Source organism: Flavihumibacter solisilvae, assembly GCF_000814475.1.
Taxonomy (GTDB): domain Bacteria; phylum Bacteroidota; class Bacteroidia; order Chitinophagales; family Chitinophagaceae; genus Flavihumibacter; species Flavihumibacter solisilvae.
The window spans coordinates 229,402-287,072 of sequence record NZ_JSVC01000005.1 but is presented as its reverse complement, the minus strand read 5'-3'; the positions used below and the strand labels follow the sequence as shown (position 1 = coordinate 287,072).

At 46.8% G+C, this 57,671-nt stretch carries 45 protein-coding genes (2 of these 45 only partly in view); 34 read left to right on the top strand and 11 right to left on the bottom strand.

The features are described from left to right. The 11 genes from OI18_RS05545 to OI18_RS05495 form a co-directional block, all read left to right on the top strand. Positions 1–627, top strand: partial view of an LVIVD repeat-containing protein gene (locus tag OI18_RS05545; RefSeq protein ID WP_052272893.1) — the 3' portion only. 135 nt of this gene lie to the left of the window's left edge; the window shows 627 of its 762 coding nt (coding positions 136–762); the start codon falls outside the window, past its left edge; it ends in the stop codon at positions 625–627. A gap of 67 nt (positions 628–694) precedes the next feature. After that, on the top strand, positions 695–1,045 hold the full coding sequence (locus OI18_RS05540; protein ID WP_152616737.1) for a 4-fold beta flower protein: 351 nt from the start codon (positions 695–697) through the stop codon (positions 1,043–1,045). A 148-nt stretch (positions 1,046–1,193) separates the two neighbouring features. After that, positions 1,194–1,805: a TetR/AcrR family transcriptional regulator gene (locus tag OI18_RS05535; RefSeq protein ID WP_039137863.1), complete on the top strand. Its 612-nt coding sequence runs from the start codon at positions 1,194–1,196 to the stop codon at positions 1,803–1,805. Positions 1,806–1,853: 48 nt separating this feature from the next. Next, positions 1,854–3,113 carry a TolC family protein gene (locus OI18_RS05530; protein WP_039137861.1) on the top strand — a complete coding sequence of 420 codons (1,260 nt, stop codon included), beginning with the start codon at positions 1,854–1,856 and terminating at the stop codon, positions 3,111–3,113. Between the two features lie 21 nt (positions 3,114–3,134). Further along, a complete protein-coding gene (locus tag OI18_RS05525) occupies positions 3,135–4,064 on the top strand; it encodes an HlyD family secretion protein (protein WP_039137860.1) in 930 nt (309 codons plus the stop codon). Positions 4,065–4,067: 3 nt separating this feature from the next. Then, positions 4,068–4,991 carry an ABC transporter ATP-binding protein gene (locus OI18_RS05520; protein ID WP_039137859.1) on the top strand — a complete coding sequence of 308 codons (924 nt, stop codon included), beginning with the start codon at positions 4,068–4,070 and terminating at the stop codon, positions 4,989–4,991. 6 nt (positions 4,992–4,997) lie between these two features. Continuing rightward, positions 4,998–5,735, top strand: coding sequence for an ABC transporter ATP-binding protein (locus tag OI18_RS05515; protein WP_039137857.1), 738 nt, complete (start codon positions 4,998–5,000; stop codon positions 5,733–5,735). Between the two features lie 9 nt (positions 5,736–5,744). Continuing rightward, entirely contained in the window at positions 5,745–6,851 is a 1,107-nt protein-coding gene (locus OI18_RS05510; protein WP_039137856.1) for an ABC transporter permease, read from the top strand. After that, complete coding sequence (locus OI18_RS05505; RefSeq protein ID WP_039137855.1) at positions 6,848–7,966, top strand: ABC transporter permease; 1,119 nt, start codon at positions 6,848–6,850, stop codon at positions 7,964–7,966. The genes OI18_RS05510 and OI18_RS05505 overlap by 4 nt, the downstream gene beginning before the upstream one ends. A gap of 101 nt (positions 7,967–8,067) precedes the next feature. Continuing rightward, entirely contained in the window at positions 8,068–8,355 is a 288-nt protein-coding gene (locus OI18_RS05500; RefSeq protein WP_152616736.1) for a hypothetical protein, read from the top strand. A 276-nt stretch (positions 8,356–8,631) separates the two neighbouring features. Beyond that, the gene (locus tag OI18_RS05495; RefSeq protein WP_039137852.1) at positions 8,632–9,237 is read left to right on the top strand and encodes a YciE/YciF ferroxidase family protein; all 606 of its coding nucleotides are present in this window, start codon (positions 8,632–8,634) and stop codon (positions 9,235–9,237) included. Between the two features lie 43 nt (positions 9,238–9,280). Here the strand turns inward: OI18_RS05495 and OI18_RS05490 are convergent, their stop codons facing one another. Beyond that, positions 9,281–9,697, bottom strand: a complete 417-nt coding sequence (locus OI18_RS05490; RefSeq protein ID WP_072038957.1) for a response regulator — start codon at positions 9,695–9,697, stop codon at positions 9,281–9,283. 118 nt (positions 9,698–9,815) lie between these two features. Here OI18_RS05490 and OI18_RS05485 point away from each other — a divergent pair, with 118 nt between their 5' ends. Together OI18_RS05485 and OI18_RS05480 are read left to right on the top strand one after the other, a co-directional pair. Next, positions 9,816–15,941: a HAMP domain-containing protein gene (locus OI18_RS05485; protein ID WP_039137850.1), complete on the top strand. Its 6,126-nt coding sequence runs from the start codon at positions 9,816–9,818 to the stop codon at positions 15,939–15,941. Positions 15,942–15,946: 5 nt separating this feature from the next. After that, the gene (locus OI18_RS05480; protein WP_072038962.1) at positions 15,947–17,224 is read left to right on the top strand and encodes a sensor histidine kinase; all 1,278 of its coding nucleotides are present in this window, start codon (positions 15,947–15,949) and stop codon (positions 17,222–17,224) included. A gap of 1 nt (position 17,225) precedes the next feature. Here OI18_RS05480 and OI18_RS05475 read toward each other — a convergent pair whose 3' ends face one another. Further along, the gene (locus OI18_RS05475) at positions 17,226–17,774 is read right to left on the bottom strand and encodes an HPP family protein (protein ID WP_052272890.1); all 549 of its coding nucleotides are present in this window, start codon (positions 17,772–17,774) and stop codon (positions 17,226–17,228) included. 89 nt (positions 17,775–17,863) lie between these two features. Between OI18_RS05475 and OI18_RS05470 the strand changes: the two genes are divergently transcribed. From OI18_RS05470 to OI18_RS05450, 5 genes are all read left to right on the top strand, one after another. Then, positions 17,864–18,460, top strand: coding sequence for a hypothetical protein (locus tag OI18_RS05470; protein WP_039137849.1), 597 nt, complete (start codon positions 17,864–17,866; stop codon positions 18,458–18,460). A 240-nt stretch (positions 18,461–18,700) separates the two neighbouring features. Next, positions 18,701–19,456 (top strand): murein L,D-transpeptidase catalytic domain family protein, encoded by a 756-nt coding sequence (locus tag OI18_RS05465; RefSeq protein ID WP_039137848.1) that lies wholly within the window; start codon positions 18,701–18,703, stop codon positions 19,454–19,456. 38 nt (positions 19,457–19,494) lie between these two features. Further along, the gene (locus OI18_RS05460) at positions 19,495–20,469 is read left to right on the top strand and encodes a Gfo/Idh/MocA family protein (RefSeq protein ID WP_039137847.1); all 975 of its coding nucleotides are present in this window, start codon (positions 19,495–19,497) and stop codon (positions 20,467–20,469) included. A gap of 4 nt (positions 20,470–20,473) precedes the next feature. Then, positions 20,474–21,883, top strand: a complete 1,410-nt coding sequence (locus tag OI18_RS05455; protein ID WP_039137846.1) for a sugar transferase — start codon at positions 20,474–20,476, stop codon at positions 21,881–21,883. Between the two features lie 16 nt (positions 21,884–21,899). Beyond that, the gene (locus OI18_RS05450) at positions 21,900–22,823 is read left to right on the top strand and encodes a hypothetical protein (protein WP_039137845.1); all 924 of its coding nucleotides are present in this window, start codon (positions 21,900–21,902) and stop codon (positions 22,821–22,823) included. Positions 22,824–22,831: 8 nt separating this feature from the next. Here the strand turns inward: OI18_RS05450 and OI18_RS05445 are convergent, their stop codons facing one another. From OI18_RS05445 to OI18_RS05415, 7 genes are all read right to left on the bottom strand, one after another. Then, positions 22,832–23,512, bottom strand: coding sequence for a 2-C-methyl-D-erythritol 4-phosphate cytidylyltransferase (locus OI18_RS05445; RefSeq protein ID WP_039137843.1), 681 nt, complete (start codon positions 23,510–23,512; stop codon positions 22,832–22,834). Positions 23,513–23,539: 27 nt separating this feature from the next. Continuing rightward, positions 23,540–24,526, bottom strand: coding sequence for a bifunctional heptose 7-phosphate kinase/heptose 1-phosphate adenyltransferase (locus OI18_RS05440; RefSeq protein WP_039137841.1), 987 nt, complete (start codon positions 24,524–24,526; stop codon positions 23,540–23,542). A 14-nt stretch (positions 24,527–24,540) separates the two neighbouring features. Then, entirely contained in the window at positions 24,541–26,001 is a 1,461-nt protein-coding gene (locus OI18_RS05435) for an APC family permease (RefSeq protein WP_039137840.1), read from the bottom strand. Between the two features lie 40 nt (positions 26,002–26,041). Continuing rightward, positions 26,042–26,632 carry an OmpH/Skp family outer membrane protein gene (locus OI18_RS23635; protein WP_052272889.1) on the bottom strand — a complete coding sequence of 197 codons (591 nt, stop codon included), beginning with the start codon at positions 26,630–26,632 and terminating at the stop codon, positions 26,042–26,044. Between the two features lie 168 nt (positions 26,633–26,800). Next, positions 26,801–31,093 carry a DNA-directed RNA polymerase subunit beta' gene (rpoC, locus tag OI18_RS05425; RefSeq protein ID WP_039137839.1) on the bottom strand — a complete coding sequence of 1,431 codons (4,293 nt, stop codon included), beginning with the start codon at positions 31,091–31,093 and terminating at the stop codon, positions 26,801–26,803. A 209-nt stretch (positions 31,094–31,302) separates the two neighbouring features. After that, complete coding sequence (locus OI18_RS05420; protein WP_039137838.1) at positions 31,303–31,929, bottom strand: response regulator; 627 nt, start codon at positions 31,927–31,929, stop codon at positions 31,303–31,305. Then, a complete protein-coding gene (locus OI18_RS05415) occupies positions 31,926–34,946 on the bottom strand; it encodes a sensor histidine kinase (protein ID WP_082037862.1) in 3,021 nt (1,006 codons plus the stop codon). The genes OI18_RS05420 and OI18_RS05415 overlap by 4 nt, the downstream gene beginning before the upstream one ends. 263 nt (positions 34,947–35,209) lie before the next feature. Here OI18_RS05415 and OI18_RS05410 point away from each other — a divergent pair, with 263 nt between their 5' ends. The 3 genes from OI18_RS05410 to OI18_RS05400 all read left to right on the top strand — a co-directional run bounded on the left by OI18_RS05410 (position 35,210) and on the right by OI18_RS05400 (position 36,958). Next, on the top strand, positions 35,210–35,782 hold the full coding sequence (locus OI18_RS05410) for an RNA polymerase sigma factor (protein WP_039137836.1): 573 nt from the start codon (positions 35,210–35,212) through the stop codon (positions 35,780–35,782). A 250-nt stretch (positions 35,783–36,032) separates the two neighbouring features. Continuing rightward, positions 36,033–36,341, top strand: a complete 309-nt coding sequence (locus tag OI18_RS05405; RefSeq protein ID WP_152616735.1) for a hypothetical protein — start codon at positions 36,033–36,035, stop codon at positions 36,339–36,341. Positions 36,342–36,397: 56 nt separating this feature from the next. Next, positions 36,398–36,958, top strand: coding sequence for a hypothetical protein (locus tag OI18_RS05400; protein WP_039137834.1), 561 nt, complete (start codon positions 36,398–36,400; stop codon positions 36,956–36,958). A gap of 15 nt (positions 36,959–36,973) precedes the next feature. Here OI18_RS05400 and OI18_RS05395 read toward each other — a convergent pair whose 3' ends face one another. After that, complete coding sequence (locus tag OI18_RS05395) at positions 36,974–38,236, bottom strand: BamA/TamA family outer membrane protein (protein WP_039137832.1); 1,263 nt, start codon at positions 38,234–38,236, stop codon at positions 36,974–36,976. Between the two features lie 228 nt (positions 38,237–38,464). Here OI18_RS05395 and OI18_RS05390 point away from each other — a divergent pair, with 228 nt between their 5' ends. Further along, positions 38,465–38,839, top strand: coding sequence for a hypothetical protein (locus OI18_RS05390; protein WP_039137830.1), 375 nt, complete (start codon positions 38,465–38,467; stop codon positions 38,837–38,839). Here OI18_RS05390 and OI18_RS05385 read toward each other — a convergent pair. Then, positions 38,830–40,398, bottom strand: coding sequence for a hypothetical protein (locus tag OI18_RS05385; protein WP_039137829.1), 1,569 nt, complete (start codon positions 40,396–40,398; stop codon positions 38,830–38,832). The two genes, OI18_RS05390 and OI18_RS05385, sit on opposite strands and share 10 nt — an antisense overlap. A 205-nt stretch (positions 40,399–40,603) precedes the next feature. On the opposite strand from OI18_RS05385, the gene OI18_RS05380 reads away from it, so the two are divergent. The 12 genes from OI18_RS05380 to gltB all read left to right on the top strand — a co-directional run. Continuing rightward, the gene (locus OI18_RS05380) at positions 40,604–41,770 is read left to right on the top strand and encodes a 2-isopropylmalate synthase (protein ID WP_052272888.1); all 1,167 of its coding nucleotides are present in this window, start codon (positions 40,604–40,606) and stop codon (positions 41,768–41,770) included. 32 nt (positions 41,771–41,802) lie between these two features. Further along, positions 41,803–43,200: a 3-isopropylmalate dehydratase large subunit gene (gene leuC / locus OI18_RS05375; protein ID WP_039137828.1), complete on the top strand. Its 1,398-nt coding sequence runs from the start codon at positions 41,803–41,805 to the stop codon at positions 43,198–43,200. A 32-nt stretch (positions 43,201–43,232) separates the two neighbouring features. After that, positions 43,233–43,826 (top strand): 3-isopropylmalate dehydratase small subunit, encoded by a 594-nt coding sequence (leuD, locus tag OI18_RS05370; protein ID WP_039137827.1) that lies wholly within the window; start codon positions 43,233–43,235, stop codon positions 43,824–43,826. Next, a complete protein-coding gene (locus OI18_RS05365) occupies positions 43,826–45,232 on the top strand; it encodes an ATP-binding cassette domain-containing protein (protein ID WP_052272887.1) in 1,407 nt (468 codons plus the stop codon). The genes leuD and OI18_RS05365 overlap by 1 nt, the downstream gene beginning before the upstream one ends. A 9-nt stretch (positions 45,233–45,241) precedes the next feature. Continuing rightward, positions 45,242–46,357: a 3-isopropylmalate dehydrogenase gene (leuB, locus tag OI18_RS05360; protein WP_039137826.1), complete on the top strand. Its 1,116-nt coding sequence runs from the start codon at positions 45,242–45,244 to the stop codon at positions 46,355–46,357. Positions 46,358–46,618: 261 nt separating this feature from the next. Next, positions 46,619–47,515, top strand: a complete 897-nt coding sequence (gene ilvE / locus OI18_RS05355) for a branched-chain-amino-acid transaminase (protein ID WP_039137825.1) — start codon at positions 46,619–46,621, stop codon at positions 47,513–47,515. Between the two features lie 35 nt (positions 47,516–47,550). Then, positions 47,551–49,227 carry a dihydroxy-acid dehydratase gene (gene ilvD / locus OI18_RS05350; RefSeq protein ID WP_039137823.1) on the top strand — a complete coding sequence of 559 codons (1,677 nt, stop codon included), beginning with the start codon at positions 47,551–47,553 and terminating at the stop codon, positions 49,225–49,227. Further along, the gene (gene ilvB / locus OI18_RS05345) at positions 49,175–50,914 is read left to right on the top strand and encodes a biosynthetic-type acetolactate synthase large subunit (protein WP_039137820.1); all 1,740 of its coding nucleotides are present in this window, start codon (positions 49,175–49,177) and stop codon (positions 50,912–50,914) included. Before ilvD ends, ilvB begins: the two co-directional genes overlap by 53 nt. Positions 50,915–50,931: 17 nt before the next feature. After that, on the top strand, positions 50,932–51,522 hold the full coding sequence (gene ilvN, locus OI18_RS05340; protein WP_039137819.1) for an acetolactate synthase small subunit: 591 nt from the start codon (positions 50,932–50,934) through the stop codon (positions 51,520–51,522). Positions 51,523–51,581: 59 nt separating this feature from the next. Next, positions 51,582–52,649 carry a ketol-acid reductoisomerase gene (gene ilvC, locus OI18_RS05335; RefSeq protein ID WP_039137809.1) on the top strand — a complete coding sequence of 356 codons (1,068 nt, stop codon included), beginning with the start codon at positions 51,582–51,584 and terminating at the stop codon, positions 52,647–52,649. A gap of 89 nt (positions 52,650–52,738) precedes the next feature. Beyond that, complete coding sequence (gene ilvA / locus OI18_RS05330; protein ID WP_039137801.1) at positions 52,739–54,004, top strand: threonine ammonia-lyase; 1,266 nt, start codon at positions 52,739–52,741, stop codon at positions 54,002–54,004. Positions 54,005–54,111: 107 nt separating this feature from the next. Next, positions 54,112–57,671, top strand: the 5' portion of a protein-coding gene (gene gltB / locus OI18_RS05325; RefSeq protein ID WP_039137794.1) for a glutamate synthase large subunit. The gene runs 958 nt beyond the window's last position; 3,560 of the gene's 4,518 nt are visible here — the first part of the coding sequence; its start codon is at positions 54,112–54,114; its stop codon lies off the right edge, out of view.

The window sequence follows — 57,671 nt, the reverse complement described above, 5'->3', positions numbered from 1 at the left end:
TATACGATAGTTGGTGACTACCTCTACCTGGTGGACGATTACAATCTTGATGTATACGATTGCCATGATCTTGCCAACCCGGTAAGGAAGTCAAGCCAGCAAATTGGCTTTGGCATCGAAACAATTTATCCCTTCCGCGACAAGCTGTTCATCGGCTCCTCCAATGGAATGTATGTTTACTCACTCGAAGATCCGACTGCGCCTAAGTTGGAAGGTTCTGTTACTCACGTCCGCGCCTGCGATCCAGTTGTGGCAAATGATTCGGCAGCGTATGTTACCCTCAGGAACTTTGGAACGACCTGCGGTGGCTCGGAAAATGTGCTGAATGTGTATGACGTGAAAAATGTGCAGAATCCCCGGCTTGTCAGGACGGTAACCATGAAATCCCCAGGCGGCCTCGGTATCCACCGGTCAGCCCTTTATGTTTGCGAAGGACAGAACGGCCTGACCGTTTTCGACATCAGTAAGGGTTATGAACCTGTGGAAATACGCACCCTCAAAGGGAAGGATTACCAGGATGTAATCCCATATAACGGGCTGTTAATATGTCACCTGTCCGACGGAATTTGTTTTTATGACCTGAGCGACCCGCTGCATCCGGTAGAATATGGCACCGTTAAAAACTAACGTTCGTTCTATGTTATCAAATTATTAAGCCGGAACATGCGGTTTGAAGAAGTTTTAACTTACAGGAATGATGACCTGCCTGTACGACAAAATGAGGAAGCCGGTTGCATACCTCTACCAGTTTGCGATACTTGAGCCGGGAACCTATCACCTGATCGGCCTGATGCTGGGAAATTGTGTGTTCAGCATCCAGGGGCACCTTAAAGGCAAAATGATCGGTCACCAGTTACTGGATGAATCAGGCGCCATTCTTGCGGAAGAGGGACAAAAGACTCCGAACGGTCATATTGATAAATCCAGCCTGCTGGAACAGGTATGGAACGTCCTGGTGAACATCCGGCAGCATACACTCAACTTTGTTCATCCTTCAGGAAAGTGGGCCGACAAGCCCCTGGCAGAATGCCTTTCAGGCAACTGATGCATATCTTTTCCCTTCACTCTTTCACTTATTTACCTATTCACTTATCGAAAACTTACGGGCTATCTACAGGTTTAATCATTTGATTAAACTTTTTGTTTAAAACATAATAAATCCCCCTATCTTTGTTGTGCCTTAATGAAACAATATGGGTAAGAAGACTTCGATGGTAGACCTATCGACTGAAGACAAGATCAAAGAAGCGGCGAGAAAAGTTTTTACCAGCAAGGGATATGCAGCGACCCGGACCCGTGACATTGCCGAGGAAGCTGGAATCAACCTGGCCCTGCTCAATTATTACTTCAGAAGCAAGGAAAAGCTTTTTGAGATCATTATGGCTGAAAAGATGTTCAAGCTCTTCAATGTGCTTGCACCGGTAATAGACGACCCGAAAACAACCCTTGAGAAAAAAGTAGAAACGATCGTGGTCAACTACATCGACCTGCTGCGTGAAAATCCTGACCTCCCCCTTTTCGTACTTAGTGAAATCAGGACCAATCCCCAACGTTTCAGCGAACAGTTGCGCGTTGGTCCGCTTCTGCAGAATTCGGCCCTCGTGAAACAACTGAAAGAAAAAAGACCGGATCTGAACCCCTTACATTTCGTGATCACCCTTTTAGGCATGACAGTATTTCCGTTCATCATGAAACCGGTCGTTTTTGATGCGCTGCCCAATAATGCGAAAGTATTCGACACCCTGGTACAGGAAAGAAAAAAACTGATCCCTGCCTGGATCAAGGCTATCCTGAAAGCGAAGTAAATTTTTTTGCCCTGCCGTTATTTATTTGTTTAAATCAAATGATTAATAATGAAGTGTTATGCCTATTTTCTGGCTGCCTTGTGCTCGATGTGCTTATTGACAGCGGACGCGCAGCCACTTACACTTGAGGAAGCGTACCATCTTGCGGTGAAAAACTATCCACTGGTAAAGCAGCGTGACCTTATAGCTAAGGCCGGAGCCTATAACATCGAGAACATTTCGAAAGGTGCACTACCACAACTGTATGTCGGCGGATACGCCACCTACCAGTCGGAGGTGACGGAATTCCCGGCGAAACTGCCCAACATCAATATCGCCGAGATCCCGAAGGACCAGTACAAGGCTTATGCAGAAGTGACGCAGCCACTTACAGACCTAAGGTTGATCCGGCAGAAAAAAGACTTGCAGGAAGCTACGACTGTTTACGAAAGGGAAAGTCTCGAAGTAGAGCTGTATAAACTGAGAGAACGGGTGAACGGGCTTTACTTTGGAATCCTGCTGGCAGACGAAGAGCTGAAACAGAATGGGATCACCAAAAATGATATCCGCAGCGGAATGGACAAGGTAAAAGCGGCAATTGCCAACGGCACGGATTTCAACAGCAGCCTGGATAAGCTTAAAGCAGAGCTTCTCCATGCCGAACAGCGTGACACAGAGATCCTTTCGATACGCGGCGCTTACCTTGAGATGCTGGCCATGTTCATCAATAAACCTTTACCGCAGGAATCGGCATTGCAATCTCCGGCGCCCGTAGTTCCGGTGGCGGAAATTAACCGCCCTGAAATAAGAGCCTTTGACGCCGGAAGCAGGATGATCGATATGCAGTCGGAGATCCTGCGCACCAACACGAAACCGAAGTTTTCTTTCTTCGTGCAGGGGGGAATCGGTAACCCGGCCCTTAATATGCTGCTCAACGAATGGAAAGGATTTTATTATGGCGGCCTGCGATTGAACTGGTCTGTTTCAAGCCTGTACACTTACAAAAAGGATAAGCTACTCCTTGACCTGGATAAAGAAACGATTGCTAGCCGGAAAGAAACGTTTATCTGGGATACGGAGTTACAGCTGAAACAGGAATCCGCTGAGATCAGCAGGCTTCGCCAGTTGCTTAAAAGTGATGAAGCGATTGTCACCCTTCGTATGGCAATCAAAAAAGCCGCGAGTGCACAACTGGAAAACGGCGTCATCTCGGTGAACGACTACCTCAAAGAAGTGACAAACGAGGCATTGGCTCGACAGAATGTTTCCTTCCATGCTATTCAGTTGCGGCTGGCAGAATACAATTCGAAAACAACTTCAGGGAACTGATCCAACAAAAACAAAGTCAACATGAAAAATATATTTCTCCTGGCAGCATTTGCAATAACAGCAACGTCCTGCTCTGACAAGAACCGCTTTGATGCTACAGGCGCATTCGAAGCAACCGAAGTGATTGTCGCCGCTGAACAATCGGGCCGGATCCTCGCTTTGAATATCATGGAAGGTGATAGCCTGGCTGCGGGCCAGGTGATTGGAGGGATTGATGTAACCGGTCTTGTATTGCAACGGGCCCAGAGGGAAGCTAACGTGAAAGCCATTACAGAAAGGACTATCGATCCCCGGCCGCAGTTACAACTTGTACGGAAGCAACTTGATGTACAGGAGTCGCGGCTACAGCAGCAGTTGCATGAAAAAACAAGGATCACGAACCTGTTGAAAGCGGATGCAGCAACCCGGAAAGAACTCGACGACGTAAATGCAACAATCGATCAACTGAACAAAGAAATTGCAGTCAGCCACCAGCAAATCGCATTGTACCAATCAGATATCAGTACACAAAACCGCACAATTCTCAGTGAGAAAGAACCGGCAAGCAAGGATGTAGCCATTGTGGAAGACCAGATAAAAAGAGGTACACTGATCAACCCTGTAAGCGGTACTGTTCTTACGCAATACGCATACGCGGGTGAATACGCATCCACCGGAAAACCATTATACAAGATCGCCGACCTGAATGTACTTACGCTACGCGCATACATCACAGGCAGCCAGCTGCCGGCAGTAAAAATCGGGCAGCATGTGCATGTAATGATCGATACAGACAGGAAAAATTACAAGGAATACCCCGGCACAATAACGTGGATCAGCGATAAGGCTGAGTTCACTCCGAAGACAATCCAGACTAAAGAAGAACGGGCGAACCTTGTTTATGCAGTCAAGATAACTGTCAGGAACGATGGTTACCTGAAGATCGGGATGTACAGTGAAGTAAAATTTTAAACGATGCAACCCATTATCGTCAATTCCCTCAACAAGACTTACGGCAATGGCCAGGTAACTGCAGTTAAGGACGTTTCGTTTACCGTAAATGAGAACGAACTCTTTGGACTGATTGGTCCGGACGGTGCGGGCAAGACCAGCATTTTCCGGATACTTACGACCTTATTGCTGGCGGATAGTGGAACTGCAAAGGTGGCCGGATTTGATGTGGTAACAGGGTACAGGGAGATCCGGCAGCGGGTCGGTTACATGCCGGGACGATTTTCATTGTACCCCGATCTTACCATTGAAGAGAATCTGGCGTTCTTTGCCACCATCTTCGATACCAGCATTGAAGAAAATTATCACCTGATCCGCGACATCTACATCCAGATCGAACCTTTCAAAAAAAGAAGAGCCGGAAAACTTTCAGGGGGAATGAAACAAAAGCTTGCACTCTGTTGCGCATTGATCCATAAACCCGAGGTCCTGTTCCTTGATGAACCCACAACAGGTGTAGACCCGGTAAGCCGAAAAGAATTCTGGGAGATGCTTGGGCGGTTAAAATCGGGCGGTATTACTATCCTTGTGTCCACCCCGTATATGGATGAGGCCTCGCTCTGTGACCGGATTGCACTGATGCAATCAGGCAGCATCATGACAATTGACACACCTGAAGCACTTACAGGCTCCTACCCTGATCCACTTTTTGCTATCAGCACTGAGAAAGCATCAATGCCGTCCATTCTGAATGCGCTTGCACAATTTGAAAAAACGAAATCCCATTATGCATTCGGGGAGTTTGCGCATGCAAGCTTTACAGACAAAAACCTGTCTGCCGACGACATAATCGGATACCTGGACAGCCGGGGCATCACCAATTCAAGAATCAACCTGATCAAACCTACTATCGAAGACCGCTTTATCCAGCTGGCCACCCAAAAATAAAAGAGTATGACACCGGTAATTACAACCAACAGGCTAACGAAAAGATTTGGGGATTTTGTTGCAACAGACAGCCTGACGTTCAGCGTGAACCAGGGTGAGATCTTTGGATTTCTCGGTGCTAACGGTGCAGGAAAAACGACTGCCATGCGAATGCTGTGCGGATTGTCACTCCCCAGTTCCGGTGATGCTACAATTGCAGGATTCGATGTGTATAAACAAACCGAAGATATTAAGAAGAACATCGGTTACATGAGCCAGAAGTTCTCGTTGTATGAGGACCTGACTGTGCTTGAAAACATCAGGTTCTTTGGCGGAATCTACGGGCTGAACAACAGGCAGATACGGGAAAAATGCGATGCTTTGATCAACCGCCTGGGAATGGAAGACGAAACAGGCAAGCTCGTCGCTTCCTTGCCGTTGGGATGGAAGCAGAAATTGTCCTTCTCTGTTGCGGTGCTTCATGATCCTAAAATTGTGTTTCTTGATGAACCCACAGGAGGCGTTGACCCGGTAACACGGCGGCAATTCTGGGATCTCATTTACGAAGCAGCTGCCCGGGGAGTTACCATATTCGTAACAACCCACTATATGGATGAAGCCGAGTACTGCAACCGCATCTCTATTATGGTGGATGGAAAGATCGAAGCCCTGGATACTCCAGGCAACCTGAAAAGGCAGTTCAGATCGGAATCCATGGATGACGTTTTTTATCAACTCGCCAGGAAAGCACGCCGCGGCGACTAACAATTTCAAATGAAACAGTTTCTGGCCTTTGTACGAAAAGAGTTTGCGCATGTGATCCGCGACCGGAAAACCCTGCTGATCCTGTTTGGAATGCCGGTGGTGCAGATCCTGATCTTTGGATTCGCACTTACCAACGAAGTAAAGAACACCAGCATCCTGATCGTAGATCATGCGAAAGATGTTGCCTCACAGCAACTCATTACCAAGATCGAAGCCAGTCAATATTTTGAAGTGCAAAGATCCATATTGTCACCGCACGAGATCAACAAGGCTTTCCAGGAGGGTGTTGTAAAAGTTGCTGTGGTATTTCCCGTCGGATTCAACGAAAGCCTTAAACATGAAAACAGTGCCAGTGTGCAGTTGCTCGCTGATGCTTCGGATCCTAATACGGCGACCACCCTAACCAATTACCTGGGCGCGATAGTCGAAGATTTTCAATCAGCCAATAACGAACTAAATGGAACACCGTATAACATTTCGACCGAAACAAGAATGCTTTATAATCCGCAGCTGCAGGGCGCTCACAATTTCGTACCCGGAGTAATGGCATTAGTGCTTATGCTCGTATGTGTAATGATGACGGCAGTGTCTATAGTCCGCGAAAAAGAAACCGGCACCATGGAGATCCTGCTGGTATCCCCATTCAAACCCCTGCTGGTAATAGTCTCCAAGGCTGTCCCCTATTTGTTGCTATCCCTGATCAATGTTATTTCGATCCTGCTGCTCAGTGTGTTTGTTCTTGACCTGCCGGTTAAGGGAAGCATAATACTCCTGTTTGCAGAAAGTATCCTGTTCATAATCACCTGCCTGACTATGGGAATTTTTATCTCTGTCAAAACAAGTTCTCAACAGGTTGCTATGCTCATTTCGCTCATGGGCATGTTGTTGCCGACAATTCTTTTCAGCGGCTTCATGTTTCCTATTGAAAATATGCCGGTGGCATTGCAGATTTTTTCAAACGTGGTACCGGCAAAATGGTTTTATATCATCGTCAAATCGATCATGATCAAAGGAATGGGATTCGGCGGCATCTGGAAAGAAAGCCTGATCCTTTGCCTGATCACGCTGTTCCTGCTTGTCGTTAGTTTGAAAAGCTTTAAAATCAGGTTGTCATGAGAACTATCAGATTCCTGTTACAGAAAGAATTCCGGCAGATCTTCCGGAACAAATCAATCCTCGCCATGGTAATGGTTATGCCGATAGTTCAATTGTTGATTTTACCATTGGCGGCGGATTATGAAATCAAAAATATCAACCTCGCCGTTGTTGACGAAGACCGCAGCCCCTATTCACAGAAGCTCATCTCCAAGATCACTTCTTCCGGCTACTTCCGCCTAACTGGTTTTGAAAACAATTACAATGAAGCATTCAGGCTGATCGAACAGGAAAAAGCTGACATCGTGCTGCAGATCCCACCGCATTTTGAAAGCACCCTGGTCCGCGAAAACAAGTCTGCGTTGTTCGTGGCTGTGAATGCGATCAATGGCACAAAGGCTAGCCTGGGCGGCAGTTACCTGTCGGCCATTATCCGGAATTTCAATGGTGAAATCCGTGTTCAGCTGATGCAGCCGGGCAGGTTCAGCCGGGTGGAACAGGTTGAAACGCCAACCCGGTTCTGGTTCAATCCCTTTTTGAACTACCACATGTACATGGTGCCCGGAATCCTTGCTATACTCGTAACCATGATCGGAGGCTTCCTGTCCGCCCTGAACATTGTAAAGGAAAAAGAAGTTGGAACCATTGAACAGATAAATGTTACGCCGATCCATAAACATCATTTCATCCTCGGAAAACTCATCCCTTTCTGGGTGCTGGGCAATATTGTGTTCATCATAGGTCTTGGCGTATCTTGGCTGGTTTACGGAATAGTTCCGCAAGGCAATATAGCATTGCTGTTTGCCTTTGTAGCCGTTTACCTGCTTGCCGTACTTGGACTGGGCCTTTTGGTATCGACACTTTGCGAAACCCAGCAACAGGCAATGTTTATTATGTTCTTTTTCATGATGGTGTTTATCCTTATGGGTGGACTATTTACTTCAGTTGACAGCATGCCCGACTGGGCACGTGTCATTGTCAGGTTCAACCCGGTTAGTTACCTGATTGACGTCATGAGAATGGTGATACTGAAGGGCAGCAACTTCGGTGACGTCCGCCAGAAAATGATCATAATAGCTGGATTTGCGATAGTCCTGAACACACTCGCTATCCTGAATTACAGGAAGCGGGCGTAACTAGTTTGTTTCCTTTTTTCCCCATATCGAAGTATACCGGAAGCCGGTTATACTCCTGCGGGCTGGTATTGTTTTTTTGCCGGTTATTGAAAACATCAGGTATGAAAACAATATGGAACAGGGCAATCCTATATGGTATAATTTCATCAATGGCTTTGTTTGCCTTTAACCTTACGCTTCGTGCACAGGAAAAAGTAGAGATCGACAGCCAGGAAGTAGGCAATTTCTTCCAACGCAATTGGATGTGGATTACAGGTGGAGTTGTGCTCCTGGTACTGATCCTGCTGTTTAGCAGAGGCGGCGGAAAGAATCGGCGTGTAACCACAACTGTTGTTAAAGATGACCTCGGAAATGTAAAGACGGTCAAGACTACAGACATCCGCGAATAACCGGTTCACTCGCCTGTCTCATCACTCGACGCATCAACAGGTTTCGATTGCGGGGAACCGATCTGGCGCAAACTGCTCTTGCGATGCGTGATAGGCAATCATGATTTATCTGGTCTATAACTCCTGTTACATGCCATGTGCCTGTCCTTTGCCCCGAAAATCTCATTCCTTTACCCGCATGGGGGAATTGTGGAAGAAACTTTACAGAACGCGTGCGTAGGGCGCGATGAGATCGCACTGGTACATCCTTTGTAAAAATTCTGGAAAAAGAATATTATGGCAACTAAAACAACAGGTACAAAGTCAACAGGCCAGAAAAGTGCGTCGGCTTCAAAGTCTGCCGCCTCCAAAAAAAAACCGGAGAGCAGTAATGGTCAGCTTGAAGAATTTTTCACTGAACAGCTGAAAGATATCTACTGGGCAGAAAAGGCGTTACTGAAAGCACTTCCGAAAATGCAGAAAGCAGCAACAAGTGAGGAGCTTCAATCAGCCATTGAAGAACATACTACTCAGACTGAAAAACACGTTTCAAGACTTGAGCAGGTATTTGAACTTCTCGCATTGAAACCAGCTGCAAAAAAATGCGAAGCAATGGAAGGATTGATCGCTGAAGGCGAATCGATCGTGGAAGAAACAGAAGACGGAAGTATGACAAGAGATGCAGCCATTATCATGGCCGCGCAGAAGATCGAACACTATGAAATCGCCACTTATGGCGGATTGAAGCAGCTTGCGATGACAATGGGGCTTAATGATGCAGCCGATCTGATCGACCAAACTCTACAGGAAGAAAAAGAAACAGATGAAGGCTTGACTGAAATAGCAGAAAATAATATCAACTGGGAAGCAGAACAGGAAGGCAGCAGTGACGAAGAAGCATAGAAAGTGACTACAGATCAGCCGGAGTTTGCGCTCCGGTTGATTTTTAATTTTCACTTTTGAAAAATGATATCATGTATTTTGCCACTTCAGCGAAAGTGGCTACATCATTAGGCTTGACAATGTAATCAGATGCACCTACAGAAAGGCAGTCTGCCCTGAATACCGGTGACTTCGAGGTACTCCATACAATTTTAGGAATGCTGAGATATCTGTCATGGTCTTTAAGGATCTTCAGAATTTCCGCTCCGTTAAGCACCGGAAGATTATAATCCAGGACGATCAGGTCGGGCAAATTTCCGTCTTCAAGCTCTTCCAGGAAGCTGAGCAGGTTTCTTCCGTTACTGACGGCTTTAAAACGATAGGAGTGGTCAATGGAATGAAGGGCTTCTTTCAGGAAGTCCTGGTCATCTTCATCATCTTCACCCAACAATATAAATCTGGATGTATTAATTAAGGGCATTAAAGGGTTGGTTTCCACAATAGACGGTTTCACTTACGGTAATCGCTAAGGTAATAATTTGCCAATTACTGGCAAGGTATATGCTTTTATTCCAAGGTTTAAACCCCATCCCTTATACATGAATACCCGAAAAAAGAGCGTTAATGAGGCTCCGGCTGAGAATCCCGTTACTCAGGCCGATAGCACTACTGTGCAGAAACGTTCACGCACCAATCATAAACCGAAAGCAGAATCGGGGAAAATTTTACCCGAAGACGGAATTGAAATCGACTTGTTGAAAGTTCTCACTGAAGTAAAAAATGGAAATTTTCGCATCCGGATGCCGTTCGACAGGATTGGCGTTGACGGAAAGATCTGCGACACCGTGAATGAAATCATTACGCTCAATGAGATCCTCATGGAGGAGCTGAACATTGCACGGAACACGATCGGCCGCCAGGGTAAGCTGGCCCACCGTGTAGAGCTGCCAAGATCAGCCCGTGGCTCCTGGAGTGATGGAGTCGATTCTATAAATGCACTCATCTCCGACCTTGTACATCCTACTATTGAAATAGCACATGTAATCAGTTCTGTGGCGAAGGGAAATCTTTCGCAGGATATGCCGCTACAGATCGGTGATCACCTGTTGCAGGGTGAATTTGCCCGTATTGCCAAAGAAGTGAATGACATGGTGAAACAGCTTAACCTGTTTTCCATGGAAGTTACCCGTGTGGCGCGTGAAGTGGGTTCAGAAGGAAAGCTTGGCGGCCAGGCGAAAGTGAAGGGTGTTGCCGGGGTATGGAAAGACCTTACAGATTCGGTGAACCAGATGGCCGGTAACCTGACAGCGCAGGTGCGGAATATCGCTGAAGTGACTACCGCGGTTGCGAAAGGTGACCTCTCCAAAAAAATTACGGTTGATGTTCAGGGTGAGATCCTTGAACTTAAGAACACCATTAACACGATGGTTGACCAGCTCAACTCCTTTTCAAGTGAAGTAACGCGTGTGGCGCGTGAAGTAGGTACTGAGGGGAAACTGGGCGGACAGGCAGAGGTGCAGGGTGTTGCAGGAACCTGGAAAGACCTTACGGATTCAGTAAACCAGATGGCCTCGAACCTGACAGGCCAGGTGCGGAACATTGCCCAGGTGACAACGGCGGTTGCGCGGGGTGACTTGTCCAGGAAGATCACAGTGGATGTTAAAGGAGAAATCCTGGAATTGAAGAATACGATCAATACAATGGTGGACCAGCTGAACTCCTTCTCTGCGGAAGTGACGCGTGTTGCCCGGGAGGTGGGATCGGAAGGAAAACTGGGTGGACAGGCGACAGTAAAGGGAGTTGGTGGTGTATGGAAAGACCTTACTGAATCGGTAAACCAGATGGCATCGAACCTGACTGCCCAGGTACGAAACATCGCAGACGTAACCACTGCCGTGGCCAATGGTGACCTGTCTAAAAAAATTACGGTTGATGTTCAGGGTGAGATCCTTGAACTGAAAAATACGATCAATACGATGGTGGACCAGTTGAACTCCTTCGCTTCCGAAGTGACCCGGGTGGCACTTGAAGTGGGTACGGAGGGAAAACTCGGTGGCCAGGCCAAAGTACAGGGTGTAGGTGGTACCTGGAAAGACCTTACCGACTCGGTGAACCAGATGGGTTCAAACCTGACAGCACAGGTGCGGAACATCGCTGAAGTCACCACTGCTGTAGCCAATGGTGACCTGTCCAAGAAAATTACGGTTGATGTTGCGGGTGAGATCCTTGAATTGAAGAAGACCATCAACACGATGGTGGACCAGCTCAACTCATTCGCATCGGAAGTGACCCGTGTGGCACTTGAAGTGGGTACGGAAGGAAAACTTGGCGGACAGGCAAAAGTGCAGGGAGTGGGTGGAACCTGGAAGGACCTTACAGAATCGGTAAACCAGATGGGTTCCAACCTGACAGGCCAGGTACGTAATATCGCCGAGGTGACAACCGCAGTGGCGAAAGGAGACCTTTCCCGGAAGATCACGGTGGATGTGAAAGGAGAAATCCTGGAGTTGAAAAACACCATCAACACGATGGTGGACCAGCTCAACTCTTTCGGATCAGAAGTGTTCCGTGTGGCCCGTGAGGTAGGATCAGAAGGTAAGCTGGGTGGCCAGGCTGATGTACCAGGTGTGGAAGGACTCTGGAAAGACCTTACCGACTCCGTAAACAAGATGGGTTACAACCTTACATCGCAGGTGCGGAACATCGCGGAAGTAACCACAGCGGTTGCGAACGGTGACCTTTCGCGGAAGATCGAGGTGGATGTAAAAGGCGAGATCCTTGAGCTGAAGAATACGATCAACACGATGGTGGAACAACTGCGCGCCTTTGCGTCGGAAGTAACACGTGTTGCCCGGGAAGTAGGTACGGAAGGTAAGCTTGGTGGGCAGGCGCACGTACCCGGGGTTGGTGGAACCTGGAAAGACCTTACCGACTCAGTTAACCAGATGGCGGGCAACCTTACCGACCAGGTTCGGAATATTGCCGACGTAGCCGTTGCGGTGGCCAAAGGAGACATGTCGAGAAAGATCACGGTGGATGTACGCGGAGAGATCCTCCAGCTGAAAGAAACGCTGAATACGATGGTGGACCAGCTTCGTGCCTTCGCATCGGAAGTGACCCGTGTAGCGCGGGAAGTGGGTACGGACGGTAAGCTCGGTGGACAGGCATTCGTTCCTGGTGTTGCGGGAATCTGGAAAGACCTTACCGACTCTGTTAACCAAATGACCGGTAACCTGACCTCGCAGGTGCGAAACATTGCGGAAGTGACAAAGGCGGTGGCATCAGGTGACCTTTCCAAGAAAGTAACAATCGATGTAAAAGGTGAGATCTTCGATCTTAAGAATACCATCAACACGATGGTGGACCAGCTGAACTCATTCGCCTTCGAAGTAACGCGTGTGGCGCGTGAAGTGGGAACTGAAGGTAAACTTGGCGGACAATCGGAAGTACAGGGTGTTGCGGGAACCTGGAAGGACCTTACCGACTCAGTAAATATGATGGCCTCCAACCTTACCAACCAGGTGCGTGGAATCGCAAAAGTAGTTACCGCAGTGGCAACTGGTAACCTGAAACAGAAACTTTCCATCGTATCACGCGGAGAGGTTGCCCAACTAACGGATACGATAAACGAAATGATCGATACGCTTGCGCTATTTGCAGACCAGGTAACCACGGTTGCCCGGGAAGTGGGTGTGGAAGGACGACTCGGGGGACAGGCAAGTGTACCGGGTGCATCCGGGATCTGGAAGAACCTTACAGAAAACGTGAACCAGCTGGCAGAAAACCTTACGACCCAGGTGCGCGCAATCTCTGCGGTTGCCTCGGCGGTAACAAAAGGTGACCTTACCCAGATGATCCGCGTGGAGGCGAAAGGTGAAGTGGAAGAATTGAAGGATACTATCAACCAGATGATTGCGAACCTGAAACAAACCACGCTCCGTAACCAGGAGCAGGACTGGCTGAAGTCGAACCTGGCAAAATTCACACAGATGCTGCAGGGCCAGAAGGACCTGAAGACGGTTACACGACGGATCCTTTCAGAGCTTGCCCAGGTGGTGAACGCCCAAAAAGGAATGTTCTATATTCTCGAACAGGATGAAAACCTGCAAAACAAGAAGCTGAAACTCTTTGCTTCATACGCATTTGAAAACGAAGTTTCCATTACCAGGGAATTTTCGCTTGGTGAGGGACTTGTGGGACAGGTAGCGCTTGAGAGGGAAAGAATCCTGCTAACAAATGTGCCGAAGGAATACGCGAAAATCGGCTCGGGGCTTGGTGAAGCTACGCCTGTGAGCCTGATCGTTCTGCCTGTATTGTTCGAAAAAGAGATCAAGGCAGTAATTGAGCTGGCCACATTCGACACGTTCAACGAGACGCATCTCGACTTCCTCAGCCAGCTTACTGAAAGTATCGGGATTGTACTGAATACGATCGAAGCCAACTCACGTACAGAAGATTTGCTTCAGCAGTCACAATCGCTCACCGACGAGCTTCGGAGAACGAACGAAGAGCTGCAGGATAAGGCACACCTGCTCGTAAAGCAAAAAGATGAAGTAGAAGGTAAGAATAAGGAGGTTGAGGAAGCAAGGCTTTCGCTTGAAGAAAAAGCCGAGCAGTTACAGCTTACTTCCAAATACAAATCAGAGTTTTTGGCAAACATGTCGCACGAGTTGCGTACTCCGTTGAACTCACTGCTAATACTTGCACAACAGCTCTATGAAAACCACGAAGGAAACCTGAGTGAAAAGCAGGTACGCTATGCGAAGACGATCCACAGCTGTGGCGATGACCTCATTCAGCTCATCAATGACATTCTCGACCTGTCGAAGATCGAATCCGGTTATATTTCTACCGACTTCGTAAATGTCACCTTCAATGAGATCGCAGCATTCGTTGAAACGACATTCAAGCACGTTTCTGAAAGTAAGAACCTCCGGTTCTCCATGGAAAAGGATGATAACCTGCCGGAACTGTTTGAGACTGACCTGCAGCGCCTCAACCAGATCCTGAAAAACCTGCTGTCGAATGCGTTCAAGTTTACTGAAAAGGGTGAAGTTCGCTTCAGGATCTATGAGGCGAAACACAATTGGAAACAGCAGAATAGCAACCTTGACAATGCCGAAAACGTTGTGGCGTTTGAAATTAAGGACACCGGTATCGGTATTTCAAAGGATAAACAAAGCATAATTTTTGAAGCCTTCCAGCAAGCGGAAGGATCTACAAGCCGGAAATATGGTGGCACCGGGCTTGGACTGTCGATCAGCCGCGGTCTTGCGGATTTGCTAGGCGGCTCCATTGAACTGGAAAGTGAGGCGGGTATTGGAAGCACTTTCACTCTCTTCCTTCCCATGGATACTTCAACGGCAATACTTAGAAGGGAGAAGCCGGCTGTAAGGCAGATCAGTGAATACAAGCTTGCTGAAATGGTTGACGACGATGTTACCATTCAGTCAGTCCCCACAATTAAAGTTTCCGACCAGAAAGAGCTCGAGGCTCTTAATGAGATCATCAATGAAGTTGGTGATGACAGGAACAATATTACGGCCACCGACAAGGTGATACTGGTGATAGAAGATGACGTACGCTTTGCAAAGATCATGATGGAAAAGGCCCACGAAAATGACCTTAAAGTTGTAGTGGCCACACATTTTTCTGACGTTTTCGAACTGGCAAACAAATACAACCCGGTAGCCGTGACGCTTGACGTAAAACTTCCGGATGCGAGCGGCTGGCGGATCCTGGACCTGTTCAAAAATGATATCAACTTCCGGCATATCCCGGTGCACCTTATTTCAGGTGAAGAGAACAGGGTACTCGCGATGCAACGCGGGGCCAGGAGCTTCCATATGAAGCCGATGAAAACCGAGGCGCTGTCCATTCTGTTCGGTGACATCATGGAATTCTCAGACCGGAGGATCAAACAGCTTCTGATTGTAGAAGATAATGAAACAGAATCAGCGCAACTTGCCGGGTTTCTGAAAAATGATGATATCATCAACATTGAAATTGCAAACACCGGAGGCGAAGCACTTGAAATGCTTGGAAGGAAATCGTACGATTGCATAGTAGTGGACTACATGCTTCCTGACATTGCGGGAATGGAATTTGTGGTGGAAGCACATTCCACCAAAAAGCTGAGCATGACGCCACTGATAATTTACTCAGCAAAAGACTTTACCCCAAAGGAAAAGACTAAGTTGAAGCATTATGCGAACAGGATATTGTTGAAGGATGTAAACTCACTTGATGTGCTACTTGAGGAAATTGTGAGCATGCTTCACATCAAGCATAAGGACCTGACTCCGGAAAAGAGAGTGATTATAGAAGAATTCCGTTCAAGAAAAGATGTGCTTGCCAATAAGACTGTGCTTGTGGTTGACGACGATGTCCGGAACCTGTTTGCACTAACCACAACGTTTGAACGTTATAATATCAATACCATTACGGCGGAAAGTGGCAGGGAGGCCATGAATATCCTCAGTGAGAATAACCAGGTGGATATGGTCTTAATGGACATCATGATGCCTGAAATGGATGGTTATGAGACCACCCAGAAAATCAGGCGTGAACACAAAAACAGCCTGATGCCGATTATAGCAGTTACGGCTAAGGCCATGAAGGGCGACCGGGAAAAGTGCATTGAAGCAGGCGCATCGGACTATATTACCAAACCCCTGAAAATAGATCAGCTCCTTTCGCTGATGCGTGTATGGATGTACAAATAATGATGATGGAACATTTCAAAGAGACCGATTTGAACAACTCTGAAATCAAGATCCTGGTAGTAGATGACAGGGAAGATAACCTCTTCTCCATAGAAACTATCCTGGAACTGGGTCACTATAACATAGTTAAGGCTACGTCCGGACGTGCAGCGCTAAAGATCCTGCTGAAGGAGCAGGACTTCTCGCTCATACTTATGGATGTACAGATGCCCGACATGAGTGGTTATGAAACTGCTGCGCTGATATATGAACGGGAAAAGCTGAAGGACATTCCCATTATTTTCATCACTGCCCACAACTATGGCGAAGACCATGTGTTCAAGGGGTACCGCATCGGGGCGGTGGACTATATCTATAAGCCTATCAATCCCGACCTGCTGAGGGCTAAGGTTGATGTGTTTGTAGAATTATACCGGAAGAATCAAACACTCATATCGCACGAAAGAAGGTTACTGGCGATCAATAATGATCTGCAGAAGGAGATCAATGATCGTAAGGTTTCAGAAGAAAAAGTCAGATCACTGAATGAGCAGCTGCTTGAAAACAACATCTACCTGAAAGCCATGAACGAAGATCTTGACCGGTATGCATATGTAGCGTCACATGATTTGCAGGAGCCGCTGAGGAAGATCATGATCTTCAGCGACAAGATACTCAGCAAAAGGATTGAAGATGATGAGATCAATACCTATCTGACTAAGATTGTGAATTCCTCGAAACGAATGCAGACGCTAATCGAGGATGTACTTCGTTTCTCCCGGCACAACACCCAGCCGGCCGATTTCTCACGGATCGATCTCAACGTACTCATGCGTGATGTGCTCCACGAACTGGATTTTGAAATAGAGAAAACCAGGCCAGTCATCAATATCAATCCCCTTCCGGAAATCTGGGGCATACCAGTGCTGATTCATCAACTATTCCTTAATCTGCTCAGCAATGCAATAAAATTCAGCAATAAAAGAGAAGAGCCTCTCATCCAGGTGAGTTCAATGATGATCACTCCCGATTCAAACGGCAATTTCCGGAACAAAGTGCCCACCGTCCGTTATCACCAGATTAGTATCACGGATAACGGGATCGGTTTTGATGCTTCCTATTCGGATGAGATCTTCCGCGTATTCAAAAGGCTTCACAGCTATCATGAATACACCGGTACTGGAATCGGCCTCTCCATCTGCAAGAAGATTGTGGAGCAGCATGATGGTTTTATCAGTGCCGAAGGCAGGCTGAATGAGGGTGCGACCTTTACCATTGAACTGCCGGAAAAAAAATTCAACTGATTTACTTTCTATATGGGTAATTCCTGTGCTTCGGAATATTGTTGACCGCAAGTGCAACGAGGAGCAATATCAGGACTCCGCTTAACACCGGAAAGAACACATAACCGAATCCAAGCTGTTTTATCTTTTCCGAACCGATATTGGCTATAAGGGCAGTTGCGCCACCGGGAGGATGCATTGATTTGGTCATCTGCATGGATACTATGGCGAGGGAAACTGAAAGTGATGCAGACAACCAGGGCATCCCGGGAAATAATTTCTGAATAATGACTCCCATTACTGCAGAAACGAAATGCCCCAACACCAGGTTACGCGGCTGGGCAAGCGGGCTGTTCGTAGCCCCGAATACCAGTACTGCCGACGCCCCGAATGAACCGATGAGGAAGACATTATCCTCCCTGCCAAAATTGGTGTGCTGAATCAGGCCAACGGCACCTATTCCCACAAATGCACCTATGAACGTCCACAGGTGATCGATTGGTTCCACTATCGTTTGTCGATACACTACATACCTGGCTATCCGGTAGGTCCGTTTAATACGTTTCTTCATTGGCCCCGCAAAGATAAGGCCCGACAATAATCCGGCATTTGGGACGTTAAAAAACTTTGATTATGTTGCGCGCTTAACCCCCATCCGTTATGAAAAAGATCTTACTGGCTGCTTCCCTGTTACTTACCACTGCATTTGCAGGTGCACAAACTTTTTTACATGGTATAGGTACAGGCTTCTCCGTTACTACAATGAAAACTGCAGAAACTGCGGTATTTGGAACACTTATGTACAATCCTCGATTTACATTGACTGAAACAGAAAGTTCATCGCTTACTATCGGTTTGCCTCTGACCTTAGGATTCGCAGGAGAATATTCCTACTCAAGTTATTATGGTGAACAGAGCGACATCAGGTATGTATTGAATGCTCCGCTGATTCTGAACATGAACTGGGGTGCCGGGTCTTCAAAAATTACCGAAGATCGTTTCGGCTTTTTTATCGGCGGTGGATTCGGAATAAATACGGGTAGTTTTGTATTGGAAGAAACAGTCATTGATGCGGGTTATGAATACATTTCCTATGAAAAACAGAATGTTACCACGTATGGCCCCGCCGCTAATGCGGGCGTTCGTTTTGGAGTAGGAAACAAAACCAAAAACATTGAAGTCCTTCTCTCCTATATGAAAGGCATAAACGACCACAAGCCAAACTCCTATGCCTTGCAGGCAGTTTTTAACTTTTAAAGACCAAAAAATTTGTTATTTTGAGTAAGATGAATTGTTGAGGACTCAGGAAGATATTTTAATGCCTGATTTGGATTTCCAACCTACTCTGGCAGGGTTTATGCGCATCAGGCGCATCCAATAGACAGAAAGACCCTGCGAATCCGTACCCTATTATTACCTTTCTGCCAACTGTTCTTTCCGGAATTTCGTCTTTGGAGCGAATTCAGTATTTCCTAATGCTAAACCAGCTTGTCGTAAATGAGTTACAAAGCAAAATTCACCTGGATTGTAGCTGTATTGGCAACGTTTCAAACCATTACAGGATTTTCCTTTCCGGGAACAGCCCTTCCGAACAGCAATAAGGTGTCTGCTTCTGTGGCAGCAATTGCCATTACTCCACTTTCGGTGATTGCGGATGAAACTGCGGTAAGTTCCTGGTATAATATGCTTCATCTCGATTCCCTGGGTATGGATCAACGTGTTTTTGCCCAGGCTGTCAAAGGCTGGAATAAACTTCGCAGCCATAACAGGATAAGCCGCGAGAACATACTTACGATAGCAGATTTCAGTCAGCCAAGTATTAATAAACGTTTATATGTGATCGATCTGGATGCCGGGCGCGTGTTGTACCATACGTATGTTGCGCATGGCCGCAATACCGGAAAGGATAAGGCTCTGTCTTATTCAAACAGGATGTCTTCCTACAAAAGCAGTCCGGGTTTTTACCTTACATCAACAACTTATAACGGAAGTAATGGCTATTCACTCCGGCTCACAGGTCTTGAAAAAGGCATCAATGACAATGCGCAGCGTCGGGCGATTGTAATGCATGGCGCAGACTATGTGAATGAATCTTACATCAGCAGCCAGGGATATATTGGAAGAAGCCAGGGTTGTCCGGCCATTCCGCTCGAGCTCACCATGCCGGTTATCAATACCATCAAAGACGGCAGCTGCCTGTTTATTTACACAGCTTCTCCCTCATATACAAGTCGTTCAACTTTGTTAAGATAGAATCAGGTTAATTATCTTTGACCGATTAACTGATTTATATGTTGAAAATCGGCGTTTTCGGTGTTGGTCACCTGGGAAAATTTCACCTGAATAACTGGAAGGAAATCAAGGGGGTTGAACTGGTTGGGTTTTACGATCCCAGTGATGAAACCGCTGCAGAAGTTACCGCCAGGTATGGCATTCCACGATTTATCGATCCATCCGAACTTATTAAGCTTATTGATGCGGCGGATATTGTTGCGCCCACCAACTATCATTTCGAACTGTGCCAGCTGGCCATCCGCAATGGCAAACACGTGTTTGTCGAAAAGCCCCTGGCAAACACTATGGACGAAGCCCGGGAACTGGTAAAGCTGGTAAAAGAATCGAACATTAAAATGCAGGTTGGACATGTGGAGCGATTCAATCCCGCGTTCCTTGCAACCCAGTCCCTCACCCTGAATCCAATGTTCATCGAGGTACACCGTCTTGCCCAATTCAACCCCCGGGGTACGGAAGTGAGCGTAATCCTCGATCTCATGATCCATGACATCGATATCATCCTCAGCATGGTAAAGAGCGAGGTTAAGAATATTTCATCCAGCGGTGTTGCAGTTATGACAGACACGCCGGATATTGCAAACGTCCGGATCGAATTCAATAATGGTTGCGTAGCCAACCTTACCTCGAGCCGCATTTCTATGAAAAAGATGCGTAAAATGAGGCTGTTTCAGAAAGACGCCTACGTAGGAATCGATTTCCTGAATAAAAAGACCGAGGTGATCAGGTTGAAGGGCGATGCTGACGAAAACGTGTTTGAATTTGATATTGATACGCCGAAAGGAAAGAAAACGATCGCCGTTGCAAACCCGCTGATTCCTGAAGTAAATGCCATTAAACTCGAGTTGGAGGAATTCCGGGATGCGATAGTCAACAATACACGTGTTGTTGTTTCAGAGGTTGACGGACTCAGGGCGATGGACGTGGCTCACCAGATTCTGCATAAGATCCGTAACAATACGATCAATACCTGATAAAATGAAACCTGCTAAACCAATCCATCCCGCCTGGTACGCACTGAGCGATTACCTGGCTGCGGCAGTCGTTTGGTTTATCTTCTACCTCATCCGGACATCGTTACTGGGATTACCGCTTTTTATTGACGGGTTGCTTGTGCTGAATAAGGGCTTCCTTGCAGGACTCGCCATTCTTCCTGTCATGTGGGTAATGTTTTACCTCCTGCTGGGAAGCTACGGCTCCCTGTATAAAAAGTCAAGGCTGACAGAATTCACTTATACAATTGTTGCCAGCCTGATCGGGTGCACGGTTGTATTTTTTGTAATACTACTAAACGACGACAGGAGAACACTGCCTTATTACTACAGCATCTTTGCGTGTTTCATAGTATTGCAGACAGGTCTGACGCTTGTCGGCCGGATGCTGTTACTCAAACGCGCAAAAAGGCAACTGTTGTGTGGCGCTGTCCGGTTCAACAGCCTGCTGGTCGGAGAAAGCGCCAAATCGAAAGAAGTATATCACGAAACCGCCAGGCTATTGCGCAACGCGGGATACTATTATTGCGGTTATGTGGCGCCACAACCAAATGGCCTCAGTAAGAAAATTCCTTTCGCCGGCACTGCAGATGACCTGGAAAAGATCATCGACCAATACAATGTTCACATGGTTGTGCTTGCCCTGGACACGGAGAAACAAAAGGAAACTGACCAATTCATCAGCAGGCTGAGCGAAAAGGATGTGGAGATCAAAATGCTGCCGAGCACAATCAATATCCTTACAGGTTCCCTGAGAACTGACGATGTATTCAGCCCTTTGTTAACTGATATTCAGACAGCACCTATGGTGGACTGGCAACAAAACATCAAGAGACTGCTGGATATATCTGTATCATTTTTATCTGGAATTCTCCTCTTCCCTGTGCTCATTTATGTGGCTGCCAGGGTGCGTTTATCGTCGCCAGGTCCGATCCTCTACCGGCAGCGTCGAACCGGTTACAAGGGAAAAGAATTTACGATCCTGAAATTCAGGTCAATGATAGCCGATGCGGAAATTAACGGACCTGCCCTCTCCTCGCACTTCGACAACAGGATAACTCTCTGGGGCAAAACCATGAGGAAATGGAGACTCGATGAACTGCCACAATTATGGAATATCCTTAAGGGAGAAATGAGCCTTGTAGGTCCCCGGCCGGAAAGAAAGTTTTACATTGACCAGATCGTAGAAAGGGAACCCTGTTACCGGTACCTGCTAAAGGTAAAGCCCGGTCTCACTTCGTGGGGAATGGTACAGTTCGGTTACGCTGAGAATATTGATGAAATGCTGAAAAGAATGAAATATGACCTGCTGTATATCGAGAATATATCGCTGGCACTAGATTTCAAAATCATGTTTCATACTATCAGGATAATCTTTCACGGTAAAGGCAAATAGGTAACAATTTCATGGCATGTCGGTAACAGGCAGTATAACATATTTAAGGCGAAAAGATATTGATACCCGTAAATGGGATGATTGCATTACCGCTTCTCCTAACGGACTTGTGTATGCGTATCATTTTTATCTCGACGGAATGTGTGACAACTGGGATGCGCTGGTACTCGACGACTATTCAGCAGTGATGCCCCTGCCCTGGAAAAAGAAGTGGGGGATTCATTACCTGCCCTATCAGCCGTTTTGTGCTTCACTTGGCATTTTCGGCAAGGGCATGGATTCGTTGACTGCCACAGAAAAATTTCTTGCAGCCATTCCCCGAAAATTCAGGTACTGGGATTTTCCCCTTAACCATGGCAACCATGTACTATCCGGCAAATTCGAGGTTAAGATCCGGACGAACTATGTCCTTTCGCTTTCAGACGACTACAGGAAGCTATCCGGGGAATACAGGCAGAACATCAAAAGGAATATACGCAAGTGCCATGACCTGAAATATACAGTAGACAAAGGGTTTCCCATCAAAGAGGTGACCAGCCTTGCGAAGTTATTTCATGTAAACAATGGAATCGACGACAGTGCATATGCGCAGTTTGAAGAAGTATTTAACCTGATGGCTTTAAAAAAGCAGGCTGTAACTTATGGGATTCGAAACGGTGCAGGTGACCTGCTGGCGTCATGTGGATTTGTATTCAGTCATCAACGGGCTTACTACCTGTTGGTAGGCAATCATCCTGATGGACGCACATCAGGTGCGTCGCATGCTTTAATTGATGCGTTTATTTCCGATCATGCAGGCCGTCGCCTGCTGCTCGATTTTGAAGGCTCTGATATTCGGAACCTCGCTTTTTTCTACAGCAGCTTCGGGGCACATACAGAACATTACCCGGCTATTCAGTATAACAGGTTGCCGGCTTTACTGCGATTCATGAAAAAATAAGTGACGGCCTATAATCCCATTTCCCTTTCTTCCAGTACTTTCTCAGCTATAAGCAGGTCAAGCGGCCTTGTAATCTTAATATTGCTGTTTTCCCCTTCGATCAGGTGAATTTTAACGCCCAGTTTTTCAACCACACTTGCCTCATCGGTAAAGCTTTCATGAAAATCCTGTTCAAATGCCGATTTTACGATGTCAGAGTAAAACGTCTGGGGAGTTTGGATGATCCGGATTTTATTCCTGTCAAGCTGTTCATTGCCGTTAAATGTTTCGATGCGAATGGAGTCGGTCGCACCAACAGCTGCAATCGCATTTCCTTTATCCACTGCGCCTTCATAACAGCGTCGGATAAGCTCGGGCGTCAGGAGGCAACGCACACCATCATGCACAAAAACAATGGAATGTTTCCGGATATGCTGCAGGCCGTTCCGTACGGAATGAAATCTTGTTTCCCCGCCAACTGTCATCCAGATTCGATCAGGATCGTACGTTGAACGAAGGATCTGTTGACCTGTCTGAAGGTGTTGTTCCGGCAGCACCAGGATTATCTGCATGTCCGGAAACGAATCCAGAAATGCGGTCAGGGTGTACCAGATAACAGGCTTACCACGTAATTCCAGGAATTGTTTGGGCACAGTCGTACCCATTCTCAGGCCGGAGCCACCTGCTACGACTACTGCATATTTTTCCATTCGCTCAGAATCGATTTAGAATATTTGTTATGACAGCAACATTTTGCATTCGCTCAGCAATACCTCTTTCCTGATGGCTGCCGTGCCCACTTCCTCACAAACCAGTCCTCCCGCAATATTTGCGATCTCGGAGAATAACTCCACTTTCCCAGTGGCGGCGAATACAAGTGCAGCGACAGCAATTACAGTATCACCTGCTCCGGAAACGTCTGCAATGTTCCGTAAATGACTGGGAATAATAGCTGCCTGGCCATTGTCCTGGTAAAAAACTCCTTTTTCCGAAAGGGTAATAAATGAAATACGGTGATCAAGCTTATCCTGCAACTGGTCATGTACTGACCTCATCGAATCAAGTGTTACGTGGTCAAGCTGGATATTAAGACCCTCTCTCACTTCTTTGAGGTTTGGTTTGAAAATATCCACGCCTTTATAGCTGAAGAAATTCTTTTTTTTGGGATCCACTGCTGTGAGTACTCCCTGCTTCCGGCAATCTGATATCACTTCAGTTATCAGGTTTTCCGTTAGCACGCCCTTGTTGTAATCTTCAAATATCAGGACGGCAGGTTTCGTTTCTTTCAGGTAGCTGGAGATCCGCTGCAAAAGTTGCGTTTCTGCATGGTGATCAAGATCCCGGGTGGTTTCACTGTCGAGTCTCATCATCTGCTGATTCCGGCTGATGATACGGGTCTTATTGGTTGTTTTGCGATCGGCACTAAAAACTACATGTGAGGTACCGATCCCGGCTTCTGCAAGCAACCGGTCAAGCATTTTACCATCTTCATCATCACCCATCACAGTAAAAATGTCAACGTTGGCACCCAAAGCTACAAGATTGAGAGCCACATTCCCTGCACCTCCGATCCGGAGTTCCCTGTTATCAAGTGCCACAACCGGCACCGGAGCTTCGGGAGAGATCCGTTCCACATGCCCCCACCAGTAGGTATCGAGCATTACATCGCCCACCACGGCAACTCTTATATCATTAAAGGATCCGAAAAGCTGATCAAAATTCATGGTGCAAAATTAACTTAAACAGCAACGTCTTTCCTTTTATTGGCTACTGCGATATAGTAAACAGGTATCCCTATAAGCACAATCAGCAGGCCAAAAGACGGATACTTTGGCTTGGATAATAATAATGCAAGACACATTGAAGTTGCCAGCAACACATAAAGTGCGGGTAAAACAGGATAGCCAAATGCTTTATAAGGGCGGGGAAGGTCAGGCCGGGTTGCCCTGAGCCGGAATATTCCTATGATTGTGAGTATATAAAAGATCAGCACTACAAATACCACATAATCAAGCAGCTCGCCATACCTGCCGCTCAGACACAGAATACAGGTCCACAGGCATTGAATCCACAAGCCTTTAGACGGCACGCCATTCTTGTTAAGGGTTCCGACCTGGCGAAAGAATAATCCGTCTTTCGCCATTGTATAGTAAACCCTCGCACCGGAGAGGATCAGCCCGTTGTTACAACCGAAGGTGGAGATCATGATCATTATCGCAATAACAATTGTGCCTGCCTGTGCGAATATATTTTGTGAGGCAGCAACCGCTACCCTGTCATTTTCTGCGAAAGCAATTTCATTAAGTGGAAGTACTGCTGTGTACATCAGGTTCGCACATACGTAGATGACCGTAACGATGAGCGTGCCCAGGAACAGACTCAGGCCAATGTTTTTTTCCGGCCTTTTAATTTCGCCGGCGATGAAGGTTACGTTATTCCAGGCATCGCTGCTGAATACAGAGCCCACCATGGCTGTAGCAACTGCGCCAACGATGGCAAATATTGTAGCATAGTCGGTCTTCCTGATCGCTTCACCGACAAAAACGAGTTCATTACCGCCTTCTGTACGTTCGAGCTTACCAAAATCCCAGGCATTTGCCCAGTTCGCATCCCAAATACCGGCTTTTGCTCCCAGAAGAAATCCAAATATTATCAGGCCAAACAGGGCAAGCAATTTTGCCAGGGTAAATGTTGTCTGGATCCATTTACCTTCCTTAACACCTCTTGTATTGATATAAGTTAATAGTACTATAAGCAGGATCGATACCAACTGTGCAGCCGAAACCCTGATGTAAGCTGTATCAATGAGGTAATTGTTTTCACTCAGCGAAGGAAAAATATATGCAGCAAACTTTGAAAAAGCAACCCCTACCGCTGCGATTGTTCCAGTTTGGATTACCGCAAAGAAACTCCAGCCATAGAGGAATCCTACTAAAGGATTATATGCTTCTTTAAGATATACATACTGACCGCCGGCTTTGGGATACATGGCGCTCAACTCACCATAGCTAAGGGCTGCGGTTAGTGTCATGAACCCGGTAAGCAACCAAACGAATATCAGCCAGCCTGCGCTGCCGACGTTCCTGGTAATATCTGCACTGACAATAAAAATTCCGGATCCGATCATGGAACCTGCAACAACCATCGTTGCATCGAGTAATCCAAGGGTAGGTTTGAACGAAGAACCAGTCTGACTCATAGAGAATTAATAATCCGGTAAGATATACAATCCTTCCGAATTATTTCTTCTTGTACGCAGTGTTCAGTCCCTGGATCAGCTGATCGGTAATGTTGTAGATTGTGTCTTTGTAAAACATCAGTTCCGGCTCATAGGAAATAATATACGAGTATCCCTTGTCCTTGTTGAACTCTTTCAGGTATTCCTCGATCTTGGTTTTAATGTTTTTCTTATAGTCCATCTTCAGGTTCTCAAGCTGTTGCTCGAGGGTAAGCCTGCGTTGCTGGTAATTCTGCTGCATCTGCGCGTACTCACGCTGAACCGCATCTGCCTCTGACTGGCTCATGGAGGCGCCTTTCTGCTGCCATTCATTGATCTTTTTCTGGTAAGACCGCTCAAGGACAGAAAGCTCGTTATTCATCGACTCTTCCTTTACTTTCAGCTGTGCAAGTGCATCCTTGAAGAATTCATATTTGTTTTGCAGCGAATCAATATCAAAGTAGGCAATCCTGAATTCTGCAGCAGCCGTTTTACCGCTACCGTCTGTATGCGAAGGCGTAGCTGCTGTATCGCCTTTACTGAAATGCTTAACCAGAAGAAATCCGCTCACAAGGGTCGCAATCACACTGAGAACTAAAGAAAGTTGCTTCATGAAATAGTGTTTGTTATTGGCAAATTAAGGGGTTTATACAGAAAGCGGAATTTCCCTGTGAAAATCTTTTGAAATTTAACGCTTTGTGTATGTTTTACGGGGTGTTGTAAAAGTAAAGTGCCTGGTCCTTGCGGGCCAGACACTTTTATTTACGGCAGTTGTTGCTGCTTATTCTTCGTCATCAAAATTCATCGCTTCACGTGTAGTCTGCAACAGCTCATATTCTTCCTTGCTGCCCACGATCATGTTCTCAAAATCGCGCAGACCCGTACCGGCCGGGATCTGGTGACCAGTGATCACATTCTCTTTCAGACCCATCATATCGTCAGTTTTACCCTGGATCGCCGCAGTGCTGAGCACTTTGGTTGTTTCCTGGAACGAAGCTGCCGAAATCCAGCTCTGTACTCCGAGTGAAGCTTTGGTGATACCAAGCAGCAGTGGATGAGAAGTCGCCGGTTGCGCATCGCGGTATTCAACCAGTTTCTTATCGGAACGACGGAGGATCGAGTTTTCTTCACGAAGGTCGCGCAGACTAACGATCTGGCCGGCGCGCAGCCTTGAGCTTTCGCCCGGATCTGCTACTACCTTCTTGTCAAAGATCCAGTCATTCTCTTCGATGAATTCAAACTTATCAACGGTATCGTCTTCGAGGAACTTGGTATCTCCCGGATCTACGATAGATACCTTTTTCATCATCTGGCGAACGATCACTTCAATGTGTTTGTCGTTGATACGTACACCCTGGAGTCGGTAAACTTCCTGGATTTCATTCACCACATATTCCTGAACAGCGAAAGGTCCTTTGATGTTGAGGATATCGCTTGGTGCAATCTGTCCGTCAGAAAGTGCTACCCCTGCTTTCACGAAGTCTCCGTCTTGTGCAAGGATCTGGCGTGTCAGCGGAACAAGGTATTTCTTGGTTACTCCGTCACGGGCTTCCACGATGATCTCACGGTTACCACGCTTGATAGATCCGAAGGTCACCACACCATCAATTTCAGAAACGATGGCAGGGTTACCGGGGTTACGTGCTTCGAAAAGTTCAGTTACACGAGGCAGACCCCCGGTGATATCCCTAAGCTTACCGAGTACACGCGGGATCTTAACGATCACCTGCCCGGCTTTCACTTCATCGTTTTCTTCGATGATGATATGCGAGCCTACCGGCAGGTTATATGATTTGATCTCCTTGCCTTCTACGTTCACAGAAGGAATCTTGGTCTTATCTTTTGTTTCGATTACCACTTTTTCACGGTGACCAGTCTGCTCATCAGCCTCTTCACGATAGGTAATACCTTCGATTACATTCTCGAGTTTAACAGCACCGGCAATTTCCGCGATGATAACGTTGTTGTATGGGTCCCATGTGCAGATCACATCACCTTTGGCTACTTTCTGGCCATCCTTCACCTGGAGTGTTGCACCATAAGGAATGTTCACCACGTTCAGCAGGCGGTCATTCTTCACATCCATGTTCCTGATCTCACCGGTACGACCGATAACAACCTGGACTTTTTCACCTTCTGCATTCTCAGTAAGTACGGTACGCAGACCATCAAACTGGATGGTACCGTCAAACTTGGCGAGAAGTGAGGATTCAACAGAAGCAGATCCTGCCACACCACCCACGTGGAAGGTACGGAGTGTAAGCTGTGTACCCGGTTCACCGATCGACTGCGCAGCGATGATACCAACAGCATCACCTTTTTGTGCGGTATATCCTGTTGCCAGGTTCTTACCGTAACACTTCACACACACGCCGCGTTTACTTTCGCAGGTCAGTACGGAGCGGATCTCCACTATTTCAATACCTGAATCTTCGATCCGCTGTGCAGTATCATTGGTAATTTCTTCACCTGCTGTGACAATCAGTTCCTCGTTCAGCGGGTCATAAATATTGTGAAGGGAATTTCTTCCTTCGATCCTGTCTTTCAGTGGTTCAATAACGTCTTCATTATCCTTCAGGGCAGAAGTCGCAATACCACGGAGTGTTCCGCAATCTTCTTCAGTGATCACCACATCCTGGGAAACGTCCACAAGACGACGTGTCAGGTAACCGGCATCCGCAGTTTTAAGGGCGGTATCGGCCAGACCTTTACGGGCACCGTGCGTAGAGATAAAGTAGTCCAATACGTTCAGACCACCTTTAAAATTCGAAAGGATCGGGTTCTCAATGATCTCAGACCCTGTAGAACCACTCTTACGCGGCTTTGCCATCAGACCCCTGATACCAGCGAGCTGCTTAACCTGCTGCTTCGAACCACGCGCACCTGAGTCAAGCATCATGTAAACAGAGTTGAAGCCCTGCTTGTCATTCTGCATTTCACGGATAAGGGTCTCCGTGATACGGGTATCCACCCTTGACCAGATATCAACGATCTGGTTGTATCGTTCGTTATTTGTAATGAGACCCATGTTGTAGTTGTCCCACACTTCATCCACTTCAACTTTCGCCTGCTCAAGAAGTTCTTCCTTAACTTCAGGAATGATCAGATCCTGCGGGTTGAAAGACAAACCGCCACGGAACGCCATACGGAAACCAAGCTGCTTGATATCATCGAGGAACTTCGCTGTTTTCGGAACGTTGGTGATCTTGATGATGTCGCCAATGATTTCGCGAAGGCTCTTCTTGGTCAGCAGGGCGTTTACGAATCCAACTTCGACAGGAACGTACACGTTGAAAAGTACGCGACCTACAGTAGTTTCGATGAGCTTGCGCTCGAGTATTCCCTGGTTGCTGCGCATGTTTGTACGCAGTTTGATGGTTGCATGAAGATCGATTCTGCCTTCGTTATATGCGATCAGCACTTCTTCTGATGAATAGAAACTCATTCCTTCACCACGCACTTTTTCAGTTTCAGTGCTTTTCTTACCCTTTGTGATATAATACAGTCCGAGTACCATGTCCTGTGAAGGCAGGGTGATCGGCGTACCGTTCTGCGGGTTAAGAATGTTATGGGAAGAAAGCATCAGCAACTGTGCTTCAAGGACTGCTGCATTGCTGAGGGGAACGTGAACCGCCATCTGGTCACCGTCGAAGTCGGCGTTGAACGCTGTCGTTACGAGCGGGTGCAGCTGGATAGCTTTGCCTTCAATCAATTTTGGCTGGAAGGCCTGGATAGACAGGCGGTGCAGTGTCGGGGCACGGTTAAGCATAACCGGGTGCCCTTTCAGGATATTTTCAAGAATGTCCCAGATCACCGGTTCTTTTTTATCAACCAGTTTGCGGGCACTCTTAACAGTTTTTACTATACCCCTTTCAATCAGTTTGCGGATGATAAAGGGTTTGAAGAGTTCAGCAGCCATGTCTTTAGGCAGACCACACTCGTGCATTTTCAATTCCGGTCCAACCACAATTACGGAACGGCCGGAGTAGTCAACACGCTTACCGAGGAGGTTCTGGCGGAAACGACCCTGCTTTCCTTTCAGTACATCTGAAAGTGATTTCAGTGCACGGCCACCTTCAGCCTTAACGGCATTGGACTTACGGCTGTTATCGAACAGGGAATCGATCGCTTCCTGCAACATCCGCTTTTCGTTACGGAGGATCACCTCAGGAGCTTTGATCTCGAGAAGGCGCTTCAGACGGTTGTTCCGGATGATTACCCTGCGGTAAAGATCATTCAGGTCAGAAGACGCAAAACGACCGCCATCCAGGGGAACCAATGGACGCAATTCCGGTGGAATAACCGGGATGTATTGCATAACCATCCATTCCGGGCGGTTGGTGATCCTGCTGTTTGCATCACGGAATGCTTCCACAACACTCAGACGCTTAAGGGCGTCTGCCTTACGCTGCTGTGATGTTTCAGTAGCCGCAGCATTACGAAGGTCGTAGCTCAGCTGGTCCAGGTCAATCCGCTGCAACAGGTCGTGAACAGCTTCAGCACCCATCTTGGCGATGAACTTGTTCGGATCTTCGTCAGGCAGATATTGGTTATCCTTCGGTAATGTATCGAGTATATCGAGATATTCTTCTTCTGTCAGCAGGTCTCCCACATTCTGTCCCTTGTCGGTCCGGATGCCTGGCTGGATTACTACGAAACGCTCATAGTAAACAATGCTTTCCAGCTTCTTCGAGCTCATTCCGAGGAGGTATCCGATCTTGTTCGGCAAGCTCTTGAAATACCAGATGTGAACTACTGGTACCACCAGTTTAATGTGGCCCATGCGTTCACGACGCACTTTCTTCTCGGTAACCTCAACCCCGCAACGGTCACATACAATACCCTTATAACGGATGCGCTTGTACTTACCACATGCACATTCGTAATCCTTCACCGGCCCGAAGATCCTTTCACAGAAAAGACCATCACGCTCCGGCTTATAGGTACGATAGTTAATGGTTTCAGGCTTCAACACTTCACCGTAGCTCTTTTCCAGGATGGAATCAGGTGAGGCCAGTCCAATCGTGATTTTCGAAAAATTGGACTTGGGACGATTTTCTTTTTTGATAGCCATAGATATACTGCAGATTGTGTTTTATGGATCCTACCAGATGGGTGTTCAAGGTATAACATACAAATTCCTGCTCGTTATCCCCCATCGGAGGCACCAACGAAACAGGTTGATTATCAATACTTTATATGAAACACGCCTAGCTTTCCCAACTTAAATAGTGGGCAAAGATATGAAAAGCGGTGGAATAACAAGCACAGGGAAAGTTAATATTACTGGTTGTATTGCTGGAACAGCCGGGTAAGGGCAAGAATGCTTGTGACACCCATCTTTTCAAATATACGTCGCTTGTAAGTGTTGCCGGTACTGTACTGGATATTTAACAAATGGCATACTTCGGGGAGTGAGTGCCCTTTATCCAGCAACATGGCAATTTCGAGTTCACGGGGCGAAAGGTTGGAAAATGGATTAAGATCCCGCCCTCCCGTCTCGTTTTCAGCTATCAGCTGGGCTAACGTAGGGCTGATATATTTCCGGTTTTCCAGTACATTCCGGATTGCAGTCACGATCTCTTCATTGGACGCATTCTTGTTCAGAAAGCCATAAGCTCCCAATTTTAGTGCATGCACCCCAAACAGCTGCTCACTGTGCATGGTAAAAACGATCACCCTCATTGCTGGGGCTGCAGCCTGTAACCAATGCATTAGACCCGGGAAATCGGTGTTTGGCATATTGATATCAAGCATCATCAGGTCATAGTTCCACCTTTTGACACACTGGGCTATCTCTTCTTCAGCACTGGCTTCATCAATCCGGCCAAAACGAAAATGATCAGTCAGTAACAGCCGGATGCCTGACCGTACAATACCATGGTCATCTGCAAGGAGTATACTCTTCATAAGTATAAATTTATGGTTGCGCCTCCCCAGGAATTGTTTTCAATAGTTAACCGGATATTCAGCAGTTTACAGAAGTCGATAATAAAACGGAAGCCATTCCCCCGAACTGAATAAGTGACATTCCCGGGGGCCGGGCCGGCATCGATGGTGCGGTTCAACTGGTCTAGTATTTCCTGCCTGATCCCAGGACCAGTGTCCATTACCCTGATCCTGGTAATACCGTTAAAGTTGGTGACGTGCAGGTCTATAGTTCCATTCCGCATGACCTTATTTGCATTGTCAAGGATATTCCGAAGGATGATTTTCAGCAGCTGCCTGTCCGTTTTGAGGCTTGTGACTGCGTCGTGATCCATTCGAAGGGTGTTGCCTTTATCTTTCAACTGCGACGATATGAAACCGGAGAGTTCATAGGCCAGTTCGTCGAGCATTATCTCACTTTGTTGCGGACGCCAGTCTTTGTCAAGCGTTCTCAACCATGTACTGAACTCTTCAATCAAATGATAGCAGGCACGGCTGGTTATGCTGACTTCCCTCACGAGCTCATCCTTATCCATTGCACTGGGAACGTCTGTTCTCATCACCCGCTCCGTTGTATCGGCAAGGAATCTCATAGGGGACTGAAGATCATGCGTCAGGATCATGGCCAGCTTTTGCCGGAACTGTACATTCTTAGATAGCTCATTAATGAGTTTATCCTGTTCACCGGTTCTTTTCCGGATCTCATCTTCCAGTGCCGCCTTTTGTTTCACCAGGTAGTGGAATCTCATGTACGCCAATCCATAAAAAATCAATGCGGTAAGCACAGACATCAGCAACCAGAATTGAAGCGTCTCATGAAAGGCTGGCAGTACCACGAATGCCACCTGTTTCATAATCAGGTTATCCCTGCCAAACCTCACGCGCTTACACAGGTTCAATGTATAGTTTCCGGCGGGAAGTTTGTTGAGATGGATCATGCCGTCATCCTGCAAAGGATACCAATTGGAGTCCACACCTTCGATGTTATATTCCACCAGGTTATTGCGGGGATTGCCAAAAAACGGGGAAGACACAATGAACTGGATGCGTCTTGTACCAGGCTTTACCTGCAGCGCATGAAGATTGTATGGTCTCACGACATTACCGCCGATAACTGCTTCCACATATATCGGATTCTCGCTGCAGTGAGCAGAAATTTTTTCGGGATTGAACTGCACTATGCCTTTCATTGAAGGAAGCGCAATAAAGCCATTTTTCAACCGCACTCCCGCAGGTGTGCATCCTCCATTGAATTCGTTTGTAAGAAAACCGTCTGTCCGCTCATATTCATGGAAATAAGGAATGAAGGCAGGATCCCTGAAATAATCATAAAGGTCGCTGACAAGGACCTGGAAAAGACCGTTATTGGTGGGTATCCAGAAATATCCCTTTCCATCATCTACCACAGCATGTGCAAACGCAAGATGATTGTTGTAATCGGTCGGAAGCCGGATCAATCTGCTATTGCATATTGCGTAAAGACCTTTACCATACGTGCTGACCCACAAAGTACCACGACTGTCTTCATACAGCTGCCTTATTTCAATTCCCTTCAGTTCTTCCAATACTTCAGCCTGGTTAGTCTCCCTGCACACCCGGGCAAGTCCCAGTTCCCCTCCCAGCCAGAAATTCCTTGCGCTGTCTTCTATAATTGTCTGTACAGGGAAGTTTGCAGGCAAACCTTCAGGCGGTTCCAACCATTTGATTCTGTTGTTTTCGAGTTTTCCCAGGTAATGGCCGGCTGCCGCCAGCCAGCGGCTACCGTCATTGGATTCCAGGAAAGCTTTTACCCTAAGATTGTCTTCGCGGATATATGTTCGTTGCCTTAGGTTACTGTCAAGAACGACGATTCCGGCATCTAACTTGTTTACCCAACGATTCAGGAGGTAGTTTCCGTCTTTTGTATGTAAAATGCTCTGGCTTGTATAAACAGAGGGAAGATCAAACACTTTACCCGGCTGGATGCCTCCTTTCCAGGTTAAAAATCCGTTTCCACCGAGCGGTGCCAGTGCATACACGACTTCGGATTCCGGCTGGTCAAGCAATACAGCAGAGAATTGTTGTCGTTGAAATATATAGAGCCCGTCTGAAAGCGTTCCAACCAGGTAAATATCCGAGTCGGGTACTTCAAGGAAGCAGGTAATGTTGGAAATTTCTCCAACGTTCAAAACAGGGGTGCCAGTGACCAGGTTGTTTTCCCGGAAATCAAGCCGGTAGATCGTCTCCTTCCATCTGACATAAAGCGTATTTTCCTGAAGAATGAGACCAGTTGCAAATTCGGCACTTTTGCCCTTGTTCATTTCAGCTGCGAGTGGCCCGGTAATATGAACTTTTTCAAATTCCACAAGGCCTGTATCTGCGGCTACCAGTTCCATCATGCTATTAAAATACAGGTACCTGTTCCGTACGAAGGCTATGCTGTTCTGTGCCGACCTGTTCATCAGTTTCGCTTCGGGTAAAATCCATAACGGCCGGCTACCGGATTCTACCAGCCGCTCACAGTCTGAATACAGGTCATAGATCCTGTTGTATGCGACTGAACGCAACCATCGTTGCAGGGAAGCATCATAGCCCTTCATCAGAATAGGTCCTTCCGCGTCTAACCTGTATACAGAATTCCCTGCAGTTGTCGCAAGCAGCAGCTTTGAACCCGTTTTGCCGAGGAAGGCTATTGCCGTTGATCTGTGGTCATTTGAGGGTCCGGTATTGAACTGCCGGAAATGTTGTCCATCAAAACGGGTTAAACCCATTTCGGTACCAATCCATAAATAACCACTACTGTCGAAAGAGATGCCGCGGACGCTGTTTTGCGGCAAACCGTTTTCACCTGTGTAATGCGTTACAGAGTATTGTTTTGAAGGAGATAGTTCCTGAGCGAAAAGTTGAGATTGAACAATTGAAAGTACAGCCAGCCACGCCACAATACAACGGCCACACACCAGCATAAAACTGGTATTACAACGTGATACAACAGGGCGTGGGTTGAAGATGGGGGGCATTTATTACTGCTACCAACCTGTTGTTGCCGGTTTTTACAGGGATGCAAATCAGTGTATGATCCTGGGTCTGTACTAATTTAGCAAATACTCTTGTCAATTAAGCATAATTGTCATATTTCCTGTTACAGAAATTTGCGTCAATCTGTTACAAATCAGGTTCAAATGCATCATTAATTTAGCTATTCAGCCACCTGGATGCTTATCTGGCTAATGCCGTTCCCTATTCTGACCAAACCTTTTCCTCACCTATATCTGCAAGAATCATGCATTTTACTGCCGCCGTCGTAAAACAGGTATCAGATGAATCCATTATCGACCTTATTTACACAGACCGATCTGCGGGTATCAGCCTGTTGTTTAAAACATATTATAAGGCGCTTGTCAAATTCGCCGACGGATATGTTTCGGATATGAATACAGCTTCCGAGATCGTGCAGGAACTCTATGTGTCTTTGTATTGCAAGGGATTCCAGTTGCGCAATAAAAAGAGCCTCCTGCCCTACCTGCAGCAGAGTCTGCGTAACAGGATTTTTAACTACCACCGCAACAATAAACTACGTTCGAGGCATATGCAAAGCTTCCGTCTTTTCAGTGCAGAAGACGGCGAAGATGTCAACAGCCGGATCGCCTGCAAGGAAATGAAGGTTTTGCTAAACAGGAGTCTCGCTGGCATGTCTAATAAGTGCAGCATGGTTTTCCAGCTAAACAGGATTCATGGACTAACTATCAAACAGATTGCTGCAATTCTTGGAAAACCGGCGAGTACAATAGAAAAGCAACTTCGACAGGCGCTTTCCAACATCCGCAATGAATTCAGCCGTTTGTACCCTGACTAACAAAACTTCCGTGAATTTTTACCGGAAATGGCGGAATATCACTTTTTGCAGTGTCATAAGTATAGGACCACAAAAAATTTCAACCACAAACTAAGATATTAAAGACGGGGAAAGGAACGGGCCGATCGCAACTTGGAATGAAAATTTGAAGCATGCGCGTAGGCCCACCTTTTTTGTCGTGTCATGAAATCGACCGATGGAAAACAACCCAACCTTAATCGGGTATTCTGTAAATACTCAAAGGCATGTCATGTCAAAGCAGCGAAGGTCGTTCAAGGTGGAGGAAAAACTGCTTATACTTAAGCAGGCAGAAGATGAGGGCATTAAACAGACCCTGCTACAACACCATCTTTCATATAGTGTTTTGTCGCGCTGGAGAATAAAGCTGGAAGCGCTGCACAGGCTCAATTCAAATGCACTGAATACTGCTTCCCAACAGGAACTCAACTTGTTGATCGAAGAAAATATCCGTTTAAGAAAGATCATTGCTGAACAGGCGCTCGAACTCCAGATCAACAGGGAACGCCTGAACAACCTGCGATCAATAGGAAAATCATAAACACTGAAGCAATTGTTTAATATGAAACCAATTACCTCATAAGAAAAAAAAGCAATATGAAAAAAAAACTCATGCTAGCCATCACTGTTGTCCTGAATATGACTTTGTCTGCACAGACCCCGGATGAAGTTGTAATCACGGGCACAAACAAGGTTAGCAAACAGGAACTTCCTGCCGCAGTGATTGCTAAACTGGAAAAGCAGTTTCCGAATGCGCAAGCCGTTCAATATTACAAAGTACCACAGGATGTGGTTGCGAAAGGCTGGAATGTGACGGTCGATGACGAACTGGACCCGGCTGAAACTGTTGACTATTACACCATACAATTCACCCGGGATAATATGAATTACTATGGTCTTTATAAGCCTGACGGAACATTGATAAAATCCAAGCTGGAACAACAGGCTGCCACACTGCCTGATCCTGTTAAAGCATCCATCAGCAACATCAGCCAGACACATCCAGGCTGGACTGTGGTAGCAAAAACATATTATAAGAATACCAGTGCCACAAAGAACCTTGAGTATTACGAAGTCGTGGCAAGGAATGATGCCGGCGAACACAGAAGACTTTATTTCGCACCTGATGGTACACTGAAAAAACTGAAGAAAGAATAAAATGATAGGGGAACATCAGAAGACTTCCGACGCACCAAAGTAGATGCCGGAGGAGTGGTCTCCTCTTCCGTAATCAACCTGGATGTTCATTCGCGTTTGTTTGTTGAATAAAATGCGTATACCTGCTCCAAAACCAGGTTTTACATAATCGAAAAGATGGACGTAAGCGTCTTTATTGTCGATAGTAACGGCATTTACAAAGAGGACACCACCCAGCGTTCCTGTACATTTTGATATAGGGAACCGGAATTCAGTTTCTCCATAGACCATATTTTCTCCACGAAACCGGCCGATCGTATAACCACGGCCGGTTTTGCTTCTCTGGTCATATCCTAATGCCGGCAATCCCAGGTAAGGCTGGTCTCCCCCAACACTGAAATTCCCAATAAGCCAGAATGCCAGTACCATGCTTTCGTACTTACGTGATACTCCTTTGAAATAGCGGAATTCAGACCAGATTGCCGAGCTGTATTCATCACTACCCAGCCACGTTGGATTAAACCGGTAATTCAGGTTTGCATACATACCCTTATAAGCATTAACCATATTATCACGGGTATCATAAACTATATTCAGGCTTACACCTATCTGTTTATATTTTTCGGGGTTAAAACCATACTTACTGCTGTAGGCGTAGTGACTGGTTATATAAGCAGTAGGTGTGTCAAGTTTGAGGTCTTTGATATTATTGAAAAGGTCAAAATGCACCCCCGCACCTATAAACCAGCCATCCGCTACCCGGAAGGAAGCGACCTGGTGAATTTTGTAATAATTGAATTCCATAGGCTGCGACAGGGAATCAGTTGCCTCACCTTCCCCCATGAAATGAAAATAATAAGGTAATGTACCTTTCGGTGCGTTTGTGCCCAGCCCGTAAGTGGGTTCAGCATATAGGAAAAAACGCCAGTCGCCCGAAAGTAGTATCGTGTTTTTCTTCGCGTAAATAGTATTTCGCAGGAAGACGAGAAACTGGTTCTTAGATGTGTATTGAAGATTCGCCTGGAAGGCAGAGAGGTTCGAGTTAGGCAACTTGAATGCTGTCTGCAAAGTAGCACCAACTAAGAACCCGGTACTTGGCGAGCTGCCTATAAGCGGGGCAGCAAATATTGCAGAAGTTTTTTCTTTCGGCGGCTTTTTTTTGTTCGTCCATTGCCTGAACCAGTCAGTCATGTCTTTTGTCTGACAGCTGTCGTTGCCTGGCGAACCCGGCGTTTGCTGGGCTGTCAAATCCAGGCTCAGAAGAATGAAAATAAACACCACGACCGGATTACGTATCATCGTTGCTGTTTGATTTTACCAGATTCTGCCTAAACCTGCATGCACCCAACTTATTTTCAGAAAACTCCGCAGTTGCAAAACACTGCAGGCGACACTTGAATACATCGCTACCAGGAAAATATAAATAAAAAGACTCATGGGTAAATTAATCCAATTAAAGTTCACTTCAAAGAATAATTTTCACCCGGATCTGTCGTTATTCCTGCAATCCATAGAAAATCCTACCCGATGCATGACCTTAAGAAATTGGTAAAAGAGTTGTTTGAACAGGAATCACTGGTCCGGTCACTCGACAAGGAGATCAAAAATACCCGGGCACAATACCATCACCTGATCCTGAAAAATTCTGAAAAGATTTATTCTGACCAGGAAATGATAAACATCTATAGCATACACGAAAAACTTGTTGAACTGGAGAGCCGGCAGGAAGCTTTCAATAATCGTACAATAGAAATTAAATCATTTCTCTGTTCACTTGTGAAACCGCTGAATGGTGGCAGATGGATACACGAAACTGATGACTTCATGCATCCGAAACTCGAGTTCTGGATTGAGGACGACGAGCTGAAGTATGCGAGACTTAACGGAAGATCCTACGACTGATCCAATTCCCCCTTCCGCCTGCGATTTACCCCGGCTTTGCGCCTGATCACTTCCTGCACCGGAATGTTCTCAATCTTGCTTTCCAGCCAGCTGATCACATCGAGGTAGCTGAAGGTCCTTGTTTCGCGGGAATCATTTTCAAATGGCTTGATCTTTTCCAGGAGTTTCCTGAATTCATCTTTTATGGATGACGGTGAAAGGCTGAGTGCTTTCCGCAGAAAACGGAACATCTCTTCCTCCACTACACTCAGACTGCCCATATTGGCCATGAAACGGTATACTGATTTGATCAGGTATTCCAGGAGTTCATAATTGCCGAGCTCATAGTGTGCAATCAGGTGAAGCAGGCGTGCATAGCACTGCAGGTCTGTGCGCAAATCAACTTTCCAGTTAATGATTTTCTGAAGATAATCGATAGCCTTCTCATTGTCGCCACTGCCGAAATACAGGCAGGCAACTTTGTAATAAAATACCAGTACCCGGTGCCTGTCCAGTTGCAACCTGTATTCTTCCAGCTTTTCTTCAAGATATGGCACCAGTTGAAGTCCTTCAGTAAACGTGCCGGTAAGGAAATGCTGGTTGATACGGGCAAGCTGTAAGTACACGAATGCCTGGATCCTGTTGTTGTCATTCGTCTGAACCACATCTGTCCTTTCAAATTCCTCGAACAATTGCAGGGCCCGGGAAAAACCTGTCTCATTACGCAGGTCAAAGTGAGCACTTAGCAGGTTATGCAATCCTTTTATATACTGCAGGGTTTCCACTTTGATCATTTCCGGGTACTTGTGAAAAGTGTCAACCCACTTCTGCGAATAGCGGTAATACATGAGAAAGTCCTGCCGGATGAACGCGTACCAGGAATAACTCTGGCTGATGTAAAGGGTCTCATAAAAGCCCCTGCCCTGCGCAGGTTCGGCAGGCATATGCTGTTCAAAGAACCTGTCCAGTTCAGCCTCATCCTGCTTATTACGCGCGTGACCATGACGGATGTACCAGTCGTAAAGCAGCAGGGAAAGACTGGAACTGTCATTTATCCGTTCAAGGCGGCCGGTGACCTGTTCAGATTCGGTTACGAGAGATGCAGCACGATTCTCGCTGCTCCGGGTAATATGCAGGGCTTCGATCTTTTTTTCAAAAAAAACGGCCTGCATGATAAAGGTCACCTGGTTGTGCTGCCGTGCCTGGTCCTTAAGCTTATCGAGGATCTTGAGGCTCTGGAGGTACAGGCCTTTATTGTACAGAATCCTGGCATACCCCATTTGTTCATGGAGTTGAATATCAATATTATGCTCATCGCGGATAAGTCGCAGGCTGGAAAGGATCAGCCGGTAGAGATGGGCCTTTAAATTACTGAGCTGAGCCTTCTTTATGCCGGGGTTCTTCTTTAACAGGAGGGCTTCATCATATTCCGTCATCTTATCAAGTGCATCAAATAGTTCGGTCACTTTCAGGTTGTCAGCCCCCGTATTACGGGTTACGTACAGCTTGAAATTGCGTTTTTCCGACTTTTCAAGGGTCTTGATCAACTGGAATAAAGCGTCTATCTGTTTGTTGGGCATCGTAATTCGCTTAACATTAAACCCTTATCAGTACTGCATTTCAGCAAATTTAAGGGGGTTTAACCACTGTAATTCAGGAACCATTTTGATTTGAACGCCCATGATATGCTAGCTATTTTCGGTTTCGCAGGTCCCTGTATTTCACAAACATAGCAAGCAATCGGGAATATAGGGCCTGCTTACTTTATAAATCCCATGAATGCATATGGATAAGAAAATTTTCATATTTGACACAACCCTCCGCGATGGTGAACAGGTGCCCGGATGTAAACTCAATAAAAAAGAGAAGATCGAACTGGCCCTTGAACTAGAGGCGCTGGGTGTCGACATTCTGGAAGCCGGCTTCCCTATTTCTTCACCCGGGGACTTTGAAGCCGTTAACGAAATTGCCAGGTTATTGAAGAATACTACGGTATGCGGATTGAGCCGTGCAGTCCAGAAAGACATAGAAGTGGCTGCCGAAGCCCTCAAACCTGCTGTCCGCAAGCGGATACACACCGGAATCGGAACTTCGGACTTCCATATCAAGTCTAAATTCAATTCAACCCGTGAAGAGATCCTCCAGCGTGCCATTCAGTGCGTAAAGTGGGCGAGAAACTTTACTGATGATGTTGAGTTCTACGCAGAAGATGCAGGCCGGACCGACAATGACTACCTGGCCCGCGTGGTGGAAGCAGTTATTGCTGCCGGTGCCACAACAGTGAATATCCCGGATACAACCGGATATTGCCTTCCGCACCAATATGGTGAAAAGATTGCCTACCTTGTCAACAATGTTCCGAATATCGATAAAGCAGTTCTGAGCTGTCATTGTCATAACGACCTGGGCCTGGCAACAGCCAACTCTATCGCCGGTATCATTGGTGGAGCCCGCCAGATCGAGTGTACCATCAACGGACTGGGTGAAAGAGCCGGAAATACATCTTTGGAAGAAGTGGTAATGATCATTCGCCAGCATGCTTCACTTGGATTCTATACCGACATAAACGCGACCCAGCTGAACCCGATCAGCCGGATGGTGGCAGATACCATGCGTATGCCCGTACAACCTAACAAGGCGATCGTAGGCGCCAACGCATTTTCTCATTCATCCGGTATTCACCAGGACGGGTTCCTGAAAGATACCCAGACTTATGAAATTATAGCTCCGGAAGAAGTGGGCGCAGATAGTTCAAAGATCGTTTTGACTGCGAGAAGCGGCCGAAGCGCACTCGCTTACCGGTTCCAGAAACTTGGACACCAGTTTAACCGCAATGATATCGATGCCCTTTACCAGCGATTCCTGGAAGTGGCAGATACCAAAAAAGAAGTTTGCGATGAAGACCTCCAGCTGATTGCCTTTGCGCACAGCAAAAGCGTCGTTACCGCATAGTAATATTCACCTGATCATCGAATAGCAGAAAAATGGGTAAGACTTTATTTGACAAGATTTGGGAAACACATGTGGTGCAGCAGATCGAAGACGGCCCCTCAGTGTTTTATATTGACAGGCATTTTATACATGAAGTGACAAGTCCGCAGGCGTTCAAAGGCCTTGAACAGCGCGGTATTCCTGTTTTCCGCCCTGACCAGGTAGTGGCAACAGCGGACCACAATGTACCTACGCTTAACCAACACCTGCCTATTAAAGAAGAATTATCGCGATTGCAGGTAGCGACTCTGATAGAGAACTGCAAGAACCACAATATCGAACTATATGGTTTAGGCCATCCTTACCAGGGAATTGTTCATGTGATCGGACCAGAGCTGGGCATCACACAACCGGGAATGACCATTGTATGTGGTGACAGCCACACTTCCACGCATGGTGCTTTTGGATCCATTGCTTTCGGGATAGGAACCAGTGAAGTGGAAATGGTATTGGCAACGCAATGCCTGATGCAAAGCAAGCCAAAGCTGATGCGCATCAATGTTGAAGGTGAACTGCAGCCGGGAGTAGGAGCAAAAGATATTATCCTGTATATCATAGCCCAGATCTCTGCAAGTGGTGCGACCGGGTATTTCGTCGAATATGCAGGTTCTGCAATTCGTTCGCTAAGCATGGAAGCCCGCATGACCATCTGTAATATGAGTATCGAAATGGGTGCACGTGGCGGAATGATCGCTCCAGATGAAACGACCTTCACCTATATGAAAGGAAGAAAGTTCATGCCGCAAGGTGAAGCTTTCAACGAAAAAGTTTCCGAGTGGTCTAAACTTTACTCAGACCAGGATGCGACGTTTGATATGGAGATCAACATTGCAGCATCGGCTATCGGGCCAATGATTACCTATGGAACAAATCCGGGGATGGGCATCACCGTTACCGGCCACATTCCCACTCTTGAACAGATCGAAAGCAGCGACAGGCCGTCTTTTAATAAGTCGCTCCAGTATATGGGCTTTCACCCGGGTGCGTCTATCCGTGGTCAAAAAGTAGACTATGTATTCATAGGAAGCTGTACCAACAGCCGCATTGAAGACCTTCGCCAGGTTGCGGCATTTGTAAAGGGGAAGAAGAAAGCTGACGACGTTGAAGTGTGGATCGTTCCTGGCAGCAAGCAGGTTGAACAGCAGGCGATCGCCGAAGGAATTGACAAGGTATTTGAAGCTGCAGGCTTTCAGTTGCGGCAACCAGGCTGCTCCGCCTGCCTCGGGATGAATGAAGACAAAATTCCTGCCGGCAAATATTGCATCTCAACTTCCAACCGAAACTTTGAAGGCCGCCAGGGTCCAAACGCAAGGACACTGCTCGCAAGCCCGCTCACCGCTGCACTTGCAGCCATCACGGGCAAAGTTGATGACGTAAGAGAGTACATTTAAAAGTAAAAAAGGCAAAGGGAAAACTAAGACAAATGAAGTCACTTTCTACCATAACATCGACAGCTGTTCCGGTTCACATCGAGAATGTAGATACAGACCAGATAATACCAGCACGCTTCCTCAAGGCAACAAGCCGTGACGGATTCGGCAAGAACCTTTTCCGCGACTGGCGTTTTGAGAATGACGACGAAAACCAGCAGAAGAAAGATTTTATCCTCAATAATCCGCTTTTCAGTGGAAAGATCCTGGTAGCCGGTAAGAATTTCGGCTGCGGATCATCCCGCGAACATGCTGCATGGGCTATTAAAGATTATGGTTTTGATGTGGTTGTGAGCAGCTTTTTTGCTGACATCTTCCGCAACAACTCACTTAATAACTTCCTGCTGCCTGTACAGGTAAGCGAAGATTTCCTGCAACAGCTTTTCAGCGCTATAGAAAAAGATCCGGCTACAACCCTAGAAGTCGATCTTCCAGCCCAGACTATCAGTTTACCTTCTGTTGGGCTGACCACGACATTCGACATAAATCCTTATAAGAAAACCTGCCTGCTCAACGGTTATGATGATATTGATTACCTGCTGAGCATCAGGAAAGAAATAGAACAACACGAAAAGAACATGGCCTGATGAACCGGGATACCATCATAGTAAATAATGTTTCCCTTCAACTCAGTGGGAAAAAAATTCTGGATGGTATCGCATTTGAATTGCCTGCAGGCAGTCACCTGCTCATCAGCGGTTCTTCGGGAAGCGGGAAAACGTCGCTTGCCCACGCCTTGTCTTCAAGACTTACGGTTCACGCATTACGGGTAGATCAGCATTATCATTTTACGAACCGGTCGCATGTCAGCCAGTTCTATTACCAGCAGCGATTCAACAGCATGGAAGCGGACGATTCTGCAACCCTGCGTGAAGACCTCGAACATTTGTCAGAGGAAACTTTGAGATTGCTAAGGGTATTTGGTCTCCAGGAAAGGCTGGACACTCCCCTTCTTCACCTGTCAAGCGGTGAACATAAAAGATTCCAGCTCATCAAGGCTTTTCAGCAAAATGCACCGGTATACATCCTAGATGAACCTTTTACCGGTATGGATACAGCCAGCCGTGCCCTGTTGCGAAAGATCATGGAAGAAAAGTCCTGTACAGGATGCAGGTTTATTATCATCTGTGATCCGGAAGAATGCCCGCTGTTTATTGATTACGCGCTGCTGCTGGACAGTGGCAAACAGGCATACTTTGGAAACACAGCGGGACTCCCTGTTCACACATCCGAAAGAAAATTTGAAAGTCCCCGGATCGATATCGCACAACTCCCCCACCATTTTCAGATCGTAGTGGAGATGCATCAAAATGAGATCAGCTATGGTGACAAAAGACTTCTGAACAATGTGAACTGGACCATCAGGAACGGAGAAAGATGGTGGCTCAAGGGGGCAAATGGTACCGGAAAATCAACATTGATCAGCCTCATCACGGGCGATAATCCAAAAGCATACTGTAACGACATTTTACTCTTCGACAGGAAAAGGGGAACCGGCGAAAGCATCTGGGACATCAAGAAAAATATCGGTTATGTATCACCTGAACTTCAATGGTATTTTGACAGCAGTATCACCTGTTACCAGGCGGTTGCATCCGGATTGTTCGACACGATCGGGCTTTTTCGCCAGTTGAATGAGTCACAGCACGCAGAAGTAGTGAAATGGCTGGAACTGTTTGGCCTCACAGCAGTTCAGCACAGGCTGCTTTCCTTACTTTCGACAGGTCATCAGCGCCTGGCATTACTCGCACGGGCTATGATTAAAAACCCACACCTGCTGATTCTCGACGAACCCTGCCAGGGGCTCGATGATCACCAGCGGACTGCTTTCATAAATCTTGTTGACCGCCTTTGCGATGATCCGGAGCGAACACTTATTTATGTAACACATTATGAAACTGAACTGCCGGAGTGCATCAGTAAAAAACTGGTACTCGAAAATGGTACTGCATTCATAGGTGAGCATTTTTCAGAAAAATTATTATCAGCATAAATCCCAACCATGGAAAAGAAAATTGCAGTCATATTAGGTGATGGAATCGGACCGGAAGTAACACAACAGTCGATTAAAGTGCTTGATGCTGTTGCTAAACATTATAATCATAAATTTCATTACTCTTTCGGCCTGATGGGTGCAGATGCCATTGACAAGACCGGCAATCCATTACCCGACGAAACAATAGAACTGTGCCTTAATAGTGACGCAGTATTGTTTGGTGCCATCGGGCATCCCAAATATGACAATGACCCTTCGGCCAAAGTACGCCCGGAGCAGGGCCTGTTAAAGCTCCGCAAATCGCTGCAGCTGTTTGCCAACATACGTCCGGTAAATACATTTCCGACATTGCAACACCTGTCTCCCCTGAAGGCAAAAAACCTGGAGGGTGTGGATTGCGTTATTTACCGTGAACTCACAGGAGGTATCTATTTCGGTGCCAAGAACCTGTCGGATGACGGCACCACAGCTTCCGACGAATGCTCTTATTCTGCAGCAGAAATAGAAAGAATCGCGCACCTCGCGTTCAAAGCAGCGCAAAAGAGAAGGAAAAAACTGACGCTGGTTGACAAAGCCAATGTACTTGAAACTTCCAGGCTATGGAGGAAAGTGGTGCAGGCAATGGCATCACAATACCCGGATGTAACGGTTGATTTTCTGTTTGTTGACAATGCCGCTATGCAGCTGATTGTGAATCCGAAACAGTTTGATGTGATCCTCACCGAAAATATGTTTGGCGATATCCTCAGCGATGAAGCAAGCGTGATTACGGGATCCCTGGGATTGCTGCCTTCAGCATCTGTAGGAAACGGCGGGGCATTGTTTGAGCCTATCCATGGTTCATACCCGCAGGCAGCAGGTAAAGACATTGCCAATCCGCTGGGATCCATATTGTCTGCCGCAATGTTGCTTGATCATTTCGGATTACACACTGAAGCAGCTAAAGTGCGCAGTGCTGTGCAATGGACACTCGATAACAGTTTTGTTACAAAAGATATAGATCCTGTTAATTTTTATTTCACCTCTACAATAGGTGAGTTGATCAGTGATCTTGTACAGGACAAGATCCCCAGCGAATTGCACCCGGAAAATATCCAGTTGAGAAAATCCACGATTATTTAAAAAATAATCGATCAGTTCTTTTTTTATTCGGCACGGCGGTTTTATATTCGTAAAACATACGACCTCGTGTCATGCAGTTGAATAATCTACATACCATCCCTTCTCTTATCGCAGTCATTATTGTGGTGGTGATTATTATTCCTGCATTGGGAGGTGGTACTTGTATATAACAGAATTAAAACAACATACAAACGGTCCGCCTCCAAAAAGGCGGACCGTTTTTTTTTCCGCAACCGCATCAAAGAATAAAAAATATCAGTTATGGCAACTTATTACGATAACAACACTATCCTTTACCATAATGGCAGCTTTCTGAAAGCCGCTGAATTAACTATGGATCTGTATAGCCAGAGTCTTCACTATGGTTACTCAGTGTTCGAAGGGATCCGTTCTTACCGGACAGCGTCAGGGGAAACCAGGATCTTTAAGGCAACAGAGCACTATGAGCGCCTGGAGCGTTCGGCTGCTTTGGTCAACATGCCTTATCACTGGTCTGTAAATCAACTGATCGATGCCACATACGAAACTTTGTCCCGCAATAATCTGCAGGATGCCTATATCCGTCCCCTGGTCTATGCTCCCGCAAACATGAGCTTCAATGTGAACACAGAATCGTACATCACTATCCAGGTGTGGGAAATGCAGCCTTTCCTGGGTGACAAGCTGTTACGTGTAATGGGCTCTTCCTTCCAGCGGCCAAATCCGCGGGGATTCAGGATTGAAGCTAAAGCTTCGGGACATTATGTAAACTCGATACTGGCTAGCCAGGAAGCAAAGGCAAAAGGTTACGATGAAGCACTGCTGAATGATATCAACGGCTTTGTTGCTGAGGGACCAGGTGCAAATATCTTCTTTGAAAAAAACGGGAAACTATATACACCGCCTACCGGAAATATCCTGCCCGGTATCACGCGCGCTACAATCTTTGAGCTCTGCGGAGAATCCGGCATAGAAGTGGAAGAAAAACTTTTCACTACAGAAGACCTTAAGCAGGCAGACGCTGCCTTCTTCTGTGGAACAGCTGCAGAAGTAGTGGGATGGCAAAGCTTTGATGATGTTCCCATGGTAAAGGAATGGAATGATACGATATCGCGCAAAATACAATTGGCTTACAAGGAACTGGTGACAGAAAAAATCACTGAACCATCGACACTCTGAAATTCAATAACCCATTTTAAATACAGAATCGAATAATGCTGAACAAATATTCCAGGACGATCACCCAGGACCCCACACAGCCCGCTGCACAGGCGATGCTTTACGGCATCGGCCTTACTGATGAAGACCTGGCAAAGGCGCAGGTCGGAGTAGTGAGCATGGGCTATGATGGCAACACCTGCAACATGCACCTGAACGATCTTGCAAAAGTGATCAAGGAAAGTGTGTGGAAGGAAGACCTGGTCGGGCTGATCTTTAATACCATCGGTGTAAGTGATGGGATCAGTAACGGTACCGATGGCATGAGATATTCTCTTGTGAGTCGCGATATCATCGCTGACTCGATCGAAGCTGTTTGCGGCGCCCAGTATTACGACGCTGTAATTGCTGTGCCAGGCTGCGATAAGAATATGCCCGGGTCAATTATTGCCATGGGCCGTCTCAACCGTCCGGCAATAATGGTTTATGGCGGTACGATTGCACCAGGGCATTACAAGGGACAGGACCTGAATATTGTTTCGGCATTTGAAGCACTGGGACAAAAAATTGCGGGACAACTGAGTGAGGCTGATTTTAAAGGAATTGTTCAGCATTCATGCCCGGGTGCGGGCGCTTGCGGTGGAATGTATACTGCGAATACGATGGCGTCTGCAATTGAAGCCCTTGGTATGAGCCTGCCCTACTCATCTTCCAATCCTGCGCTCAGCAGTGAGAAACAAGACGAGTGCAGGGCTGCCGGTAAAGCGATCCGCCTGCTGATGGAGAAAGACATTAAACCTGGCGACATCATGACAAGGGAGGCATTTGAAAATGCGCTGACAGTTATCATGGTGCTTGGTGGATCAACCAATGCCGTACTACACCTGATCGCAATGGCAAAAAGTGTGGGTGTTTCCCTGACCCAGGATGATGTACAGGCATGCAGCGACAAGGTTCCTGTACTTGCTGATTTCAAACCCAGTGGTAAATACCTTATGCAGGACCTGCATGAACACGGTGGTGTACCGGCAGTAATGAAGTACCTGCTGAAAAAAGGTTTATTGCATGGTAATTGCCTTACCGTAACAGGAATGACGCTGGCTGAAAATCTTGAAACTGTAAAAGACCTTGATTTCGATACGCAGAAAATTATCTACCCGCTTGAAAATCCGCTTAAGGCAACGGGCCATCTGCAGATCCTGTATGGTAACCTCGCAGAAGGTGGAAGTGTAGCAAAGATCAGCGGTAAAGAAGGAGAAAGATTCGAAGGACCTGCGAGGGTATTCGATGGAGAGCAGGAGCTGATCAAAGGAATTGAAACCGGCAGGGTGAAAAAAGGCGATGTTGTGGTAATCCGCCAGGTAGGACCGAAAGGAGCGCCAGGAATGCCTGAAATGCTGAAACCAACCGCTGCCATCATCGGTGCAGGACTTGGAAAATCTGTTGCCCTGATCACTGATGGAAGGTTTAGTGGCGGCACACATGGCTTCGTCGTCGGACACATCACGCCGGAAGCCTTTGAAGGAGGACTGATAGCATTGGTTGAAGATGATGATATCATCGAGATTGATGCAGTGAGCAACCGGATCAACCTCAAAGTTGCGACAGACGTGATCAGCCAGAGAAAGTCACAGTGGAAAAAACCATCATTGAAAGTTAACAAAGGAATTCTTTATAAATATGCAAAGCACGTTAAATCAGCCGCAGAAGGCTGTGTTACCGACGAAGACTAACACCATCAGCGGCTCGCAGGCTGTTCTGGAAGCGCTGATCGCTGAAGGTGTCAAAACAATTTTCGGGTATCCCGGTGGTGCCATCATGCCAATTTATGATGCACTGTATGATTACCGTGAAAAGCTCGATCACATCCTGGTTCGTCACGAACAGGGCGGCATTCATGCGGCACAAGGATTTGCCCGCACATCGGGTGAAACCGGTGTGGTATTCGCTACTAGCGGTCCGGGTGCGACCAATCTTGTTACCGGCCTCGCCGATGCCATGATCGACTCCACTCCTGTCGTAGCAATCACCGGCCAGGTGTTTGCGCACCTCCTTGGAACCGATGCGTTCCAGGAAACAGACGTGATAAACATCACGACGCCCGTTACGAAGTGGAACTACCAGGTTACGGACGCCACTGAAATTCCATCAGTACTGGCAAAGGCATTTTACATTGCCCGTAGCGGAAGACCAGGCCCTGTACTCATAGACATCACCAAGAACGCGCAATTGCAGCAGTTCGAATATGAGGGATACCAAGCCTGTACACATATCAGGAGTTATCGCCCGAAACCGGTAGTAAGGCAGGATTATATTAAGCAGGCAGCACAACTCATCAATGAGGCCAAACAGCCTTTCGTAATATTTGGCCAGGGTGTTATTCTTGGAAAAGCTGAAATGGAATTCAAGCGGTTCATCGAAAAGGCGGGGATCCCGACAGCCTGGACCATCTTGGGCATGAGTGCGCTCCCTACTGATCACCCGTTGGCAGTAGGAATGCTGGGTATGCACGGCAACTACGGACCGAATGTGCTTACCAATGAATGTGATGTACTGATCGCTGTGGGTATGCGCTTCGATGACAGGGTTACAGGACGACTGGATAAATATGCAAAACAGGCTAAAGTAATTCATCTCGATATCGACCCCGCTGAGATCGACAAGAATGTGAAGACCACAGTTCCGGTATGGGGCGATTGCAAGGAAACACTCCCGCTTCTGACAGAACTGATCGAACAGAAATGTTATCCGCAATGGTTGCAGCGGTTCCGCGACTACGAGAACGAAGAAAAGATTACATGCATAGAACCGGAACTTAATCCAACTTCTGATATCCTGACCATGGGCGAAGTGATCAAAACTGTGAATGAGCTGACTAACGGTGATGCGATCATTGTTACTGACGTGGGTCAGCACCAGATGGTGGCCTGCCGCTATGCAAAATTCACGCAATCCAAAAGCAATGTCACCTCAGGCGGATTGGGAACAATGGGATTTGCATTGCCCGCTGCAATTGGTGCGAAGTATGGAGACCCTGCCAGGACTGTAGTTGCGGTAATCGGTGACGGAGGATTCCAGATGACCTTACAGGAACTGGGAACTATAATGCAAAGCAATGTGGATGTTAAGATCCTGATCCTGAATAACCAGTTTTTGGGAATGGTTCGCCAGTGGCAGCAGCTGTTCCATGAAAAAAGGTATTCATTCGTGGATATTGCAAGTCCCGATTTCGTGCAGGTGGCTAAAGGCTATGGCATTGCAGGACAATCAATAAATGACAGGAAAGACCTGAAAGAAGCTGTTTCCACAATGATAAGTCATAAGGGCGCATATCTTCTTGAGGTAATGGTCGGAAAAGAAAACAATGTCTTTCCAATGGTACCACAGGGATGCAGTGTTGCGGAAATCAGACTTAAATGACATTTTAAACCTATTGTATGTCCAAGCAAGAATTTACCATAACAGTATATACAGAAAACCAGATCGGCCTGCTCAACCGGATCGCTATCATATTTTCCCGCAGAAAGATCAATGTAGAAAGCCTGAATACATCTCCAAGTGAAGTGGAAGGCATTCACCGTTTTACGATTGTAATCCATGAAATGGAGGAAGTGGTAAAGAAACTGGTTCGCCAGATCGAGAAACAGGTTGAGGTTCTTAAAGCCTACTACAATAACAACGAAGAAATTGTATGGCAGGAACTGGCACTATATAAAGTGTCTACTGATGAAATTGCAGAAAAGGTAAAAGTGGAAAGGCTGCTGCGCGAATTTGGCGCAAGAGCAGTAGTGATCCGAAAGGATTACACGGTATTCGAAACCACGGGTCATCGCGAAGAGACTGACCGGCTCATCAACGTATTGGAGCCCTACGGACTTATCGAGTTTGTAAGAAGCGCCAGGGTGGCTATCATCAAGGCGAGTCGCGGGTTCCATGAAAAACTGCGGGAGTTTGAACTGCAGGAACCGTCTGAGCATGTGGTGGAAAATGAATACTTAGACAAACAGGATGAAGTTTTTTCAATGTGATCTCACAATACAACGGATCGACTTTTAAATTTTTAATTTTCAATTTTTAATTTGTTAAGATGGCTAAACTAAATTTCGGCGGAGTGGAAGAAAATGTAGTTACTCGCGAAGAGTTCCCACTCGCCAAAGCGCAGGAAGTCCTGCAAAATGAAACAGTAGCGGTAATCGGCTACGGTGTTCAGGGTCCTGGTCAGGCACTCAACCAGCGTGACAATGGCATCAACGTAATTGTTGGTCAGCGTAAGAATTCAAAAAGCTGGGACAAGGCAGTTGCTGATGGATTTGTTCCCGGTAAAACCCTGTTCGATATCGAAGAGGCATTGTCTAAAGGTACAATCATCTGCTATCTCCTCAGCGATGCTGCACAGATCCAGTTGTGGCCAACCGTTCAAAAATATCTTACTCCTGGTAAGGCACTTTATTTTTCTCATGGTTTCGGTATTACATTCAATGAGCAAACCGGAATCATTCCACCCAAGGATGTTGACGTTTTCCTTGTAGCTCCTAAAGGTTCTGGTACATCTCTCCGTCGCATGTTCCTGCAGGGACGTGGACTGAACAGTTCTTTTGCCATCTTCCAGGATGCCACTGGTAAAGCACGTGAAAGGGTTGTTGCGCTTGGTATCGCCGTAGGAAGCGGATACCTGTTTGAAACTGATTTCAAAAAAGAAGTGTATTCAGATCTTACAGGTGAAAGGGGTACGCTCATGGGCGCTATCCAGGGCATTTTTGCCGCACAGTACCAGGTGCTGCGCGACAAAGGCCATACTCCAAGTGAAGCATTCAACGAGACTGTTGAAGAACTGACACAATCTCTGATGCCACTGGTAGCTGAAAATGGAATGGACTGGATGTACGCTAACTGCTCCACAACTGCACAACGCGGCGCACTTGACTGGTGGAAAAAATTCCGTGATGCAACTGCACCGGTTTTCAAAGAGCTTTATGAAAGTGTTGCAACAGGAAAGGAATCCCAGCGCAGCATTGACTCCAACAGCCAGGCTGATTACCGGGAGAAACTCGAAGCTGAACTGAAAGAACTCAGGGAAAGCGAAATGTGGCAGGCAGGAAAGACGGTTCGCAGCCTCCGTCCTGAAAACCAGAAAGAGCCGGCAGTTACCGCTTAATAAATTCAAAAGTCAAAATTAAAAAGTAATAGTACGGTACTGCCTGAACCCGCTTTTTGATTTTGACTTTTCACTTCTGACTTTGAAAAATGACGACACCAGCAACACCTTTATCATCATCTTTTGCGCTCGATTTTCACAAAGCTGCTTTCCGCCTCAAAAAGGTCGTGAACCGCACTGCGCTCACCTATAACCAGAACCTGTCCCGCAGGTACCAGTGCAATGTGTATCTCAAGCGTGAAGACCTGCAGGTTGTGCGAAGCTATAAGCTTCGGGGGGCCTACAATATGATGAGCAGTCTGCCTGCAGACCAGCTGCAGAACGGCGTGGTGTGTGCCAGTGCCGGTAACCATGCCCAGGGATTTGCATTCAGTTGCAACAGGCTCAAAGTCAAAGGAGTCGTTTTCATGCCAATAATAACCCCTAACCAGAAAGTCACACAAACCCGGATGTTTGGTGAAGACTGGATTGAAGTGAGGCTTGTAGGGGACACTTTTGACGATTGCGCGCAGGCCGCAAAAACTTACACGGAAGAAAACCTGATGACCTTCATCCCTCCTTTTGATGACGAAAGAATTATTGAAGGACAGGGAACTGTAGGTGTGGAAATCCTGGAAGACCAGCCTGATGTTGATTTTGTATTTATACCTGTTGGCGGCGGTGGACTGAGTGCGGGTGTCGGCCGGTATTTTAAAACTTATTCGCCTAAGACTTCCATCATCGGTGTAGAACCTGAAGGCGCTCCATCCATGCTCCGTGCATTACAACACGGCTCTCCTGTATCCCTTGAAAACATTGAACGATTCGTAGACGGCGCTGCCGTTAAAAAAGTTGGTGATAAAACCTTCCAGATCTGTCGTGAAGTACTTGACGACATGCTTCTGGCGCCGGAAGGCAAAGTGTGCTCCGTCATTCTCGAGCTGTATAATGCTGACGCAATTGTTGTTGAACCTGCTGGCGCACTGTCCATAGCAGCCCTTGACCAGTATGCCGACAGGATCAAGGGAAAAAATATTGTCTGCATTGTAAGCGGAAGCAATAATGATATTGACCGTATGCAGGAAATCAAGGAAAGGTCCCTGCAATATGAAGGACTCAAACATTATTTCCTGGTGCGTTTCGCCCAAAGACCAGGTGCACTGAAGGAATTCGTCAACCACGTATTGGGACCAAATGACGACATCACCCGATTTGAATACATGCAGAAGCATAACAAGGAATCCGGTCCGGCACTTGTCGGTATTGAGCTGAAAAGCCGCGAGGACTATAACACATTGCTGGACAATATGCAACGATACCAGATCAACTACACTGAACTGAACAAAGACGACAATCTGTTTGGATACTTAGTGTGACTTTGAAATATTTGTTGTATATTCATTCCGTTGCTTGCTGCATATATTAAATTCCATATAGGAAAAGGCATATATTTTTGAATAATTTCTAAACTGCATTATCAACGATGGCAAGCAACAAGGGTTTATACCACCCCTCATTTGAGCATGATGCCTGTGGCATTGGATTCGTAGCAAACATCAAAAGCAACAAATCTCACCAGATCATTTCTGATGCGCTGACCGTGCTGGAGAATATGGAGCACAGGGGAGCCTGCGGTTGTGAACACAATACCGGCGATGGTGCGGGAATTATGGTTCAGACGCCGCATGAATTCTTTTTTGATGAATGTGTGAAACTGGGCATCCACCTTCCGTCTTTCGGTAAGTATGGTGTTGGTGTATTGTTTTTTCCCCGCGAAATCAGGCTACGTGAAGAATGCCGGGATATCTTCAACCGTGCTGCCGAAAAGCTTGGACTTGAAGTTCTCGGATACCGGAAAGTGCCGGTAAATACAGATGGCATCGGCGCTACGGCGTTAAGTGTTGAACCAGAGATGGAGCACGTCTTTATAGCCTGCCCCGATCACATTACCAATCCGGATGATTTCGAACGCAAGCTTTTCATTCTCCGCAACTATGCGAGTCATACGATCAATAATACTGTAAGGAAAGATGCTATCGGGTTCTACGTAGCATCCCTGTCATATAAGACTGTAGTCTATAAAGGACAACTGACGAGCATGCAGGTTCGCGGCTATTTCCCCGACCTGAACGACAAAAGAATGGTAAGTGCATATGGACTGGTCCACTCCCGCTTCGCGACAAATACTTTCCCTTCCTGGAAACTCGCACAACCGTTCCGTTACATTGCACACAACGGGGAGATTAATACGCTCCAGGGTAACCTGAACTGGCTGAGAACAAGCGAGAAAGGGTTCACATCTCCATACTTTACGAAAGAAGAAATGGATATGTTGCTGCCGATCGTAACTGAAGGCCAGTCCGACTCAGCCTGCCTGGATAATATGATCGAATTACTCACGCTTACCGGCCGGTCATTGCCCCATGTGATGATGATGCTGATTCCGGAAGCCTGGGACGGCAATGACCAGATGGACCCGTTAAAGAAGGCCTTCTATGAATTCCATGCGGCTTTCATGGAGCCCTGGGATGGTCCTGCTTCTATCTCATTTACAGATGGAAAAATTATCGGCGCAACGCTCGACCGTAACGGCCTTCGCCCCTCACGCTACTGCGTTACCACTGATGACCGGGTGATCATGGCATCGGAAACCGGTGTATTGCCGGTAGACCCCGCTATCGTAAAAGAGAAGGGACGTCTTCAGCCGGGAAAAATGTTCGTCGTTGACCTTGAACAAGGTCGCATCATCAGCGATGAAGAATTAAAACAACAAATCTGCAGCCAGAAGCCTTATGCTGAGTGGCTGAATAAATATAAGATCAGGCTTGAAGAATTGCCTGAACCAAGAGTACTTTTCACTCACCTTGAACACGAACAGGTGTTCAAATACCAGAAAGCGTTTGGTTATTCAACTGAAGATCTTGAAACCATCATTGCACCGATGGCTACGGAGGGAAAAGAGCCGGTGGGTTCTATGGGAACCGATACACCGCTTGCCGTCCTGAGTGACCAGCCACAACACCTGAGCAGCTATTTTAAACAATTGTTCGCCCAGGTTACCAATCCGCCAATTGACCCGATCCGCGAAAGACTGGTTATGTCTCTGGCTACTTTCGTGGGAAATAATGGCAATCTCCTGATTGAAGATCCGCTTGCTGCACACAGTGTTGCTTTGAAACAGCCGGTTTTGAACAACCACGAGCTGGAACAGATCCGTAGTATAGATACCGGAATATTCCAGGCAAAAACACTGCAATGTTATTTCCGTTCGGATGGCAAACCAGGATCATTGCAAAAAGCACTCGACAGACTTTGTCGTTATGCAGTGGACGCCGTACAGGATGGATTTGAAGTATTGATCCTGTCAGACAGGGCGATAGATTCAGATCATGCTCCGATACCTTCTCTCCTGTCAACTGCCGCAGTTCACCATCACCTGATCCGCAAAGGTTTCCGTGGACAGGTTGGACTTGTAGTGGAAGCTGGTGACGTTTGGGAAGTGCATCACTTTGCCTGCCTGATCGGCTTTGGTGCTACCGCTATCAACCCTTATCTCGCTTTATCTACCATCCGCGATATGCGGCTTAATGATAAGCTGGAAACTACACTTGAACCGGATCAGCTGAAAAAGAACTATATCAAGGCGGTAAACGATGGTCTGTTGAAAGTGTTCTCGAAAATGGGAATCTCCACTTTGCAGTCATACCAGGGTGCACAGATCTTCGAGATCATTGGTATTAACAAAAGCGTTGTCGATAAATATTTCACCGGGGCAACTTCGCGTATCGAGGGAATGGGACTTGACGAGATTGCAAAAGAGTCTTTGGCAAAACATTTCCTTGCATTCAGCAAAAAAGAAATACCGGTCGACCGGCTGCCTGTCGGTGGTGTCTACCAGTGGAAGCGTAAAGGAGAATTTCATCTTTTCAATCCACAGACCATCCATTTGCTGCAGTATGCAACAAGGATGAATGATTACGGCACATTTAAAAAATACAGCAAACTGGTGAACGACCAGTCAGGCAAAGCAGCGACACTCCGCAGCCAGCTGCAATTCAAAAAGAACAGGCCGTCCATTTCTATTGATGAAGTGGAAAGCGCAGAAAGCATAATGAAGCGTTTTGCAACCGGTGCGATGAGTTTTGGCTCAATCTCACATGAGGCGCATAGCACGCTGGCCATTGCCATGAACCGGATCGGCGCTAAAAGCAATACAGGTGAAGGTGGTGAAGATGAAATGCGCTACCAGACACTACCGAACGGTGACTCTATGCGCAGTGCGATTAAACAGGTCGCATCAGCGAGATTCGGTGTTACGAGTCACTATCTCACAATGGCGGATGAATTACAGATCAAAATGGCCCAGGGCGCCAAACCTGGAGAAGGTGGACAGCTTCCCGGGCATAAGGTGGACGAATGGATTGGTAAGGTTCGTCACTCCACTCCGGGTGTTGGATTGATTTCGCCGCCCCCGCACCACGATATCTATTCAATCGAAGACCTGGCACAGCTGATCTTCGACCTGAAGAATGCAAACCGTGCAGCGCGCATCAGCGTAAAACTGGTAAGCAAGGCAGGTGTGGGTACAATCGCAGCAGGTGTTGCCAAAGCAAAAGCTGATGTGATCCTGATTGCCGGTTTCGACGGCGGTACAGGAGCTTCACCTGTCAGCTCTATCAAGCACGCAGGCCTACCATGGGAACTCGGGCTTGCAGAATCCCACCAGACACTCGTAAAAAACAAACTCAGGAGCAGGGTGGTTTTACAGGCGGATGGCCAGATGAAGACCGGGCGCGATATCATCGTAGCTACTTTGCTGGGAGCAGAAGAATGGGGAGTGGCAACAGCAGCGCTTGTTGTGGAAGGTTGCATCATGATGCGTAAATGTCATTTGAATACCTGCCCTGTTGGCGTTGCCACCCAGGACCCTGAACTACGCAAGCGATTCAACGGTGATGCAGACCACGTGGTTAACTTCTTCCGGTTCATTACCGAGGAAGTGCGCGAGATCATGGCTGACCTTGGTTTCCGTACAATCAATGA

Bases quoted from the DNA above. Each gene is read 5' to 3' on its own strand.
- OI18_RS05385 (WP_039137829.1), bottom strand. From the start codon at position 40,398: ATGCCCAACAAACAGATAGACGCTTTATTCCAGTTGATCAAGACCCTT.
- OI18_RS05365 (WP_052272887.1), top strand. From the start codon at position 43,826: ATGAACCGGGATACCATCATAGTAAATAATGTTTCCCTTCAACTCAGT.
- ilvN (WP_039137819.1), top strand. From the start codon at position 50,932: ATGTCCAAGCAAGAATTTACCATAACAGTATATACAGAAAACCAGATC.
- OI18_RS05400 (WP_039137834.1), top strand. From the start codon at position 36,398: ATGAAAAAAAAACTCATGCTAGCCATCACTGTTGTCCTGAATATGACT.
- ilvE (WP_039137825.1), top strand. From the start codon at position 46,619: ATGGCAACTTATTACGATAACAACACTATCCTTTACCATAATGGCAGC.
- ilvA (WP_039137801.1), top strand. From the start codon at position 52,739: ATGACGACACCAGCAACACCTTTATCATCATCTTTTGCGCTCGATTTT.
- OI18_RS05415 (WP_082037862.1), bottom strand. From the start codon at position 34,946: ATGCCCCCCATCTTCAACCCACGCCCTGTTGTATCACGTTGTAATACC.
- leuC (WP_039137828.1), top strand. From the start codon at position 41,803: ATGGGTAAGACTTTATTTGACAAGATTTGGGAAACACATGTGGTGCAG.
- OI18_RS05475 (WP_052272890.1), bottom strand. From the start codon at position 17,774: ATGAAGAAACGTATTAAACGGACCTACCGGATAGCCAGGTATGTAGTG.
- OI18_RS05460 (WP_039137847.1), top strand. From the start codon at position 19,495: ATGTTGAAAATCGGCGTTTTCGGTGTTGGTCACCTGGGAAAATTTCAC.
- OI18_RS05440 (WP_039137841.1), bottom strand. From the start codon at position 24,526: ATGAATTTTGATCAGCTTTTCGGATCCTTTAATGATATAAGAGTTGCC.
- OI18_RS05380 (WP_052272888.1), top strand. From the start codon at position 40,604: ATGGATAAGAAAATTTTCATATTTGACACAACCCTCCGCGATGGTGAA.
- OI18_RS05455 (WP_039137846.1), top strand. From the start codon at position 20,474: ATGAAACCTGCTAAACCAATCCATCCCGCCTGGTACGCACTGAGCGAT.
- OI18_RS05530 (WP_039137861.1), top strand. From the start codon at position 1,854: ATGAAGTGTTATGCCTATTTTCTGGCTGCCTTGTGCTCGATGTGCTTA.
- OI18_RS05450 (WP_039137845.1), top strand. From the start codon at position 21,900: ATGTCGGTAACAGGCAGTATAACATATTTAAGGCGAAAAGATATTGAT.
- ilvD (WP_039137823.1), top strand. From the start codon at position 47,551: ATGCTGAACAAATATTCCAGGACGATCACCCAGGACCCCACACAGCCC.
- OI18_RS05500 (WP_152616736.1), top strand. From the start codon at position 8,068: ATGAAAACAATATGGAACAGGGCAATCCTATATGGTATAATTTCATCA.
- OI18_RS05480 (WP_072038962.1), top strand. From the start codon at position 15,947: ATGGAACATTTCAAAGAGACCGATTTGAACAACTCTGAAATCAAGATC.
- OI18_RS23635 (WP_052272889.1), bottom strand. From the start codon at position 26,632: ATGAAGCAACTTTCTTTAGTTCTCAGTGTGATTGCGACCCTTGTGAGC.
- OI18_RS05510 (WP_039137856.1), top strand. From the start codon at position 5,745: ATGAAACAGTTTCTGGCCTTTGTACGAAAAGAGTTTGCGCATGTGATC.
- OI18_RS05515 (WP_039137857.1), top strand. From the start codon at position 4,998: ATGACACCGGTAATTACAACCAACAGGCTAACGAAAAGATTTGGGGAT.
- OI18_RS05485 (WP_039137850.1), top strand. From the start codon at position 9,816: ATGAATACCCGAAAAAAGAGCGTTAATGAGGCTCCGGCTGAGAATCCC.
- leuD (WP_039137827.1), top strand. From the start codon at position 43,233: ATGAAGTCACTTTCTACCATAACATCGACAGCTGTTCCGGTTCACATC.
- OI18_RS05540 (WP_152616737.1), top strand. From the start codon at position 695: ATGATGACCTGCCTGTACGACAAAATGAGGAAGCCGGTTGCATACCTC.
- ilvC (WP_039137809.1), top strand. From the start codon at position 51,582: ATGGCTAAACTAAATTTCGGCGGAGTGGAAGAAAATGTAGTTACTCGC.
- OI18_RS05490 (WP_072038957.1), bottom strand. From the start codon at position 9,697: ATGCCCTTAATTAATACATCCAGATTTATATTGTTGGGTGAAGATGAT.
- rpoC (WP_039137839.1), bottom strand. From the start codon at position 31,093: ATGGCTATCAAAAAAGAAAATCGTCCCAAGTCCAATTTTTCGAAAATC.
- OI18_RS05395 (WP_039137832.1), bottom strand. From the start codon at position 38,236: ATGATACGTAATCCGGTCGTGGTGTTTATTTTCATTCTTCTGAGCCTG.
- OI18_RS05420 (WP_039137838.1), bottom strand. From the start codon at position 31,929: ATGAAGAGTATACTCCTTGCAGATGACCATGGTATTGTACGGTCAGGC.
- ilvB (WP_039137820.1), top strand. From the start codon at position 49,175: ATGCAAAGCACGTTAAATCAGCCGCAGAAGGCTGTGTTACCGACGAAG.
- OI18_RS05465 (WP_039137848.1), top strand. From the start codon at position 18,701: ATGAGTTACAAAGCAAAATTCACCTGGATTGTAGCTGTATTGGCAACG.
- OI18_RS05470 (WP_039137849.1), top strand. From the start codon at position 17,864: ATGAAAAAGATCTTACTGGCTGCTTCCCTGTTACTTACCACTGCATTT.
- OI18_RS05445 (WP_039137843.1), bottom strand. From the start codon at position 23,512: ATGGAAAAATATGCAGTAGTCGTAGCAGGTGGCTCCGGCCTGAGAATG.
- OI18_RS05435 (WP_039137840.1), bottom strand. From the start codon at position 26,001: ATGAGTCAGACTGGTTCTTCGTTCAAACCTACCCTTGGATTACTCGAT.
- OI18_RS05495 (WP_039137852.1), top strand. From the start codon at position 8,632: ATGGCAACTAAAACAACAGGTACAAAGTCAACAGGCCAGAAAAGTGCG.
- OI18_RS05520 (WP_039137859.1), top strand. From the start codon at position 4,068: ATGCAACCCATTATCGTCAATTCCCTCAACAAGACTTACGGCAATGGC.
- OI18_RS05390 (WP_039137830.1), top strand. From the start codon at position 38,465: ATGCATGACCTTAAGAAATTGGTAAAAGAGTTGTTTGAACAGGAATCA.
- leuB (WP_039137826.1), top strand. From the start codon at position 45,242: ATGGAAAAGAAAATTGCAGTCATATTAGGTGATGGAATCGGACCGGAA.
- OI18_RS05410 (WP_039137836.1), top strand. From the start codon at position 35,210: ATGCATTTTACTGCCGCCGTCGTAAAACAGGTATCAGATGAATCCATT.
- OI18_RS05505 (WP_039137855.1), top strand. From the start codon at position 6,848: ATGAGAACTATCAGATTCCTGTTACAGAAAGAATTCCGGCAGATCTTC.
- OI18_RS05525 (WP_039137860.1), top strand. From the start codon at position 3,135: ATGAAAAATATATTTCTCCTGGCAGCATTTGCAATAACAGCAACGTCC.
- OI18_RS05405 (WP_152616735.1), top strand. From the start codon at position 36,033: ATGTCAAAGCAGCGAAGGTCGTTCAAGGTGGAGGAAAAACTGCTTATA.
- OI18_RS05535 (WP_039137863.1), top strand. From the start codon at position 1,194: ATGGGTAAGAAGACTTCGATGGTAGACCTATCGACTGAAGACAAGATC.